Source organism: Streptomyces sp. NPDC057287, assembly GCF_042667905.1.
Classification (GTDB): Bacteria; Actinomycetota; Actinomycetes; order Streptomycetales; family Streptomycetaceae; genus Streptomyces.
In genome coordinates this window covers 651,718-699,038 of the sequence record NZ_JBHUYV010000002.1, presented here as the reverse complement: position 1 = coordinate 699,038, position 47,321 = coordinate 651,718, and the positions used below count along the sequence as shown (strand labels likewise).

Below are 47,321 nucleotides of genomic sequence, written 5' to 3'. Positions count from 1 at the left end.
CTCCAGTCCGAAGACGGGCGCCGACGGCTATCTGGAGGTCGGCTTCACCGGTGGCGCGGGAACCCTCGCCGCCGGCGCGTCGACGGGCGAGCTCCAGCTGCGGCTCAACAAGAGCGACTGGTCCAACTTCAACGAGAGCGACGACTACAGCCGCGCCGATAACACCTCGTACGCGGACTCCTCGAAGGTCGCGGCGTATGTCGCCGGGACCCTCGCCTGGGGGGTCGCGCCATGACCGGCCGGGTGTTCCCGGCACTGGCCGGAGCGGCGGCGGCGCTCGTGCTCGCCGCGGCGTCGATGCTCACCGGTGCCTCGACCGCCTCGGCGGCTCCGGTCACCGACTGCACGCCGTGGGGAACCACGGAATTGCAGGGCGGGGAGTACCTCTACCAGCAGAACGAGTGGAACTCCGCGACCGAGCAGTGCGTCGAGGTGAATCCTGACACGGGAGCCTGGAGCGTCACGAAGTCCTCGTTCTCCCTCCCGACGAACGGCGCCCCGGCCACGTACCCCTCCAGCTACAAGGGCTGTCACTGGGGCCTCTGCACGTCGGACAGCGGGCTGCCGCTGCGGGTGGACGAGCTGGGCAGCGTGCGCACCGACTGGTCGACCACCCAGGTCGGCTCAGGCGCGTACAACGTGTCGATGGACATCTGGTTCAACTCGGCGCCGGTCACCGACGACCAGCCCGACGGCACCGAGCTGATGATCTGGATGAACCATCGCGGCGGCGTCCAGCCGATCGGGTCCCGCACCGCCACGGTGCAGCTCGACGGCCGGACCTGGGACGTCTGGACCGGCCCCGGAGCCTCGGGCTGGAAGGTCGTCTCGTACGTGCTCCAGGGCGGTGCCACCGAGCTCACCGACTTCAGCGTGAAGGGACTGATCGACGACGGCGTCGGCCGCGGATCGATCAGCCCCGCTCACTACCTGATCGACGCGGAGGCCGGCTTCGAGATCTGGCAGGGCGGTCAGGGGCTCGGGATGAAGGAGTTCTCCTTCGAGGCGAGCGCGGAGCCCGACGGCGGCGGGCCCGACACCCGGGCGCCGACAGTACCGGAGGGCGTGGCCGTGACCGGCACGACCGACAGCTCGGTGTCGCTCTCCTGGGCCCCGGCGACGGACGACACAGCCGTCAGCGGGTACGACGTCTACCGAGACGGAGGGAAGGTGGGCACCACTGTGTCCGCCTCGTTCACCGACACCGGGCTCTCCGCCTCCTCCGCGCACAGCTACACGGTGCGGGCCAGGGACGCGGCGGGGAACATCTCCCCGGCATCCGCGGCGGTCACCGCGACCACCTCTTCGGGAGGCGGTGAACCGGCCGGCGTCATCAAGGCGCAGTACAAGAACAACGACTCCTCGCCGGGCGACAACCAGATCAGGCCCGGTCTCCAGCTGGTCAACACCGGCACGGCGAAGGTCGATCTGAGCAAGGTCACGCTGCGCTACTGGTTCAGCGGCGAGTCCGGAGCGGCCTCGTACGGCACGGCGTGCGACTACGCGGTGATCGGCTGCGGAAGCGTCACCCACCGGGTGGTGTCCGCCGGTTCCGGCAAGCCGGGCGCGGACCACTACCTGGAGGTCGGCTTCACCGGCGGCAGCCTGGCCGCCGGCGCCTCCACTGGTGAGATGCAGCTCCGGCTCAACAAGTCCGACTGGTCCGCCTTCAACGAGACCGACGACTACAGCAGGGCCACCGCCACGACCTTCGCCGACACCTCGAAGATCGCCGTGTACGTCAACGGCGCCCGGGTGGCGGGCACCGCACCGTGACCGGGCCCTGACCGCCCAGGCCACCCGTCGCACTCCCGATGGCGGGATACCCATCCGCCCCGCGGTACCCGCCATCGGGCCGACACCACCGTCCTCACCGACACACCGCAGGGCCCCGTCCCAGCCGACGGCGGCCCGACGGGAGCAGCGAGCCCCGACCGGGCAGCGCTCCCGGCAACACCCCCACGAACCCGTCTGCGGGGAGCACCCGCAGGCGTACGAGAGGAGCACGGAGCCGCAATGAGCAGCAGAGGCACCATCATGCACGGGCTACGCCGGAGGCTGGCCGCAGTCTCCGCCCTGGCCATGGGCGCGGCGCTGGCCGTCGCCATCCCCTCCCCCGCCTCGGCGGCGGCACGGGTCGACAACCCTTACGTGGGCGCCACGGCATACGTGAACCCCGACTGGTCCGCCAAGGCGGCGGCCGAACCGGGCGGCGCCGCCATCGCCGACACGCCGGCCTTCGTCTGGATGGACCGCATCGCGGCCATCGAGGGCTCGGCCACCGCCATGAGCCTGCGCGAGCACCTGGACACCGCGCTGGACCAGGGTGCGAATCTGTTCCAGGTCGTCATCTACGACCTGCCGGGTCGCGACTGCGCGGCGCTGGCGTCCAACGGTGAGCTCGGCCCCACCGAGCTCGGCCGCTACAAGAGCGAGTACATCGACCCGATTTCCGACATCCTTGCCGACCCGGCATACGCGAACCTGCGCATCGTCACGATCATCGAGCCCGACTCGCTGCCCAACATCGTCACCAACGCGGGCGGCACCGCGGGTTCGACCGACGCCTGCGCGACGATGAAGGCGAACGGCAACTACGAGAAGGGTGTCGGCTACGCGCTGCACACCCTGGGTGCCATTCCCAACGTCTACAACTACGTCGACGCGGCGCACCACGGCTGGCTGGGCTGGGACAGCAACATGGGCCCGGCCGCCAAGGAGTTCAAGAAGGCCGCCACGTCCGAGGGCGCCACGGTCGCCGACGTCTCGGGCTTCATCGTCAACACGGCCAACTACTCGGCTCTCAAGGAGCCGAACTTCAAGGTCACCGACTCGGTGAACGGCACCACGGTGCGCCAGTCCAAGTGGATCGACTGGAACTACTACGTCGATGAGCTGTCGTTCGCCCAGGCGCTGCGTACCCTGCTGGTGAGCGAGGGCTTCAACTCCAACATCGGCATGCTGATCGACACGGCCCGCAACGGCTGGGGCGGCTCCGCGCGGCCCACCGCCGCCGGTCCCCTGACCAGTGTGGACACCTATGTCAACGGCGGCCGGGTCGACCGGCGCATCCACGCCGGCAACTGGTGCAACCAGACCGGCGCAGGTATCGGTGAGCGGCCCACCACCGCCCCGGAGCCCGGCATCGACGCGTACGTCTGGGCCAAGCCCCCGGGCGAGTCGGACGGCAACAGCGCCCCCGTCGAGAACGACGAGGGCAAGGGCTTCGACCGGATGTGCGACCCCACGTACACCGGTAACGGCCGCAACGGCAACAGCATGTCCGGCGCCCTGCCGAACTCCCCGCTCGCGGGCCACTGGTTCTCCGCGCAGTTCCAGGAGCTCGTGCGCAACGCCTACCCGGCGATCGACGGCAGCGGTGGCGGTGGGGACGACGACACCCAGGCGCCGTCCGCCCCGACGGGCGTGACGGCGACGGCGAAGACCAGCAGCAGCGTCTCGCTGTCCTGGACGGCGTCGACCGACAACACCGGCGTGACCGGCTACGACGTGTTCCGCAACGGGGTGAAGGTGGGGTCCGCCACCACGACCTCGTACACCGACTCCGGTCTGACGGACTCGACCGCCTACAGCTACACGGTCAAGGCCAGGGACGCTGCCGGTAACGTCTCGGCGGCCTCCGGCACCCTCTCGGCCACCACGTCCGCGGGCGGCGGCACCGGGACGGGCGCACTCAAGGTCCAGTACAAGAACACCGATTCCTCCGCCACCGACAACCAGATCCGCATGGCCCTCCAGCTGGTCAACACCGGCAGCACCGCGGTGAACCTGTCCACGGTGAAGCTGCGCTACTGGTTCACCCCCGAGGCCGGGGCCTCCACCTTCGGTACCTCGTGCGACTACGCGGTCATCGGCTGCGGGACCCTGACCCACGGTGTGAAGACGGCCGGTTCGGCAGCCGGTGCCAGCCACTACCTGGAGGTGGGCTTCGGCAGCGGCACCCTGGCCGCCGGCGCCTCCACCGGTGAGATTCAGCTCCGGCTCAACAAGAGTGACTGGTCCAACTTCAACGAGGCGGACGACTACAGCCGTTCGACCAGCACGACCCTCGCCGACTCGGTGAAGATCGGTGCGTACGTGACCGGCGCGCTCTCCTGGGGCACCGCCCCCTGATCCTTCCGCCCTCTCCCCCGCCGCCGCACTGACACGGTGACGGGTCCAGGACCGGGATCTCACGCGACCCGCCCCCTGCCGGACAACCGGCAGGGGGCGGTGTCGTGTTGCCCGGCACGAGGGGCGTATGACACGTGGTGTCCGCAGCGGCCGTGACCTCGCCGTCCGACTCCACGGTGCGTCCGCCGCGCCTCGTTCCGCATCGTGGCCGACACACTCGGGCCCGGACCTGCCGAGCTCGGTTGCCGGGCGGCGCAAGGGGACCGGGCCGGTCGCGATGTGACCGCGGAAGAGTTGCCCGCAGCGACATGTGAGTAACATCGGGGGCCCACCCCCACTCACCTACGGAAAACGAGGGCCTCATGTCAGAAGTCGCTACACCTTCCACCGTCACGGCCGGCTACGCGCAGAAGGTCACGGAGGACCTGGCCGTCACCAAGAGCGAGCAGGAGCGGGTGCGTGCCGAGCTGACTCGTCTGCAGGGCGAGCTCCGCCAGCTCGAGGAGAGCGAGCAGGTCCTGGTGAAGATGCAGGTCGTTCTCGCTGATGCCGGTGAATCGCCGTCAGAGCAGAGCAAGGGCGGGAAGAAGACTTCGGTGCCTGCGGCGCGCCGTGCGAAGAGCGTGTCGGCACAGCAGAAGGTGGCGCGTAAGGCCAAGCCCACGAAGGCGGGCAGTGAGACCCCCGCAGGGAAGAGCGTCCCGGCCAAGGGGACGGGCGAGGAAACCTGGGCCGCGCTGGCCAGCAGCTACCTGGCCGGGCAGAGCGAGCCGAAGTCCGCCGCCGAGGTCTCCGCCGCACTGACCGAGGCCCACCCGCAGCGCAAGGTGCAGGCGACGGTCGTGCGCAACGCCCTGGAACAAGGGGTTGCCCGCGGCCTCCTGGAGCGCTCCAAGCAGGGCCGCTCGGTGTACTACACGCCTGTCGACTCGACTGCCTCCGCCGAGCCCGCTGCTTCCGCTCAGTAGGGTCGTGGAGGAACCGCCGGTTCGGGACGTGGTGGTGCGCTGCAGAGTGACCGGCTGGGGGCCCGACAGGTGGAGCAGCCCTGGTTGATGGTCTCCGTGCGTCGATGCCGACGGCCGGGAGCGTACGTGGTGTGGCGCCGGTCCGGTGCCTCGAACCACGAGATCTGCGGAAGCAGCCGGCCGTCGGCACCGTCGCCGACGCAATCCACCACCGTGTCGCCGATACGGCACTCCTCGAATATGTGACCGGTCAGCCGGTCGAACTCGACGGAGTGGACGCTCCATGGCGGACTCCACCACTTCGGCAGCCCCGCATTCCAGGCGTCACGTCGAACTCGCCCGCCGTCTCCCTGTCCACCCGCGGCCTCCCCGGTCCAGAGTGTCCTCCAGCCAGTCGAAGACGACTTCGCAATGCTGCTGCGGAGCCATCGGCGAGCAGTGCAGTTGAGCACCGGTTGCCGCGTGCATCAGCCGGTACTCCTTGCGGGTGCGCAACAGCTCGAAGAACTCGCGCGGCTGTCCCGGGTAGAACAGCTCGTCCTCGTAGTCGAGGACCAGCGTGGGACAGGCGATTCGGCCCACGACGCGGGTGATGTCGAGCGCTTTGATGCGCTGGGCCGGGGTCCAGAAGTCGGTGAAGAGCCGGCCCTGGCGGGCCGCGAGCATCGCCGGAATCGCCCGGTCAGTGCGATCCGGCGGGCGTCGACATCCTTGCGATGCTCCAGCCAGTCCACGAGCGGCGAGACGACCTGCTCCCAGCGCGGGCTGAAGACCAGCTGGTCGACGTAGAGCAGCTGGCCCTGACCGGGGCCGTCGTAGACGAGTGCGTACCAGCCACGGGCGAGCGCGGCGGAGACTCCGTAGGTCCACATGTCGACGTTCGGGCCGTCGCTGCCGTTCGTGAGGATGGCGGTCGGTCGCGCCCTGCCCGAGTCGTCGGGGCGGAAGAACCGGACGGGAATCGAGGCGCCGCCCTGGTAGGGCACCTTGGCGGTGATGCGGCGGGCGTACACAGACGGGCGGACGTGTCCCACGCCTGGCGCCCCGCCGGATAGAGCTTCTCCTCGTCGCCCGGGGTGTCCGAACCGAGTACGAAGAACAGCGACTGTCCGAAGTACCGAGCGGCGCGCAGCGATGAGGCGCGCCGGGTCTGCCGATGAGGTGAGAGGGTGGCCGTCAGGCGTTCGCCCCAGCGACGGAACTCCGCCGTGCAGGTCTGCTCACTCGCCCCGGCGGTATTGATGGCGTTGACGACGGTCAGCACTTCTCCGACCTCGGACGCACCGAAGCCCGCGCCGCCGAGCGCGAGCAGCGCGTTGAAGTTGAGGCCCGGATCCGTGAACAGCTGCATGGCGCCGGGAGTCGGCGACGCGTCGGGCGCCGGAATCGGGGCGGCCGCGCCGGCAGCACGACCCGTCGCGGACGCCGGTGCCGATCCCGCCGACGCGGCCGGCGCCGCGAACAGCAGGGCCGCGCCCGCCCCGGCGGCGAGCCCTGCGAGCGCGCCCCGTCGAGTGGGCGCCTGCGCACGGTGTGTCGATTCGTTCGTCAGGCGCCCAAACGTAGGAGCAAGCCGCGCCCGGGCACGGTCCGCCACTCCGGCTTTCCCCCGAACGGCCCCTGCCCACGGCAGTGCTGGGCGCGGCACCCGGACGGTACGGGGCGACGCCAAAGGCGTGTGGCTGGATGCTGCCGGTCCGGTTCGATCCGGGCGGGACACCCTGGCAGTGCCTTGTCCGCCGAGTGATCCTTGCCCGACCGGGTCAGCCGCCGTACATCGCCACGCGGTACAGCGCGGCGAGCGCGGCGTCGATGGCATGGGGCTGCGGCGTGCCGGAGGAATCGAGCTTGTTCCACCTCTGCGTGTTCACGGCGACCGACATCTGCCGCTCGCCGTCGGCACGGATCATGGACAGCGCACCGCCGCCCCAGACCGTTCCTCCATGACCCCAGAAGGTGGGCCGGCCGGGGACCTCCATCGGGTGCAGGCCGAGGCCGTACTCGATCACCCGTCCTTCCTGGCTGACGACCGGCACGGTGCGCCGCATCTCCGCCAGCGATGACGGACTGACGATCTCTCCGGCCAGCAGCATGCCGAAGAAACGGTTGAGGTCGTGCACGGTCGATATCAGCGAAGCCGACGGTCCCACCCATGACATGTCGTAGACGCTGTAGTCACGCGGCGGGTCGATCATGCCGAACCACGCCTCGTAGAGTCGTGAGTGCGGCCCGTCGATGTCGGGTCCGGTGGGCAGTTCGGTGTTCCGGAGCCCGGCGCGCTCGATGACGTTCCGGGTGATGTACTGCTCGGCCGTGGTGGAGGTCACCTGTTCCAGCAGTTCGCAGAGGAGCAGGTAGTTGGTGTTGGAGTACACCCCCGGAGTGCCACCCGGGGCCCCGACGGCAGGTGCGCCGACCCCCATCCCGATCAGTTCGGTGGACTGGAACCGCGTGAATCTGTGGTCGTCCAGGCTCTGGGGCCCCGTGTCCGCGAGGACGGGAAACGCTTTGAGGGAGGGATAGGCGTACGGGAGGTACTCGGCGAGGCCGCTGGTGTGGTTGATCAGCATCCGGACCGTGATCGCCTCACCGCGTTCTCCCGGGACCAGGCTCGGAAGGTACCGGCCGATCGGTGTGTCGAGACCGATTCTGCCCTTCTCGACCTGCTGAAGAACCGCCGCTGCGGTGAAGGTCTTGGTGATGCTGCCGACGCGGTGCCGCATGTCGGCGGTCACCGGGCGGCCGGTGGCGACATCGGCGACCCCGGCGGCGGCGCTCCAGACCTGGTCGCCGTCACGCACCTCGGCGAACAGGCCGGGCACCCCGGCGCGGTGGACGTCCTCGAGGGCGGCGGTCAGCACCGCGGGATCCAGGTGGTCACTCATCATGTGCGTCCTCTCGTATTGCCCGGGACGAGCTCCACATCGGTCGCCCGGACCGAGCCAACAGGGCCGTGCAGCAGGGCGACCCGCATGTTGCCGGGTCTCGCGCCACGCTCATGCACTCATTATGCACGCAGTGCGTGCAACAGCAAGTGCATGCGCTAGACTGCGACCCCTCGAGAGGAGTTGGGATGACGGGCAGAAGGCGCTGGTCGACCGAGGAGATCCTGGATGCGGCAGCGGAGCTGCTGCGCACGAGCGATACCGAGTCCTTCAGCGTGCGCAAGCTCGCCGCGACCCTCGGGACCGACTCCTCCAGCTTCTACCGGCACTTCCGCAGCAAGACGGAGCTCCTGCGGGCGGTCGCCGATCGGATCCTCGTGGCCGCCATGGACGACTACCACCCGGAGGGCGACTGGAAGCAGCGCATCACGGGCCTCGCCCTGCGCGTGCGGGAGGCCTTCGGCCGGCAGCCCCAACTCGCCGCGGTCTGGGGACGTTACGCGTCGAGCGGTACCGGATCCCGGCTGGTCATGGAAGAAGTGCTGCAGGCCCTGCGAGCGTCGGGACTCCCCGACGAGGAGATCCCGGCGCGCTACCACCGGATCGCGGTCCTCCTCGCCGCGTTGATCGCATCCGAGGCCGGCGTCGGCACCATGGCCCCCAAGGAGCAGGAACAGGGCATGGAGCTGTTCCGCGTCGCGGTACTGGGCGCCGACCCGGCACGCTTCCCCGCCCTGGCCCACTTCGCACGCGACGTCCGCCCCCTCGGAGTGGACCGCCGCGCCGCGTTCGAAGAGATCCTCGCCGCGCAGCTCGCCCACATCGAGGCCGGGATCAGCTCGAGTTAGCCGGCCCGGCTCGTGAGCCGCGCGAGACGGACGCCGCACAGCGCAACGGCAACTCGGCATCCGTTGCCGCGGTGGGCGGACGGGCCGAATCCCCATCCGGCGACGTGACGCGGGCAGCGGACTCGTGAGCTCAGGTCCGGGTCCGGTCTGCGGTGATGGCGATGGTGGCGTAGTGCATGCTGAAGCTGCCCCCGTGGTCGTCGATGACGCGCCCGAGTCCGTCGAGAAGTTCGGCGAGGCCTCCACCAGGGATGCGGTTGTGGCCGCCCATGGTGGGTACTTGGTCGAGCCACGCCTCTCGCGTGATCGTGGTTCGCCAGTCGAAACGGAGCCGCTCAGGGGCGGTGAACGCCTCTGTGCCACGGATTCCCTCGGTGGCGTTCGCCGTGATGGGGTCGAAGCCGCCGAGTGCCGGCGACGCCCAGGGTGTGAACGGCAGACGTGTGTCCACCGAGCGGTAGACGTCGGCGAACGCCGAGGCGATCCGAGGGTCGGGGTCCCCGACGTTCCAGAACAGAGCGAGCCGTCCGCCGGGCCTCAGCAGGCTCGCGGCCTTCGCCGCTCCTGCTACGGGATCGATCCAATGCCAGGTCTGGCCGGCGGTCACCGCGTCGAAGAGCCTCCCGCCCGACTTCCAGTCCTCGAGGCGGGACACCTCGACCTCGAACCCGCGGGAACGGGCCAGCTCGGCCATACGCGGATCGGCCTCGACCCCGAAGACGTCTGCTCCAGCTTCACGGAAGGGCAGCGCGGAGATACCGGTGCCGATCCCGACATCGAGGACACGACGGCCGGGCAACCCCGCCAGGACGGCATCCGCCAAACGCCGCGGGTAGCGCGGCCGGGCACGGTCGTAGCGGTCCGCGTCGGCGCCGAAGGACTCAGCGATCCGGCGGTGTCGGTGCGGGGTGTCGTCGGGCGGGGGCGACGGTAGAGTGACCATGCGCCCACCCTAAATGGGCAAGCGCCCATTCACCGAGCTTCGGGAGAATCCGTGCCGACGGGAGTCGCACTACGTGATGCGAGAGCACAGCTGTTCGCCGCGGCAGAGCGCGTGCTCATGCTCGACGGTGCGGGCGGGCTGACGAGCCGTGCGGTCACCGACCAGGCCGGCGTCGCCAAGGGCGTACTGCACCGCCACTTCTCCGACTTCGACGGCTTCCTCGCCGAGCTGGTCCGCGACCGAATCGCCCTGCTCGAGCAGGAGGGCTCCCGGCTCGAGGAAAGGGTGGGGGAGGCCGACGTGGTCTCCAACCTGGCCGGTGCGCTCTCGCACATCCTCACCCCGACCGCTCTCGGGCTGATCGCCCTGATCAGCTCCCGTGACGGCCTGCGGATCCGGCTGCGCGAAACCACCCCCCGCGGCGTCCCGATCTTCACGGAAGCCGCCGCGATGCTCTCGTCCTATCTGGCCGCCGAGCGCCGCATCGGTCGGCTGGCGCCGCGGGCCGACACCGACATGCTCGCTTTCACCCTGGTCGGCACCGGGCACCTGCTGTTCGCGGGCGAACTCGGCGCCCTGCCGGATGCCGGCGCAGTCGAGGACGTCGTCGCCTCCATCGTCGTCGGCGCCGAACCTTCACCGCACGGCTGAGCTCGGCGCCCTGCCGGCCCTCTCCCTGATGGTGTCCCGGACTCCAGCGCTTCGCCCGTCCGGACGGAGCTGCCTACTCGTTCGCGCGCTGTCCGGCCCACAGCCGCGGGCCGCACTTGACTTCGAGGGCACTCGAATTCGTAGCGTGCCCTCATGAGCGGAAACACCACACCCCAGCACAGGATCGGTTCGGGCTTCGGTGCCCGGAGCACGGCCGACGACGTCCTCGCGGGCATCGACCTCACCGGTCGGCTCGCCATGGTGACCGGCGGCTACTCAGGCATCGGCGCCGAAACCACACGCGCGCTGACGAAGGCCGGCGCCCGTGTCGTGGTACCGGCCCGCCGGGTTGGCGCGGCGCAGGAGAATCTGGCCGGGCTCGACGGCGTCGAGGTGGACGAACTGGATCTCGGCGACCTCGACAGCGTGCGCGCCTTCGCCGAACGGTTCGTCGCCTCGGGCCGAGCCCTGGACATCCTCATCGACAGCGCGGGGATCATGGCCTGCCCCGAGACCCGGGTCGGGCCGGGCTGGGAGGCCCAGTTCGCCACCAACCACCTCGGTCACTTCGCCCTCGTCAACCACCTCTGGCCGGCGATCGAGCCGGGCGGTGCCCGTGTCGTCTCGGTCTCCTCGACCGGCCACCATGCCGGCCCCATGCGCTGGGACGACGTCCACTGGCGCCACGGCTACGACAAGTGGGAGGCGTACGGTCAGGCCAAGACGGCGAACGCACTGTTCGCGGTGCAACTCGACCGCCTCGGCCGCGAGCGCGGGGTGCGGGCCTTCTCGCTGCACCCCGGCGGCATCCTCACTCCCCTGCAACGGCACCTGCCGAAGCAGGAGATGGTCGACCGGGGCTGGATCGACGGGGACGGCAATCTCCTCCACCCCGAGTGGTTCAAGACACCGCAGCAGGGGGCGGCCACGCAGGTGTGGGCAGCGACCTCCCCCCAGCTGAACGGCCTGGGCGGCGTGTACCTCGAGGACTGCGACATCGCCGAGCCCGCCTCGGAGGACGACTCCCGGTCCGGCGTCAAGGCATGGGCCACGGACCCGGAGCAGGCCGCCCGCCTGTGGACGCTGTCCGCCGAACTGACCGGGGTGGATGCCTTCGCCGCCTGAGAGGCCCCTCGCGGACCCCTGGCCCCGCACCGGCCTCCTCCTGGTCCGGCCGCGCGCCGATGGTGTGGCGCCACCCGATGCGCGCGTCCCCCGTCGGCCGTCCGGCCGCCACGAACGTGTCGGTGGCCGTAGGATCCGTGCGTGTCGGGTACGGGGACCGCGGGCGGTGCGGGCTCGCGGGAGCACGGCAACCGCGTGCGGGATCCAGCCGTTGGACCGGTGGTCCGTACTCCTCGGCGGTCCGGTCGAAGAGGGGATCGTATGGCGTTTCAGGAGCATGTGGAACGGCTTGCCGACGAGACCGTGCGTGGGTTTCCGGCAGGAGGCGGGATATACGCGGTGACGTTCCGGATCGACAGCGTCGATCAGGATGCGCGATATCCGTACGTGGCGATCGGCTACACGACCGAGGCCGACGCTGCGGAGTCGGCGCTGAGGACGTCGGACGCGTGGGAGGGGCGCTGGAGTTACGCGTTCTTCCCGGAGACGGGGCTCGAAGGGGTGCGCACCGTCGGACGTGATCCGGAGGGCGCGGAGTCGCACAGGCTGGAGGCGGAGTCCAGGGGGCTCCGGTACGAGGACGAGGACGACGAGCCGGACGACGACCGTGACGAGCAGTTGGTCGAGTGGTTCTACGAGGTGTGCGTCGGAGCGGCTCGGCATCTCCACGAGAGCGGCCGGATCGTGGAGGTGCTGGGGCGGCCGGTCCCGGTGGTCCTGTACGACATGTTCGAGCCGGACGCGATGTTCGAGCTGACTTCGGCTGCGAACCCGGCGGAGCTGGTCACAGGATTCATGACCGCGTGAGACCGGACGTGTCCGTGCACGCGTGCCTGCGGGGTGCCCGATGCACCGGGCTCACGCTGGGGCGTGGTGGCCGTGAGAGCCCCGCAGCTCCTCCGGTCCACGGTGGCCGGTGATCCTTTGACCGCCTCCAGGGGACTCCTCGGCCGGGCCTCCCGAGGCCCGGAGCAGGTTGCCGATGGGCAGCTGGATCCGCGGCAGCCGTGCCGGACCGCCCTCCGGCGGAAGCCTCGGGGCGGACCGCCGCGGACCTGCGGTCCGTACGGCCTGGGCGATTGGCGGGAACTGGCTGCTGAGCAATCAGCAAGCCGGAGGGCCCTGTTGCGCGCGGACACATTGCCCGTACCCTCCCACCAGCCGCCGGAGTGTGCAGGTCCGTGCCATCGGAGGGAGCTTCCGTTCTCCAGGTGTACGGCGTGGTGTCACGGGCCCACCCCCGGCCGGTACCCCGGGACCGCTGTCCTTGGGGCGCCCCTGACACTCCCCCACCACTCCAGAGGTCGTCACCCATGACAGAGCTCGACCGCCGCAGGTTCCTGCAGATCGCCGGAGGCACAGCGGCCCTCGCGATGCTCAACGAGAGCATCGCGCGGGCCGCCGCCATACCGGCGCAGGGCAGCACCGGAACGATCCAGGACATCGAGCACATCGTCGTCCTGATGCAGGAGAACCGTTCCTTCGATCACTACTTCGGGACGATGAAGGGCGTGCGGGGCTTCGGAGACCCCAGGCCGCTGCTCCAGGACAACGGCACGTCCGTCTTCCACCAGTCGGACGGGACGAAGGACGTCCTCCCCTTCAACCCGAAGGTGGCCGACCTCGGGATGCAGTTCCTGGAGGGGCTGGACCACGACTGGGCCGGCGGCCTTCAGGCCTACAACAGTGGTAAGTACGACAAGTGGGTGCCGGCCAAAACGGCCACGACCATGTCGTACATGACGCGGAACGACATCCCGTTCCACTACGCCCTCGCCGACGCATTCACCGTGTGCGACGCCTACCACTGCTCCTTCATCGGAGCCACCGACCCCAATCGCTACTACCTCTGGTCGGGCCACACCGGCAACGACGGCAAGGGCGGCGGCCCGGTCCTCGGCAACCAGGAGGCCGGCTACAGCTGGAAGACCTACCCCGAGCGGCTGCAGTCGGCCGGGGTCTCGTGGAAGGTCTACCAGGACATCGGCGACGGCCTGAACGCCGCCGGATCCTGGGGCTGGATCAACGACGCCTTCCGCGGCAACTACGGCGACAACTCCCTGCTCTACTTCAACAGCTTCCGGAACGCCCAGCCCGGCAGCGCCCTGTACGAGAGGGCCCGCACCGGTACCGACGTCAAGGCAGGGGGCACGTACTTCGACCGTCTGCGCGCGGACGTGACCGGCGGGACGCTCCCGAAGATCTCCTGGATCGCGGCACCCGAGGCCTTCAGCGAGCACGCGAACTGGCCCACCAACTTCGGCGCCTGGTACCTCTCACAGGTCCTGGACGCGCTGACGGCGAACCCGGCGGTGTGGGCGAAGGCCGCCCTCTTCATCACCTACGACGAGAACGACGGCTTCTTCGACCACGTGATCCCGCCGTACCCCCCGTCCTCCTCCGCCTGGGGCCTGTCCACGGCAGACGTGTCGAAGGACCTGTACGGGGGCGGCGGCGGATACGCGGCGGGACCCTACGGCCTCGGCCCCCGCGTGCCGATGATCGTGGTCTCGCCGTGGAGCAAGGGCGGCTACGTCTGCTCCGAGACCTTCGACCACACCTCGGTGATCCGGTTCATGGAGAAGCGTTTCGGAGTGCAGGAGCCCAACATCTCGCCGTGGCGCCGCGCCGTGTGCGGGGACCTGACCTCGGCCTTCGACTTCGCCCGCGCGGACACGGCACCCGCTGCGCTGCCCTCCACGGCCCGATACGTGCCGCCGGACAAGAACCGCCACCCGTCCTACCACCCCACCCCGCCGGCCACGGGCACGCTCCCGAAGCAGGAGGCGGGTACCAAGCCGACTCGCGCCCTCGGCTACAGCCCGTACGTGGACGGCCGGGCCACCGCCTCCACCGGGCAGTTCACCCTGACCTTCGCCGGCGGTCCCACTCTGGGCGCCCACTTCCACAGCGCCTCGGCCAACCGGACCGACGGCCCGTGGCCCTACACCGTCGAAGCGGGCAAGACCCTTTCGGACACCTGGAGCACCAACAGCTCCACCGGCAACCAGATCAACCTCACGGTCTGGGGCCCGAACGGTCTCCTGCGCACCTGGCGGGGCCCGGCGAAGAAGGCCGGACCCGAGGTCACCGCCCGCCACGTGGCGGCCGGCGGCAACCTGATGCTCAGCATGACCAACGCCGCCCCGGCCGCGGTCAATCTCACGGTGACCAACGCCTACGGTGGCGCGGCTCAGACCTTCAAGGTCAACCCCGGCGCGACGGTCTCCCACACGGTCGATCTGCGCACGACTGCCCGCTGGTACGACGTCAAGGTCGTCTCCGACGCCGATCCCACCTTCCTGCGCCGCTTCGCCGGTCACGTGGAGACCGGCGCCCCGGGCGTCTCGGACCCGGCGATCAGAACCGTCTGACGCGTTTCTCCGGAGGCGCCCCGCAGCCGTCGTTCCATGACCGGCAGGTCCTGGAACGACGGCTGCGGCATGCCCGCGGCCCGCCCGCAGTCGCGCCCGGTGTCCGGGACCCGGCGGTGACGGTCACCGCGGAGGCTCCGGTGCCGCGAACGCTACCCCGGACCTTCCCACTTCACGCATCCGTGCACAGTCGATTGATTGATTTTGTTCGTAACATGGTTCTTTCGAGCATCTATTGACATGTGACTGGCGCCACGGCCAGAGTCGTCCCCGCCAGTGCCGCCGGTCACGCATCGAGGAGTGTCTCGCCATGCCCGAAGTCCCTGCCGTCTCACGCCGCTTGCTACTCGGAGGAACACTGGCCACGGGAGCCGTCGCAGCCGGCCTCGGATCGACCACCGCTGCGACGGCGGCCGCGAGCACGGCTGCGGAGGCGGAGGGGACGGCCGCGCCCCCCGCCCGCCGCTCCGGTCAGAAGTCGATGATCAACGTGCCGTTCGAGCCGTACAGGACCGTTCGCGTCGGAGTGATCGGGCTGGGCAACCGGGGATCCGGCATGACCACGGGCTGGTCCGTCGTCCCCGGCTGCGTCGTCACCGCCGTCTGCGACATCCGCGCCGACCGCGCCAAGCGCACGGCTGACGGCCTGGTGGCCGCCGGCAAGCCCCGCCCCGCGGAGTACGGCGGGTCGGCCGAGGCCTTCGGCAAGATGCTGCGGCGTGACGACATCGACCTCGTCTACATCGCCACCCCGTGGGAATTCCACTACGAGCAGGGCAAGGCCGCTCTCCTCTCCGGGAAGCACGTCGTCGTCGAACTGCCCATCGCGACCGAAGTCCGCGAGCTGTGGGACCTGGTGGACACCTCGGAACGCACGCGCAAGAATCTGATGCTGTCCGAGAACTGCAGTTACGGCCGCAACGAACTGGCCATGCTCAAGATGGCGCACGAGGGCCTGTTCGGCGACGTCACGAACGGGCACGGCGGATATCTGCACGACCTGCGCGAGCTGCTCTTCTCCGACACGTACTACACCGACGCCTGGCGCAGGCTCTGGCACACCCGCAGCACCGCGTCCTTCTACGCCATGCACGGCCTGGCACCGATCGCCGCCGCCATGGACATCAACCGCGGCGACCGCATGACGACGCTGAAGGCCACCGCGACCGCACCGAAGGGACTCGCGGACTACCGGGAGCGCTTCATACCCAAGTCGCATCCCTCATGGCGCGAGACGTACATCAACGGCGACCTGGTGAGCTGTGCGATCGAGACGGCCAAGGGCAGGACCATCAGGGCCGAGCACGACGTGAGTTCGCCCCGCCCGTACAGCCGCATCAACACGCTCGCCGGCAGCCGCGGCATCTTCGAGGACTACGCCGGTACGTCGTCGACAGGCGGACGCATCTACGTCGAGCCGGACCACGGTGGCCACTCCTGGCGGGACTTCGACGCCTACCGCAAGGAGTTCGACCACTGGCTCTGGAAGAAGATCGGCGACGATGCCGCGAACAACGGCGGTCACGGCGGCATGGACTACGTCCTTCAGTGGCGCACGGTGCAGCTGATGCGCGCGGGGCTGGTGCCCGACATCGATGTGTACGACTCGGCCTCCTGGTGCGCACCGGTCCCTCTGAGTGTCATGTCCCTGGAGAACAAGGGGCGTCCGGTTCCTGTTCCGGACTTCACCCGCGGAAGCTGGGTCAACCTTCGCTCCGGCCTCGACTCCCGCAGCACGGACATGCCGCCGGTCTCCTGACCCGGTCGGCCCGCCCCGGCCACTCGGCGCATTCGGCGCTCCCGGCCAATCGGCCATTCAGCCATTCGGAGGAGCAGATGTTGAGATCAGCACAGCGGACCGCACTCAGAAGCCTGGCCGTGGCGGTCGCCACGGCCGGCGCGACCGTCCTCGCCCCCGCCCCGGCGGCGGTGGCCGCCGCCGAGGCCCCGGCGGCGGCCACCGAGGTCAGCATCTCCACCGTGGACCTGGAGGGTCCGGCCATCTCCACGGTGAAGGTCACCGTCAAGAACGCCGGTCCCCAACGGCTCCGTTCACTCAAGATCGCGTTCTCCGGGCCGACGGGCTGGGCCGTTCAGCCGTCCGTGCACAGCGTCGGCGGATCTCTCGCGGCCGGCAGGTCGGCCGATGCGACGTTCCGGATCCAGGTCCCCGAGAAACGCCCCGGCTTCGTCATCAGGACGTTCGGTGCGACCGCGACCTACCAGGGCGGCGACGGCCGGGGCACGGCCACCGGGACCCGCACCGAACGCTCCGGATCCCCGCTGGCGAGCCTGGCCGCGGCGTACAACAACGTCGCCGTCACCGACGAGTCCGCGACCGGTCCGGGAGACTACGACGGCGAGGGCAACAGCTTCTCCGCCCAGAAGCTCGCTGCGGTCGGCCTGACCCGCGGGGCGAAGGTCGAGGCCCTGGGCGCCGAGCTGACCTGGCCCGACGTGGCGGCGGGGACCGAGGACAACGTGGCGAGCGCGGGGCAGGCGGTGAAGCTCTCCGGGAAGGGCAGCAAGCTCGTCCTCCTCGGCTCGGGCGTCACGAGCGGCGCGACGGGGAACGTCACCGCGTACTACACCGACGGCACGGCCGACACCGGCACGTTCGGCTTTCCCAACTGGTCATTCGACCCGGCCGACGCACACGGCGCGACACTGGTGAAGTCGACGGACGGCCGCAACCGCCCTGACGGCTACGGCAACGCCACGGTGCAGTACCGGGTCTTCGCCCACTCGATCGCGCTCGACCCTGCCAAGACGGTCGAGTTCGTGGTCCTGCCCGCGAACGCCAACATCCACATCTTCGACATGGCGACAGCACCGTAGCCGCGTAGCACCCGGTGCGGGCGGCCCCGTCGCCTCCGGTCCAGAGGGCGGGACGGGGCAAGGTGTCGGGGCCGTTGTCGTCGAAGGAGCCTCCGGCCACGTGGACAGGGTCTCCAGCCGCGGATCGTCGGCCACGCCGAAGGGGCCGATCGATCCGCCCGGGATGGCCGCCGAAGGCAACCATCGAAGTGCCGTGGTCCCCGAACGACGCGCGGCGGGACAGCGCACTGGATCCGCCTGTCGCCGGTCGGCCGCCCCTACCGCCGCACCGGCGATGGCGGGTCCGGGTCCGGCCGTCGCGGATCACCGGGGGATGCCGCGCCGCCGCATCGCCCCTGCCGGCCCTCGTGCCCTCGGCCGCAGGCCGATCGAGGCTCTGCGCCCCCTCGGCGCTGAGTAACAGCCTTCCCGCGCCTCATTGACAGCGCTTTCCGGGGTGGGCGAGTATCCCTCCCGAACAGTCTTGACAACGTTGTCCTAGGCGGGAGACTTCATGCAACCGCAGGAGCACCAGGGCGGACTACCGCGACGGAAGCTGCTTCAGGCAGGCGCCGTCCTCGGTCTGGCAGCAGCCGGAATGGCCACCGCATCACCCGGCAACGCGGCTGCGCGTACTGCGGCCGGGCCGCCCGGCATCGAGTTCAGTGGTGCACAGGACGCGCTCCTCGCCGGCGCGTACCGGTCCGCGTGTCACAACCTGCTGGACATCAACACCGTCCCGTACGACGCGGCGGAGTACAACCAGACCGGCCTGATGACTGACGCGCCCGGGACGTTCATCCGGGCGGGCGGCGGATACGAGCAGCCATGGACCCGGGACGCGTCGGTCAACTCCTGGAACGCCGCCAGCCTCCTGACGCCGGACGTGGCACGCAACACCCTGTGGTCGGTGTGCAGACGGCGGGACGACGGCACGCTGATCGTGCAGCAGGACAACCAGTGGTGGGACCAGATCGTGTGGACGGTCGCGGCCCGGCACCACTACCTGGTCACCGGAGACCGCGAGTTCCTCACCGACGCGTACGAAGCCGCCGTCAACACCCTTCGCGCCGACCGGAAGCAGCACTACAACGAGGACTACGGGTTGTTCGAGGGCCCCGCGTTCCTCCAGGACGGCATCGCCGGCTACCCCGCCCCGCCCGCCGATCCGGACAACCCCTCCTCGTTCGTGCTCGACCATCCGGGCACGGACAGAATGATGTGCCTGTCCACCAACTGCCTCTTCCACGCCGGGTATCTGGCGTGTGCCGAGATGGCGGAGGAGACCGGCGACCGGCGCGCCGCAGGGGAGTTCCGGGCCGCTGCCGCCCGGCTGCGCACGGCCATCAACGCCCACCTCTGGCGACCCCGAGCCGGGACCTACGGCTACTTCATCCACGGTGCGGGTGAGCGGGCAGGCAGGCTGGAGACGTACCAGGAGGCCAACGGCCTCGCCTTCTCCGTGCTGTGCGGGGTGGCCTCGCCGAGCCAGGCACGTACGGTCCTGGACCGCACCCACCGGGAACCGCACGGCGTGGTCAACGTCTGGCCGCATTTCGACCGCTTCGACGACGCGCACCCCGGCCGCCACAACGCGATCGTATGGCCGATGACGGTCGGCATGTGGGGACACGCGGCAGCTGTCGGCGGCCGGACGGACCTGTTGGCCCGAGCGGTCACCGACATCGCTTCCCTGGAGCACCGGGACGGCCATTTCTGGGAGATCCACAACGCCCTCACCGGTGCGGTGGACGGTGGCTGGCAGAACGCGCGGCAGTGGGGGTCCGAGCCTGACCAGACCTGGTCGGCAACGGGCTATCTGCGCCTGATCCATCAGGGCGTGTTCGGCATCCGGCACGAGCGGGACGGAATCCGGTTCGCCCCGAACCTGCCGCATGGCTGGGGTCCCGTGACGCTGCACGACCTGTCGTACCGCGACATGACCCTGGACATCACGCTCACCGGCTCGGGCCGCAGGGTAGCCGCGTCCACCATCGACGGGCACCGCGGCACCACGGTCCCCGCCGGCCTCCGTGGGCGGCACCGGGTACGCATCGAACTGCGCTGACCCCTGGGGTGGGCGCCGGCCGTATCGCAGCTCGTCCGCGGCACGACGCGCGATGCGGCGGCGCCCGCCCAGTGGTGCACGACCCGTCCGGTGGAGAGGTCGGTGCCGGACGAACCGTGTGCCTCCTGTGCCCCCTTCGTGTGCACGGACGGAGTGCGGACGGGCCACGACGATCATGGTTGTTAGCCTGCTGCGATGACTGCGACCTTTGACGAAGCCGTCCGTGCCCGGCTGCAAGCCCCCAACATCTGGTACGTCGGCACCGTGTTCGCCGATGGCGCACCACAGGTCAGCCCGATGTGGGTGGATCTGGAAGGAGACGGGGAGCTGACCTTCAACACCTCGGTGGGCCGGGTGAAGGAGGAGAACCTGCGCGGCGACCCCCGCGTCTACCTCTCCCACGCGGACGCCGCCGACCCCTTCGACCGGGTGCAGATCAGTGGGGTGGTGGCGCGCTTCATCGAAGGCGAGGAAGCGCACACCCGAATGGACCGGCTGGCCCGCAAGTACCTGGGCAGCGAACGCTTCGAGTGGACCATGCCGGGTGAGCAACGGGTCGCGGTGGTCGTGCGCCCGGTCAAGGTCAGGCACATCGTCGGGGTGGAGCGGTTCCGGCCGGGCGGGCCCGTCCCCGCCCCCTGAACGGCGGAGCCGGGCGTCATCCTGCTCGGCGAACCGGCCGCCCGGGTGATGACCGGCGGCCTCCCGCGCCCGGTCGGTCAACTGCAGGACCGGGCGCGGCAGGCCGGGATCCTGATCGGTCTCGCACCCTCACCCGCATCGACGTAGGCGTCCGCAGGCGTGTCAGTGCCCTCGCGTACCGTGCGGTGCTAGGGCGTGGGGCCGTGACCCGCGCGGACGCGCGGGGAGAGCGGCATGAACGACCGTATCGAGTGGCCGGCCGAGCATGACATGGACGCCGCGCTGATCATCAGGACCGATTTCCACGATGAACAGGCGTGGTCGGCAGTGAAAGCGTCGCTGATGACGACCTGGGGCGAGGATGACGACGTCGAGCCGTACGTCCACATCGTCGATGACCCGCGCTGGACGGGATTCACACCTGCCCGGGCCCTCTCCGAGGCATCCGCGCACGCGGAAATCCGCGGCGTCGTCTACCTCGCGGACAGCGCTTCGATGCGGGGAACTCCTGTCACGTTGCTGGCGCTGTCTCTTCTGACCAGGAAGCAGTGCGAGGACGACGAGGAGTTCGAGGCCTACGGCGGTGACTTTCGCGTGGTGCCGTGCGGAGTGCACGAGATGAACGCGAATCTGATGATCGCCAACCTGGACTTCGGCGATTTCGCGGAGGCGGCCAGGGCCGATCCCGAAGGCGTCTTCCGAGGATTCACGGGCTGACGAGATCGGCCCCGCGTTCGGCGTCAACCGGCGAAGGACCATAGCTGACGGACCGTCCTCCTGGGACCAGCCACTGGATTGCGCCGTTCGCAGCGCGCTTTCTTCGAGGCGCGATCCCGAGGTCCCATAGAGTCGCCGCATGCGACGAGGGACAGAATTGGCGATGGCCGGGGTTGCGGCCCTGGCCTGGGGCGAATGGTTGAACTGGCGCTGGTCCCGAGCTCTCGTAGGGGAGAGGGAGGGCGTCGTCGAAGCTGTGGTCGTGCTCGGCTACCGCAACCCGCAAGCGTCGGCGAACGTCATCAACCGGTGGCGTGTCCGTGCCGGCATGCGCTCCATCGCTGCTGACGGCGCACACGAGACCCGAGTGATCTTCAGCGGCGGTACGACCAGTGAGAGCGCCTCGGAGGCCCGGATCATGGCTGACTACGCGTCGTCCGTACTGGGCTTCGACGGCACGATGATCCTCGAGGACCGAAGCACGACCACATGGGAGAACATCACGAACGTGATTCCGCTGCTGGAGGACGTCAGCCGGATCAAGATCGTCTCGCAGCCGGCTCACGCGCTCAAGGCGCGCGCCTACGTGCAGCGGCAGCGCCCTGACCTCGCCGAGAGGCTGGTGCGCGCCGATGACTACCGTCCTGGCGAGTGGTTGTTCGTCAAACCGGTGCTCGCTCTGTACGGGCTCTGGAAACTCCGAGGCCTCAGGGCGGGCGAACGGTAGGTCCCGCCGTGGACAGCCGCTGCTGCCTCGGCGGCGAGCACCGTGGATGACGAGGCGGGGCGGCCCCGGCCGGCCGTGGCCGCCCCGAAAGCCTCGTAGCCGAGGCAGGTCGGTCATCCCCTCATCTGCCAGGCGGCGACCTTCCCGGCAGGGGCTCATACCGGATTCGGCAGGTCGATCAGCGCGAGCTTGGCCGGATCGATCACGACCCTGATCCCGGTGATCCGGCCGTCGACGACGGTGAACGCGAGCACGGAGAGCGGGGTGCCGTCCTCGCGCCAGGAGATGATCCCCGGCAGGCCGTTGACGAGCACCGCCCGCCCCTGTGCGGCCGCACCGGCGGAGAGGTGCGCACCGGCTGCGACCTTGGTGGCGCCCAGGGTGACGACCACACCGGACGGGGTGTCGACGGTCAGTTTCACCTCGGGATCCAGGACCCGCAGCAACTCCTCGAAGTCGCCGTGGCGAGCCGCGGCCGTGAAGGCCTGGACCACCTCTCGCTGTTCTCGTCCGGCACCGGTCGGCCGCTCCGTCGTCTGCACCTTCCTGCGGGCGCGGCTGGCGAGCATCTTGGTGGCGGCCGTGGACTTTCCGAGGATCTGGCCGATCTCGGCGAACGGCACCGCGAACAGGTCGTGAAGCACGAACGCCAGTCGCTCGCTCGGTCCGAGCGACTCCAGGACCACGAGGAGCGCGAGCCCGACCGAGTCCGCGAGCACCGCGTCGTCCTCGGGAGCGGGGAGCTCGTCGAGCGTCACCTCGAGGCCGGACAGACCGTCGTCGTAGGGCGCCTCCGGGCGGGCCTGGCGTGAGCGCAGGACATCGAGGCTGATCCGGCCGACCACCGTGGTCAGCCATCCGGCGAGGTTGTGGATGGCCGCCGCGTCCTGGCGGGAGAGGCGCAGCCAAGCCTCCTGGACCACGTCCTCGGCGTCGGCGTGCGATCCGAGCATCCGGTGGGCGACTGCGCGCAGCCGGTCGCGCTGGGCCTCGAACGCCTGGGCTGTCGGGTCCGTCGGGCTGGTGTGTGACATCGTTGTTACCTTCCTCGGCTCTGCTCCGTCATGGGTGATGACGGGCCCGGAGGGGCGCAGGTAACCGATGAGGGAGCAAGACCGATGGAAGCACGTGTGAAGAGCCCGGCCCATCCCGACGTGACCACAGCGATCCAGCATCTCTACAAGGCGATTCACTCCGGGGGCGTGGACAGCCGCCTGCTGTCCCTGATCCACCTGCGCGCCAGCCAGATCAACGGTTGCAGCCCCTGCATCTTCGCCTCGGTGGAGGCGGCGAGGAAGGCCGGCGAGACGGAGGAGCGGCTGCACAACGTGGTCGCGTGGCGCGAGACCCCCTTCTACACCGATGAGGAGCGGGCTGCGCTCGCGCTGGCCGAGGCGGCCACCCGGCTCCAGGACGGCGCGCCTGGCGTGACCGACGAGATCTGGGACGCCGCCGCCGACCACTTCACCGAAGAGCAACTGGGCACGATCATCCTGGAGGTCGCGACGACCAACTTCTTCAACCGGATCAACCGTGCGGTCCGGGAGCAGGCCGGCAAGGCCTGGTGAGTGGACGGGCGCCATCCCCGGGAGACCGCGCCTCCCGTCCTGCAGGGGATGACGCCCACGCCGACCGGGCGCCAGGCATGGCACCGGGAGCCCGTGACGAAGACTCCCCCGTTGCTCGTCGGAGCCCTGTTCGCCCTTCCGGCCCCGGGCGGGCCCACCTCGGCGCTACCGTGGTGGACAACGCCAGATGACAGCCAGGAGCCCCGGATGAGCCACGAGCCGGCCACCTCGCCCGACCGCCAGCCGCTCGACGAGCACGCCGCCGAATCGGTGCGCGCGTACGCGGCCTCCGAGCGGGCCAAGGCAGACCTTCTTGCCTCGGTGCTGGAGGACATCGCCGCGAACGGCTACCCGGCTCCGGAGACAGGGGTGCCGTGGGAGACGGCCCGGGACGCGCACCTCGCCCGCCTGGCGGACGAGCAGCCCCGTGTCGCCTGAGCGCGGGGCGCGCCGCTCACGCGTCGTCACGGTGGAGCCCGCGCTCACGCAGCTGTCCAAGCTCACCGCCTCCGAGACGCACCGGCTGGACCGTGCGATCGTCGCGATCAGCGTCAATCCCCAGCTGGGCGCGACGGTGCCCGGCACTCTGCTGCGCGACTACACCGACGAGATCGACGGCGTCCGGATCATCTACTACGTGACCGCCCTGCAGACGATCACGATCGTCGCCTACGTGGAGGCGTAGCTCCCGTGGCTCCGTGCTCCCCGCCCACCGTGGGCAGGCGGGGAGCAGTGTCGCGGGTGGACGGGCGCCCCGGTCCCGTCCCCGGCGAAAGCGGGTGGGGGCAACCGTTCCGTACCCTGGGGGCATGCGTATGCGCCCCACTCTGAGCTGGACCCCTGCCGAGGACCTGCCGCCGGGCACCACGGATCTGGAGCCCCTCGCCGACGTACTGGGCACCGGCGGGGTGCTGGTGCTCAGCGGTGCGGGCATGTCCACGGAGTCGGGTATCCCCGACTATCGGGGCGAGGGCGGGAGCCTGAGCCGGCACACCCCGATGACCTACCAGGACTTCACCGCGGACGTTCAGGCCAGGCGACGGTACTGGGCGCGCAGCCACCTGGGCTGGCGTACCTTCGGCCGGGCCCGTCCGAACGCCGGGCACCGGGCCGTCGCCGCTTTCGAGCGGCACGGCCTGCTCTCGGGTGTGATCACCCAGAACGTGGACGGCCTGCACCAGGCCGCCGGCAGCACGGGCGCCGTGGAGCTCCACGGAAGCCTGGCCCGGGTCGTCTGCCTCTCCTGCGGCGCCTTCAGTCCCCGCCACGAACTCGCTCGGCGGCTGGAGGAGGCCAATGCGGGTTTCGCACCGGTGGCCGCCGCGATGAACCCTGACGGGGACGCCGATCTCACCGACGATCAGATCGGGGACTTCCACGTGGTGCCCTGCACGGTCTGTGGCGGCGTCCTCAAGCCGGACGTGGTGTTCTTCGGCGAGGCCGTGCCCCCGTCGCGGGTCGAGCTCTGCCGGCGCCTGGTCCGTGAGGCGGCCTCGCTGCTGGTCCTGGGATCCTCTCTGACGGTGATGTCCGGACTCAGGTTCGTGCGCCAGGCGGATGAGGCGGGAACCCCGGTGCTGATCGTCAACCGGGACCCCACCCGTGGTGACCGGCACGCCCTCACCCGGATCGCGCTCCCGCTGGGAACGGCACTCACCACGGTGGCCGGCCGGCTGGGTGTCCCCGTCGACGACGAGACGGCACGGGACGTTACCGGAGACCACCGATGACACGGTGGACACCATCGCGCCGGCCACCGGCACGGGCACCGCGACGACACCGCTCCGTGACTCCCGCCGGACCGTCGGCGTACCGTCCGACGCCTCCCGTCGCGCCTTCCGCCCGCTGACCCGCTCCGTGCGTTTCCTCGGCGCGGCTGTCGGCATGCCCGCTGCCGGTCAGGGGGCAAGGGTGCGGCGGAGTGCCGCGAGTCCGTCGCTGTAGATGGTGTGGAACAGCGCGATCGCCTCGTCGTCCGTGATCCCGTCAGGTGTGAAGGTTCCGCTCCACTCGACGCGGGACCAGGCCGTGTCCGGGTCCTGGTGCACGGCGATGGTGGAGAGGTAGCCGGTGACCGGGAACGGTGCCTGGAGTATGGAGTAGCTGTAGGTGCGGGCCCTGTTGTCGAAGGCCTCGAGGCGCTCGATGATCTGACCGCCTTCGTCGTTGACGAGGCTCCGGACACGGCCGCCCTCGCCGAGCTCGCTCGTGGGGATGTACGGCAGCCAGTCGGGCAGGGTGTCGAACCCCCCGATGAGCTGCCAGACACGGTCGGGCGGTACGGGGAGGCGGACGGATGCGGTGGTCGTGGCCATGGTGGGTCTCCTTGCGGGTCGGGGCGTGGTCAGTGCGTGCTCGGTACGGGTGCGTCGGGGGCGATCAGCTGCTCGTCGCGCAGCGCCGTCCAGAAGCCGTCCGGGATCCGTTCGCCGAGCGCGGCGACGTCCTCCGCGATACGGCTGGGCCTCGTGGCGCCGGGTATGACGGCTGCGGTGGCGCGGTGGGCCAGGGAGAACTGCAGTGCGGCGGCCTTGATGCCGACCCCGTGCCGTTCGGCGAGGGCCATGATGCGCTCCACCCTGTCGATGATCTCGGCGGGTGCGTCCTGGTACTCGAAGTGGCGTCCGCCGGCCAGGATCCCGGAGCTGTAGGGCCCGCCGACCACGATGTCGACGTTCTGCTCGGCGGCGGCGGGCAGCAGGCGCTGCAGGGCGCGGGTGTGGTCCAGGAGGGTGTAGCGGCCGGCGAGGAGGAAGGCGTCGGGCGTGGGCTCGTCGAGGCCGAGGGTGAGCTCGAGCGGTTCCACCCGGTTCACGCCCAGACCCCATGCCTTGATCACACCTTCGTCCCGCAGCTTCTCCAAGGTGCGGAAGGCACCGGTACGGGCCGTCTCGTACTGGGCGAGCCACTCGTCGCCGTAGAAGTCCTGCGCGACGTCGTGGACCCAGACGATGTCGAGGCGGTCGGTCTTCAACCGTACGAGGCTGTCCTCGATGGAGCGCATCGTCGCGTCGGCCGTGTAGTCGTTGACCATCTTGTTGGGGCGGCCGTGTTCGAAGAGGCCGCCCTTCTCACCGAGGTCACGGGTGGCGGGGTCTTCTGCCTCGTCCTGGATGACACGGCCGACCTTGGTGCTGAGGACGTAGGTGTCACGAGGGTGAGCGGCGAGGACCTCCCCCAGGCGGATCTCCGCGAGGCCGGCGCCGTAGAACGGCGCGGTGTCGAAGTAGCGGATGCCGTGGTCCCAGGCGGCCTCGACGGTGGCTGTCGCCTCCTCGTCGGGAATGTCGCGGAACATGTTGCCCAGGGGTGCGGTGCCGAAGCCGAGCGGTCCGGGCAGGAAGGGGGCGATGGCCATGAGGTTTCTCCTTGGCGAAGGCAGGGGGAAGGTGTCGGACGTCGCTTTCACGAGGATTGCGAAGTCTGTCGGGTGGACGTCTTCGAGGTTAGGATCAACACTTGAGACTGTCCAAGACTCGCTTGGACTGAGTTGAGTCCCCCGAGGTCTTACATGCTTGACCTGCGACAACTGCGCTACTTCATCGCCGTGGCAGAGACGGAACACGTCGGCCGGGCCGCGGAGGAGCTGCACATCTCCCAGTCGCCCCTCAGCCGTCAGATCGCCCAGCTGGAGAAGAACCTGGGCCTCACCCTTTTCGAGCGCACCCAGCAGCGCATCCGCCTGACCGCCGACGGGCGGATCTTCCTCACCGAGGCACGGGCACTGCTGCGGCACGCGGACCGGCTGGAGAACCTGGGCCGCCGCCTGGGGCGCGGAGAGGAAGGAGGGCTGTGCATCGGGTACGTCACCGACGCCATGCACACCGGTGTACTTCCGGCGGCGCTGCGCACGCTGCAGGAGGAGCGGCCGGGCATTCATGTGGCGCTCTACAGCCTGGCCCCGGAGGAACAGTTCGTGGGCCTGCGGCAGCGAAGCCTCGACATCGCCCTGGTTCAGCAGCCTCCCGCGGAGGACGATCCGGACCTGCTGGCGGCCCCGCTGCTGGAGGACCCACTGCTCCTCGCCCTGCCGGCCGGCCACGACCTCGCCGCCCGGGAAAGCATCACGGCACAGGATCTGGACGGGCTGCCATGGATCGCCGTCGACAGCTCACACGAGCCGGCCACCCGGGACGCGTTCGTCGCAGCCTGCGTGGCCTCGGGCTTCACGCCGGACATCCGCCTCGACGCGCCGGAACCCCTGACGGCCCTGGGACTGGTCGCATCGGGCCTGGGACTCGCACTCGTCCAGAAGAGCATGGTCCGCGGAACCACCGAAGGCGTCGAAATCCGTGAACTGCCCTGGCACCAGGCGTCGGTACACCTGTGGGCAGCCTGGCACCGCACCGACCTGCGGCCGGTGGTCGCATCATTCCGTGAAACGGTCCTGAGCCACCGCACGGAGTGACCCATGGCTGGTGGCAGCCGGGGTGGGGGCGTGCCCTCAACCGCATACGGCGCAGCCGCGCGGTCGGCGCCCGGCGCGGCGACCGTGCGGCCGTTGTCGGATTCAGCAGGCTCGCGACCTGTGCGGGACGTACGCGGTGACGGTCCATCGCCCGCCGTCCCCGCGCTCCAGTGTCGCTGTGGCCGCGTGGCGCAGCGGCTGATCTCCGGGGAGCGGTAGGGGCCAGCCCGTCGTGATGTCCAAGGGCTGCCACTTCGACAGGTCCACACAGTCCTCCACCGTGGCCCGCGGCGGCCCCGCCCCGGCATCGGCGAGGGACACCTCCGGCTCGTGGCCGAGATCGCCGCGGATCACCATGCCGTCCTTCTTCAGACGGGCCAGCTCTTCCTCGAACACGCTCAGGACCACGGGCGCCACATACCGCTCCAGATCGGTCCCGTCCGCCGACGCCACCCGGAACGCCTTCACCCGCTCCGACCACATCGCCCCGTACGCCTCCCGCACCGCCCCGGCCGCATCCGGGGAAGGACCCGACACTGACGGCGGCGGCGAGGGTACCGCCGCAGCACCCGCAGGTGCCTTCGCGTCCTCCGTGCCCCGGCCGCAGCCGGTGGTGACGGCACAACAGAGGAGAACCGCCCCGCACAGCGCCACCACGTCCGCTCCTGGCCACACCTGTCGATCCGACACTCTCAGGCTCCCCGTCACTCACAGTCCGACACCGGTCAACAAGCCAACGACCCTCGGACCACGACGTCACCGTGCCTCACCCGTCTCCCCCCGCATCCGTTGCACGGCGCGTGTCTCCGGCCTCCGCGTCTCAGGTGCGACGTGCGGGAACGCCGCTCCACGAGGATCGGTAAGGTCGCTGCCATGCATGGTGCGCGGGTGGTGCTGATCGGGGGAACGTCGAACGTCGGGAAGTCGACGGTGGCCCAGGGGGTGGCGGACAGGCTCGGATTCGAATGCCTGTCGACGGACGGCCTGGCCCGGCATCCGGGACGGCCCTGGAGAACGCCGGATCGGGAAGTGCCGGCGCATGTCGCCGAACACTACGCGTCGCTCACGGTCGACAAGCTGGTGACGTCCGTCCTCGACCACTACCAGCGGCTGTGGCCCCGCGTGGAACAACTGATCGCCGCACACGCGGAAGGCGGCGTCGGCAGGTCCGGGCTGGTCCTGGAGGGGTCTGCGCTCTGGCCCGTCAGCGTGGCGGAACTGACGGTCCCGCACACAGCCGCCGTCTGGCTGGTCGCGAACGATGATCTCCTGCGGGCCCGGATCCACACGGCCGGCCTGTACGAAGCATCGACGGACCAGGAGCGTCACCTGACGGACAAGTTCCTGGCCCGGTCCGAGCGGTACCAGGCATTGATGCTGGATGCCCTCGCCGGTCTGGACCTGGACCGCGTCGACGTGGGCGCCGGGCTGCCCGTCGCGGAGTTGGTCGACACGGTGCTCGCGACCGTGGAAGCGCAGGTCAAGGTGGGACGGTCGCCCGCCGGTTCGCCGAAGGACCGGTGAAGACTGTCCCACGAGGACGGGGCGGCCATGGGACGAGCCGTCGATCGAGGCGGGCGAACGGTGGTGGAACGGAACCGGGATCTGGAGCGGGACCTGGAGCGGGATCTGGACCGGCGGCCTCGTGCGCGGCACACAGCGACGGGTGACACCCCAGTGTGCACGGTGTTCCACGTCGGCCCGAGGCCAGGGGTTCCGGGGCCCGTCCAAGTTGAGAAGCGTGCAGAACACGCTCACCCACGAAGTCGGCATTCTCATCAACTCCCGGAGCTACACCTTCCGGGAACCGAGGTCACCCGCCTACAGATGGGTCGACCTCAAGCGCCTGCGGCTCCCCCCGGAGCCTGTCGGCGACGAGGATCTGCTCGCCGCGCTCATCGGGCATGAACAGTTCCGGGACGACTATGCCGGTGGCGGAGTGCTGCCGGAGGGCATCCGGCACGGCCCGTACTGGCTGCGGGCGGTCACCCCCGACGCGTACGAGGCCGTCGGCCGGGAGGAGAGCGGCAACTGAGCCCCGGCCCTATCGGGCCTCTCACCGGGTTGGCCCGAAAGGCAGATCGACGTGGCCGAACGGACGCTCGAGGCTCTGGTCCGTACCGGCACGAATTCCGTCACTCGAGAGGGTCAAATTCTGGACTCGCAGTAGCTGAGCCACATGTTCCTTCTGCGCTGTCGACGACGGTGGTGAGACCCTCCGGGCCGGTCATACTCATCGCCGCGCTCAAGACCGGCCGGAACCGGTCCCCCTGGCACTCCTCTCCGAGGTTCGAAGACGTGGGCCGGCGGCTCCACGGACGCCGGACACGGCCATCCCGCGACTCCACCCTCGTTCCTCGCCGGAGCGGCGGCCGACGTCACCGGCGTGGTCACGACTCCACCGGGATGGCCCATCCCTGCGCGAAGCGGTGCCGGGTCCGGTCGTCGGCCGGCAGGAACGTCTCCAGGTGCAGCCCTTCGAGTGCTGCGTCCGTGGCCGTACTGAGAGTGGCCGACGTGCTGAAGAATCGCAGCGGGTGGCCGTCGACGTCGATTTCGAGGGTGACCACCGGCCCCAGGAGGGGGCTGGCGGCGCCGGGGCTGCCGAGGTACCCGGCGATCTCCGCGGCGAGCTCGCGGTGGCGCCCGTCATGGCTCCGCTCGGCGCGGTGGCTCACCTGCCGCAGCAGATGGGTGCCCCACTCCTGGCGATTGCGGATCCGGCCTGCCAGCCCGTCCGGATGCAGACATACCCGGACCACGTTGACCGGCGGTTGCAGCAACTCCGGCGCACAGCCGGTCAGCAGTCGGTCGACGGCGGCATTGGCGTCGACGATGTCCCAGTGGTCGTCCAACAGCAGTGCGGGGTACGGCAGGTGGGCGTCGAGAAGAAGCCGCAGACCGTCCATCACCACGGAGATGGAAGCGTCGTCCAATGGACGATCCCGGTAGCGCGGTGCGTAACCCGCGGCCAGCAGCAGTCGGTTGCGCTCCCGCAGCGGCACATCCAGGCTGTCGGAGAGGTGCATGATCATCTCTGGGGTGGGGTGCGCCCTGCCGGTCTCGACCCGGCTGAGGTGCCGGGTGGACACCTGCGACCGGTTGGACAGCTCCTGCTGGCTGAACCGGCGCCGTTCGCGCCAGGTACGCAACAGCTGTCCGACCGGCGGGACTTCGAGTGCAACGCTCATGATCACGAGGGTATGGGCATCGTGACCGGACGACCATGACCTGTGAGGTCATGGATCGGCGGCCGGCCCCGGGCCAGGATTCTCGGCACCAACCGGTCGATCCGAGCGAAAGAAGCAGATGATCATGAAGCGCATCGTTCAGCAGTACCTGGCCACCTGGAACGCGACCGACGGCGAGCGGGCGGCGCTGATCTCCGAACACTGGTCGCCCGAGGTGACCTATACCGATCCGATGGCCGAGGTCTCCGGCCACGACGGGGTCTCCGCAGTCATCGACGGAGTCCACGCACAGTTTCCGGGGTTCGTGTTCACCCAGGTCGGTGAAGTGGACGCCCACCACAACCAGGTGCGCTTCCGCTGGGGGCTGGGCGCGGCGGGGGCCGAGCCGCTGGTGATCGGATTCGACGTGCTGGTGATGGACGAGTCGGGCCGGATCCTGGACGTGCGCGGCTTTCTGGACAGACTGCCTGCATGACGGAGCCGTAGCACCGTCCACCTCCATGGGGGAGAGCCGGACTGCCCGCCCGCCCGGGAGCCGGCCACCTCGGCTGCATCCGATGCAGGCGAGGGAGGCCGGCCGGACCACGGACGGGGAGGTCGCAGCCACCCGCTGAGACCTCCCCTCCGTCGCCAGGGCGGGTTCAGGAAGGCGCTCCGAGCGCGCTGGCGAGGAAGTGCGCCTCGTTACGCCCGAGGCGGGTCGCGATCACCGCTTCACCGCCGGTGATCGACTCGGCGACGCCGACCGAGACCAGCAGCCGGTCGTCACCCTGGACGAGCGCACCGGGCGGGGGCCCCGCACGCGGTTGGCCGAGCCGGGACGGCGTATGACCGGAGGGTGGTGGCACGCGCCGGCAAGCGGACCGTGTGCGTCCGGCATCGGTGGAAGGCATTCGTCGCAGGACGCGTCCGACGGTAGCGGGCACATCGGTGAGCGCGACCGCCGACCGCGCCGCGGGACCAGGGCTTAAACTCGGCTCGGCACGGATGGGGGCGGAAGAGATGACGGCCGAGGCAGTGCAGAGGTGGGGGTCCACCCTCGATTCTGTGGTGGTGTACGAGCAGGGGGCGCTCTGCCGCCGGCTGGCCCGGGGCTGCGCGCCGCCGGACGGCAGGGTGCGGGTGACGGGACTGCCCCGCTCCCTGGACCCGGGCTCGCTGAGGGCCCGGATCCTCGGCACCCCCGGAGTGCACGTCAGCGAGGCCCGGATGGAGATGGAGGCCGAGCCGACCGGCACTTCCGCGCCCGGCGGGTTGCGGGACGAGGTCGAGCGGCTGACAGACGAGCTCATGGCGGCGCGGTGCCGTCGGGACCACCTGGTCCACCTGATCGGTGAGGTCGGCGCTCTGCGTCCGGTACCGCCGGCACGCAGGCGCGACGATCCTCACCGTCGCACACCGGTCGACGCGTGGCTGGAGCTCGCCGGCTTCGTGGACGAGCGGATGGCAGGGCTGCACTCCCGTCTCGCCGAGGTGGAGGAGGTGCTGAGCCGGACGGAGCACGAGCTCGGTATCGCCGCGGACGAGCTCGCCCGCGCCTCCACCGACGCGCCCTCGGGGTACGTGGCGACCACGGTCTCGGCTCTTCTGACCATCGACACCTCCGGTGCCGGCACGGTGGAAGCGGAGTTGGAGCTCGAGCTGGAGTACGGGGTTCCGGGAGCCGTCTGGGCGCCGGCCTACCGCCTGACCTGCCGTCAAGGAGACAGCAGCGGGCGCCTGGAGCTGCGTGCCTCGGTCGCCCAGCGCACCGGTGAGGACTGGACCGGCGTGTCCGTCGGTCTGGCCACGGCCGACCTGCGGCGGGGAACCGAACTGCCGAAGCTCCGCTCGGTCCGCATCGGGCGCCGTCAGCCTGCCCCCGCCCCCTCAGGCTGGCGCGAGCCTCCGGCGGGTCTCGCCGGCCTCTTCACCGGATACGACACGGCCGGCGCCCGTCCCGCCTCGGGCGCGGCGGCCGCGGGGGCCACAGCCGCGGCGCCCGGAGGGTTCTCGCCACCGCCGCCCGCGCCGCAGGCCTACGGCGGGCCTCCCGTCCCTCCCCCGGCGCCGGGCGGAGCCTTCCCCGAGCCCTCCGCCGGTGCGCCGATGCCCGCGTCGCAGGTCCGTGCCCGTACGGGTGGGCGACGATCCGCCGAGAGCTCGTTCGCCGCGGCCCCTGCCCCGATGGCACCCGCAGCCCCCGGCGGAGCGGCACCGGCCCCATCGGCACCGGCAGCGCCGCCCGGTCCGCCGCGGCCGAGCGGCGCCGAGCTCGACTACACGGACCTCGTCCTGTGCGGCCCCGACGACCAGGGCGATCGCCGGGGAAGGCTGTTCCCCGGCTCCCCGTTCGACCCGGTCGCGGCCGAGTACCGCCGGCGGGCGGAGTCGGTGGCCGCGCTGCCGCTGCCCGGGCACGCCGTGCGGCCCCGCGAGTCGGCGGGATCCTTCGACCACCGCTTCGACACCGCCACCCGCGTGGACATACCGTCGGACGGCACCTGGCACACCGTCACCGTCGGTGAAACAGCCGTCGGCACGCACACCGAGTACGTCTGCGCACCGTCGGTGGAGCAGACCGTCTACGCGACGTCCGTGCTCTCCAACACCTCCGATCAGGCTCTGCTCGCGGGCCCGGTGGAAGTCACCGTCGACGACGACTTCCTGCTGACCGCGGCACTGCCCACGCTCGCCCCCGGCAGCGTCCGGCGGGTCGGGCTGGGACCTGCCGAGGGTGTCCAGGTCACCCGCCGGACGGACCTGCGCGAGTCCACGGCAGGTCTGCGCAACAACATCACCGTCCTGGAGCACCACGTACACATCGAGCTGGCCAACCGCCTCACCGGGCCCGTCACGGTAGAGGTCCGCGAGCGGGTGCCCGTCAGCTCCGAAACGGATGTCCGGATCGAGGAACGGGCCGGCTGGACCCCACCCGAGGACGGCACGGGGCCCGATCACCATGCCCCCGGCACCCGAGTCAAGCGGGTGGATCTGCCCGCCGGAGGCACCGTCGTGCTCGACGGCGGCTACGAGATCCGAATGCCGGCCGGCAAGGCCCTCGTCGGCGGCAACCGCAGGAGCTGAAAGACACCATGACCACAGCCTCGGAGCCGATCGCCCTACCCGTCACCGCCGTGACCTGCCTGGAGGATCGCGCGCACGTCGAGCGTGCCGTCGTACTCGACCTGGAGGCAGGGGTGCGGCGGCTGCGTCTCGGGCCGGTCAGCGCGCTCGCCGTCGACCGGACCCTCCATGCGGAGCTGACCGCTGATCACCCGGCAACGGTCCTCGATGTGCGCATCGTCCGCAGCTGGACCCCGCGAGGCCCGTCGTCGCAGGCCGATGACGGCTCGGCCCTGCGTCGGCGGACCCACACCCTCACGCGGGAGCAACTCGCCCTGGAGCGAAGGCGCGACCGGCTGCACGCCCGCCGTGACCTGCTCGGCGGCCTGGCAGCCGATCTGCTGCGGGAAGTGGCCGAGGGCGCCGGTTCGGGGGAGACCGACCGCTCGCGCTGGGCCGACGAGCTGGACCGGGTCGACGACGAGCGCGCGGAATGCGGCGAGCAACTGCGCTCCGTGGAGGCCCGGCTGTCCGCCCTCCACGACGAACTCGGGCAGCTCGAGCGCGCCCTTCACGACTGTGAGGAGGAGCCCGCCGAACTCGTCGGGCATGTCGAACTGACCGTGGAAGCCGCCGTCGCCGGACCGGCCGGCCTTCGCCTGAGCCACCTCGTCCCGTGTGCGCTGTGGCGGCCGGCCTACCGGGCCGTGCTCGACGGGGAATCCTTGTCGCTGGAGACCGACGCGATGGTCTGGCAGCGCACCGGCGAGGACTGGCGGGACGTGCAGCTGACGATGTCGACGGCACGGTCGGCGCTCGCCACCGATCCACCGCGCCTGGAGGAGGACAGGCTGACGCTCACGGACCGCACCCCGGCGGAGCGCCGCGCCGTCGACGTCGAGCTGCGCGAGGAGGAGATCCGGACTCTCGGCCCGGCTCCGGTCCTCGGTCTGCCGGGGGTGGACGACGGCGGCGAGGCAAGGGTCCTGCGGGCCCCGGCACGGGTGTCCGTATCGAGTGACGGCCGCGCCCACCGGGTCCCGCTCTCCGCGTTCACCACGACCGCGCACACCGAGTACGCCTGCTCGCCCGAGCTCTCCCCTCTGGTCACCCGGCTCGTCCGGTTCGACAACCTGGCCGGCCACGCGTTGCTCGCCGGGCCCGTGGACCTGGTCCGTTCCAGCGGTTTCGGCGGCCGCGGCACGCTGGAGTTCAGCGCTCCCGGCGCTCTTGTGGAGCTCGCCTTCGGCAGCTGCGACGACCACCGGGTGCTGCGGAACACCGAGGAGACGCGGGACACCGCCGGGATCACCCAGCGGACCGTCATCAACCGGACGGTCACCTTGCACCTGTCCCGGTTCTCCGCCCCCGGAGAGCAGGGCGACAGGGTCGTCACCGTCCGGGAGCGGCTCCCGGTCTCCGAAGTCGCGGCGGTGGAGATACGCCTGCGGAGGGAAGCCTGTTCACCGCCCCCCGACTCGGTCGACGCCGAAGGCATCGTCCGCTGGGACGTCGCTCTCGGGCCCGACGGCCACCGGACGCTCACCCTCGCCTACGAGCTCTCCGCGACCGCCAAGGTCACCGGGCTCTGAGATTCGCCGTCCCTGCCGGGCACCACCTGCCGCCGCCGTGACGGTGGGCGCCCCGGCGGGGTCGGACCGGCTCGCGGTCCAACAGCCCTGCCGGGGAGGGCGTAACTCCGGGAACGCTCCGTCTGCCCCGGTGAGGCAGACGGCACCGACGCCGGCGACGGGCACACCCGGCTACTTGCTCATGGGCGCCGGCCTGGGCAGCAGTTCCCCGTCGACGTACAGATCGACGCGCTCGTTGTAGAAAGCGACCATGCCGGCGATGCGGTCGACGTGGATCGTCGGGAAGTCGTACACCCAGGCGATGTCCTCGTGGGTGGCGGCCTCGCTGTCGAAGGACCAGTAGCCGCTTGTCGTGCCCTTGTACGGGCACCGGGTCACCGTGTCGGAGTGACGCAGCCCGGCCTCGTCCACATGCACACGGTCGAGGTAGTAGCGGGTCGGCAGTCCGGTCTCGAACAGCTTGACGCAGGTGGGCGCCTCCGCCAGCACGACTCCGTCGAGCTCCACGCGGACACTGCTGGAGGAACGCAGCGCGTCCACGCGGGCGTATGGGCTCCGGGGGTGGACGAAGACCGGCTCGTCCTCCTCGAACCAGGCGTCCAGCGCCTCCCACTCGAAGCGGACGGTGCCGTGCAGAGCCGCGGGAGCACCCTCGTCCCACACCCATGCCGCACCCTCGCGGACCTCCGGGCCGACCCTCAGCGTGTGGCGCCGCGCGGGTCCGGCCCCCCGCGGCTCCACGTGGCCGTCGTCGGTCAGCACGCCGTCGGCCAAGTCCTCGATCGGGATGCTGAACTGGGGGTAGGGGGGCCATTCCCACACGTACAGCGCACGCCGGGTGTCGAAGGCCACGCGACCTCCGATCGTCGCCCGGACGCGGCGCGGCACGGGCTCGACGTGCCCCACCGGGACGAGAAGGCTCGGGTACTGAACGCTTTCGTCCGCCATCGGTGGCCACCTCTGTTCGCTCGCACTCCGCGCGCCCGGTGCCTCCGGGACGCTTCGGGCACCATGCTCCCACCCCGAGGACGCGCCTTTTCTACCGGAATGCTACCTAATGCGCGATGGATCTCCATCGGTGCAACATGCGGCGTCCTGAACCGGGGTGACAGGCACTCAGGACTTTTCGGCCCCGGACGCCGTCCGGTGAGGCCGCTTGCGGGGCGACTGCCGTGACACCGAAGCCTCGATCCGGGCGAACTGATGCCGGAGGCTCGCCATCCACACCTCGAGGTCGACGGATACGTCCGCCGAGGAGCAGGTGTCCGGCACGGGCGCGAGGGACGGGGCGAAGGACGACGCGGAGGACGGGACGGAGGACGACTCAGCGCCTCGTCGGCCGCTGCCCACGAGCAGGGAGGCGATCCGGTCGGCTTCCGCCTCCAGACCTGTTGCGGCAGTCCGGACCCAGGTCGCGGCCGGGCCGGGAGGGCCGGTGCTCGGGCGGAGACCGAAGAGGGGCAGCCGGTGCGCGCCCTGGAGCACGTGGTTGGCGACGATGAGCACCGCATGCCAGTCGGGGTCGGCGCCCTGGGAGGTGGCCCCGGCCTCACTGCGGTACTGGGCGTACGCCGCCTCGGCAAGTCGCAACCGGTGCAGGCTCGGCAGTGTCTGCGGCAGGGCGGCCCGCGATCCGGGCCAAGGGGTCAGCAGCGCTTCCGCGGTCGGCGGTACCAGCGCACCGCAGGCGCGCAGCAGCGCGCCCATGGCGCGGCGGACCTCCCGCTCCGCCCCGGCCGGCCAGGCCAGGAGCCCGCACAACAGCCCGATGACGCTGCCGGTGGCGACATCGATCATCCGCGCCTCGGACAACCGCCAGGTGACCGGGGCCATCTGGGCGAACGCGGTGGCGACGACCAGGGTGAACAGCCCTTGGGTGTAGGCGATCCCCAACATCGGTCCCACGGAGAAGCCCACCAGCATCGCGGGAGCGAGGAGCGCGGCGTACGCGTCGGTGTGCGACCCGATCCCGGTCAGGAGCGCTCCCGCCACGAGGGCCCCGACCGCGTTGCCGGCCACCGCCCGGCGTACCGCCTGCCAGGTCGCGCCTACGGTCGTGCGCCCGAGGGTCAGGACGGCCAGCAGCACCCAGAAGCCGTGGTCGAGGTCGAGCGAACCGGCCACCAGCCGGGCGGCCGCCAGGCCGAGCGCGGTCCGCACGGCGTTCTGGAAGAGGACCGATCTGAAGGTCACGTTCCCGAGGGCGCGTCGTGCCCACAGCCTCGGTGTGGAGAGCTCCGCGTACCAGAACTGGTCGGCCGGGGCGGGCGGTTCCGCGGGCCTTCCGTTCGCGGCGACGTCGACGGCGACTTCCACGATCCGGGCCGATCCGGCCAGCGCCAGCACCCGTGACTGCCGTCGGAGCACGGCTGCCCGGAGAGTGGGACCGGCCGCCGCGGAGGCGGGATGCCCGGAGGCCGTACTCTCGCGTCGTCCCGTCTGGAAGTCCCGCATCGCCCGCTCCAGCTCTCCGGGCAGCGACGGCCGGCGGCCCGTACGCAGGGAACGCGCGCAGGAGTCGCACGTCTTCGCGACCCGGCGGAGGAGGGCGGCGGACGCGGGATCGGCGGACACCGGTGACGTCCCGGAAAGGCTCGCCAACTGCTCCAAGAGGTGCCTCGCGGCACGGCCGGCCTGTTCCAGCGCTCGATCCGTCCTGCCCGCACCGGCAGGACGTTCGGACGGCGGTACGCAGGAGAGACGCATGCTCGAACCCGCCTCGCGCAGGCGTTCCGTCGGCACCTCGTCGGTGGCGGCTGCGCGCGCTGCCGTGCCGAGCTCGGTGGCGAGCCGTTCCCGGTAGGAGGCGACGGACGGGTCGGGCAGCAGGACCTCGGCCGCAGCGAGGAGCAGCATCCCGGCGGCGAGTCCCCCGAGGCGCTCCCCCAGGGTCTCCGGTGCGTACGGCGGGAAGCAGGCGAGGATGTAGAAGAGCTGGAGGCCGGGAGCGACGGCGGCGGGTCGCGGGCCGGCCACGGCCGCGAAGGCGAGCAGGAACCCGATGACGAGCATGCCGCCGGTCGCCGCCCAGGTGTCCACCGCGACCAGTGTTCCCACGGCTGCGAGGGCCAGGGCCGGGGGCAGCGCGCGGAGGGTCACGGAGGCCTGCTGGCGACCCGATCCGGGGATGGCGGAGAGCAGGCCTACGGCGATGGGCGCGAAGAGCGCGTACAGAGCGGCGACCGGGAGATCGGCGGCGTACCTCAGCGTGTAGAAGCCTACGCTCGCCGCGACCGTCACCCGCAGGCTCCTGCGCAGGATCGCCGCCCGGCCGGTCCTTGTGCTCACCTCCGCGCACCCTGCGCAGGACGCTCCTCGGGCCGGGTCGCGGACGCCCGGGCACGGGCGCGCCGCGATTCCTCGTCGGCCGGTGGCGGCTGCGCGCCCATCTGCCGCTCACCTCTCGCTCGGCGAAGGCCCCGGGTCTGGTCCCGTTGCCTGCCGCCATTGTCGATCGATGCCGCCCCGCCCGCTCGCGGGGCTGGTCCCGTGGACGGCCGGCAGCCCGGCTCAGGAGGCGGCGCCCCGCTGCGCACGGCCCCGGCTCCCGGTCGACGAGGGGTCCTGGGCTCCCCCGCTGCCGGACTCCTTGTCAATATCCAGAATCCTGTTTACTGTTTGATTCGTGAACGACCTGGATGACCGCTTCCTCACCCGTAACGGCCTCGCCGCACGGCAGCTCGCCGCTCTGCTCCTGCACCACGAGCCGGAGACGCGCCTGCCCCGCGTGCGGGACTTCGCGGAACAGCTGGGCTGCGGCAACGGCACCGTCCAGGCAGCCCTTCAGCTGCTGGAGCAGTCCGGAGCGATCTCCACGACCGCGCGCGGCCACCTCGGCACGTTCCTCGTCCGTTCCGACCGCACCGTCCTGTGGCGGCTGTCCGGGCTGGGCACCCTGCTCGCGGCCATGCCGCTCCCATACTCCCGGCGTTACGAGGGCCTGGCGACGGGCTTGCGCGGCGCCTTCGAGGAGGCGGGCGCACCGTTCGCCGTCACGTTCATGCGCGGCGCGGGGGCCCGGACGGCGGCACTGCTGGAGGGCAAGGTCGATCTGGTCGTACTGTCGCGGTTCGCCGCCGACCAGCTGATCGCGGAGCATCCGGTGGAGCTGGTGGCGGACCTCGGCCCGGCCACCTACGTCGGCGCGCACGGCATGCTCGTGCGGCGCGGGACCGACCTGGACACACCCGGACTGCGGGTGGCCGTCGACCACACCTCCGAGGATCTGCGGATGCTCGTGGAACGGGTCTTCGCCGGCAGGCAGGACATCCGGTGGCGGGAGGCCTCTTACATGCAGTTGCGCGACCTGTTCGCCCGGGACGAGGTGGACGCGACCGTCTGGAACCTCGACGAGGCCCAGGACCGGATCGGGCTCGGTGTCGAGGTGCTTCCGCTCGGCGACGAGGTCACCCGGGAGCTGGCTCTGCGCAACTCCAGCGCCGCGGTGATCTGCCGGACCGAGGGGGCGAAGGCCCTGGCCGCGGTCCGCGCCTCGCTCGACCTGTCCCTGGTGACGCGGCTTCAGGGCGAGGTCCTGAGGGGAGAGCGCATCCCCTCGTACTGACCGGCGGGCGCGGTGACCGGAATCTCATATTTCCGGAGCGTCACCTGCCCTCAAAATACAGAATCCTGGTTACTGTTGTTTTCTGGAGGATCACCATGGACGACCAGCTCGCACTGCGGCTCCAGCTCTTCCGCGAAGGCGGTCAGGTCCGGCCGGAGGTGGCCGATTTCGTCACCTCCGAACTCGCCTTCCTGGAGGCCGAGGGGCTCACCGTCACCGAGGCGACGGCCGGGATGCTCACCAGCCATCTGATGATGGCGCTCGGCCGGCTGGTGGACGGAGAGCCGATCGACCAGTTCCTCACCGACGACCAGATCGCCGCGGAGCTGGCCGGGCATCCCGGTGCTGTCGCCCGCGCCCGCGCCGTCTCGGCCCGCGCCGAGAAGGAGCTGGGGTCCGCGCTCCCCGAGTCCGAGGTCAACTTCCTCGGCATGCACCTGGCCGTACTGGCCCAGCAGCCCGCTCCCCCACCCGCGTCCTGACCGGCCACAGCCGAAGGCACGGAGCCACCTCCGCGGGGACGACCCGTCGCGTGGACGAACCGACACAAGGAGAAGAACAGTCATGACGAAGATCCTCACGGGCGGAGTCGGCAAGGTCGAGGTCACCCGGGCCATCGGCGCGCTCGGCATCGACGCCCTCGACATCGTCCCGTCCAGCGACATGGACGCCGCGATGAAACTCCGGGTGGGCCAGGCCGACTACTACCTGGGCACCTGCCACACAGGCGCCGGCGCCTCCCTGGGTGTGCTCGTCGGCCTCATGGGCAGTGCCGCCTGCCACACCTTCGGGCGCGGTGTGCCCACGGAGGATGAGGTCACCACCCTGCTCGCCGACGGCAAGAAGGTCTTCGGGTTCTCGATGGACCAGATCGACACCATCGCCCCGCTCATGGCACGCGCCATCGCCGCCCGCGGCTGATCTCAGCCTCTTCGCATCATCCCGGGCACGAAGGAGTGACTCGTGAGCACCACACTCGCCGCCGGTACCAGCCTTGACTTCACGCTGGCCCAGCAGCTGACCGTGATAGCCCTCTGCGCGCTGACGGCCTACATCTCGCACATGGCCCTGGCCGTCTTCAACGACGGAGTACGCCCCTTCCTGCTGGACTTCATCCAGGGACGCACCACCCGCAGCGCGACGACAGCCGTCTCCTTCGGCCTCTCCGCGGGCTTCATCTTCGGGCTCGGTGCCCCGATGGCCCTGTCCACCGGTGTGCTGAACCCCTGGCTGGTCTTCCTGCCCACGGACATCCTCGGGATGCTGGCGCCCAAGAAGTGGCTCGCCCCGATCCTCGGCGCCGCCTGGGGCGCCGTGGTCGTCTTCGGTCTGAACGGCGCGAACAACGTCGCCCACGACCTCCCGGTCGACTTCCTGACCGCGATGCAGCAGATGTCGACGCCGATCCTCTTCCTCTTCACCCTGTTTCCGGTGCTCGCCATCACGAAGCAGTTCGGCCGCAAATGGGGCGGCATCGCGGGTGTCCTCGAACTGGCCCTCGTCGTCATGACGATGAAGCTGTGGCCCAACATGTTCGCGGGAGCACTGGCCATGGCGGTCGGTGTGCTGATGCTCATCGGACTGGCCGTCACCAAGGACGTCAGGCAGCGCCGGGCCGACCGTGCGGCGGGGATCACCGACGACGTCCTGCCGGACGACGACCCGATGGCGTCCCTCTTCAGCGCCAGCGCCGCCCGCCTGCGCACGTACCTCCCCCTGTTCATGGTGCTCGGCGCCGGAGTCTGTGTGCTCGCCCAGATGCACATATTCGGCGGTGGCGAGGCGACGAGCTTCCTGATCGCCAAGGGGCAGTACTCCGAGGCCGCCCAGGTCGACTTCTACCGGGTGTTCGGCTTCATCCCGCTGATCGCGACGACCGCGCTGGCTTCCGGCGCCTACGGAATCGCCGGGTTCACGCTGGTGTACCCCATCGGCTACCTGATGCCTAACCCCTTCGTGGCGGCGGTGGTCGGCGCCCTCGTGTTCGCCGCGGAGGTGCTGGCCCTCTCCTGGATCGGCAAGCTGCTCGGCAAGCTGCCCAGCGTCCGGGACTCCTCCGAGCATCTGCGCAGCGCCATCGGGGACACCCTCCAGCTGGCGATCCTCTTCGGGTCGCTGATGGCCGCCAACGCCATGGGCGGCGGGCTCGGGATCCTCGTCGTCGGCGGTCTCTACCTGCTGAACGAGGCGATGGGCCGGCCGGTCGTGAGGATGGCCGCCGCCCCGGCGGCCGTGATCGTCGGCGGAATCCTGCTGAACGTCCTGTACTGGCTCGACCTGTTCACCCCGGTCAAGGGCTGACCCCCACCGATCGGACCGGGCCGTACGCGAAAGAAGGACCCCCCACATGAACCGCCCCGCACCACACACCCTGCGCACCGTCACGGGAGATCTGCCCGTCGGTTCCGTAGGCGGCCCGGTCCTCGCCCACGAGCACCTCGTCCTCGACCTGGACCGCCGGGGCGACGGCGCGGCCGTCCTCCACCCGGAACTCCACGCGGCAGCCGTGACCGCCGAGCTGGCCACGCTGCGGGTGGAGTCCGGGCTCGCCCTGGTCGTAGAACTGACCTGCCGGGGCATGGGGCGCGACATCGGTGCCCTGGCGAGGATCTCCCGTGACGCCCGGGTCGCCGTCGTCGCCGCGACCGGCTGGTACTACGAGCCGTTCCACACACCCGAGATCGACGCGGGGGATGTGGAACAGCTGACCGGCGTGCTCGTCCGCGAGATCGAGGGCGGCATCGACGGGACCGGCATCCGGCCGGGCGTCCTCGGCGAGATCGGCAGCCACGGCGACGTACCGACCCCATCCGAGGCGAAGGTGCTCCGGGCCGGTGCGCGGGCCGCGGTGCGCACGGGCCTCTCCGTCGCCACCCATGCGCAGCTCGGCCGTGGCGGCCTCGCCCAGCTGGAACTGCTCACCGGTGAAGGACTGCCCGCCCACCGGATCGGCATCGGCCACCAGGACCTCCTCGACGATCCGGGCGTCCACCGGGAACTCGCGGCCGAAGGGGCGTACGTCGCCTTCGACACCGTGGGCAAGACGTCCTACCAGGACGACCGCACCCGGCTCAGGCTGCTGCTCGCCCTCGTGGAAGCCGGACACGCGGACCGCGCCCTGCTCAGCTGCGACATCTCCCGCCACGGCTACCTCCTGGACGAGGGAGGCCAGGGCTACGGGCACCTCTTCCGGAGCTTCCTGCCCCGCCTCCGGGCGGCGGGCGCCGATGACGATCTGGTCGACCTGCTGACCCGCCGCAATCCACTGCGCTTCCTGACCGGCGCGAGCGAGGAGGACAACTGATATGAACCCCGTGCTTCCCCCCACCTTCCCGCTGGCAACCGTCGGCCTGGACGACGCCGTCGCGAAGCAGTTCCGGCTCCTGGAGGCCACCGCCGCCCACTTCGAGGGAGACCAGCTCTTCTCGGCCGACGCCGGAGTCGTCCCCGGTCTCGGCCGTCCGCGCACCACCGCGCGCGTCGAGGCCGTGCTCGCCGACTACTTCGGAGCCGAGGACGCCGCCTTCGTGCAGGGCGCGGGAACCGGCGCGATCCGGGCTGCCCTGAACGCCGCCGTGCGGGCGGGCGACCCTCTGCTGATCCACCGGGCCCCGGTCTACCGCAGCACCGAAGTCACCCTGCGCGGCATCGGGGTACGGACCGTCGAGGCCGACTTCAACGACCCCGCGGAGCTGCACGAGGCACTGGCTTCCGGGCAGTTCAGGTGGGCGTACGTCCAGCACACCAGACAGCGGCTCGCCGACTCCTACGATCCGGCCGAGGTCCTCGCGGCCTGCCGCGCCGCCAGGGTCCGCACCATCGTCGACGACAACTACGCGGTCATGCGCACCCCGTCCGCCGGGGTGGAGCTGGGAGCCGACGCCTCCTGCTTCTCGCTCTTCAAGCTGCACGGACCCGAGGGTGTCGGGCTGGTCGTCGGTGCCCGCGACCTCGTGACGCACATCCGCCGCGACAACTACTCCGGTGGCGGGCAGGTGCAGGGCCATCAGGCGCTCGACGCCCTGCGCGCGCTCACCCACGTCCCCGTCATGTGGTCCGTGCAGTCCCGCGTGGGCGCCGAGGTCGCGGAGCGTCTGGCGGCCGGGGAGGTGGACGGCGTGGCCGAGGTGCGCATCGCCAACGCCCAGGACCGCTGCCTGCTCGTCCGCCTGGACCGGCCGGTCGCCCGGGAACTGCCCGCGGTCGCCGCACGCTTCGGTGCCGCCCCCTACCCCGTCGGTTCGAACTCCCGCTACGAGATCGCCCCGCTCTTCTACCGCATGTCCAGCTCGGCGCTGGACGACTCCCCCGAGCTGGCCGACTGGACCGTCCGCATCAATCCGATGCGGGCCGGCGCCGACCTCGTCGTCGACATCCTGCGCGGGTCGCTCGCCGCCCTGGACGACCCTAAGGACGACTGACCGTGTTTCTCGACACCCTGCTCACCCGCAATCCCGGGCTCGTCGACGCCGCGGCCGCCCTGCACCGGAACGGCAGGATCCCGCCCGACACCTATGTGATGGACCTGGACGCCGTCGAAGCCAACGCCGCGCTGCTGGCGGCCGAGGCCGGACGCCTCGGCCTCGGCCTCTGGTTCGTCGTCAAGCAGCTGGGCCGCAACCCCGAGCTGATCCGGGCCATCGCCCGCCACATCCCCCGTTCCGCCGCCATCGACCCGGCCGAGGCCCGCACCCTGCACGCCGCCGGAGCACTGCCCGGCAACGTCGGCCACCTCGTCCAGATCCCCCGGCGCACCCTGCCCGAGGTCCTGGCGTGGCGCCCGGAGACCGTTACCGTCTTCGACCTGGCCAACGCCCGCGCCGTCTCCGACGCCGCGCGTGAACAGGGCTTCGTCCAGGACGTCCTGATCCGGATCGAAGGCGCCGACGGCTCCGTCTACCCGGGCCAGGAGGGCGGCGTTCCGCTCACCCGGCTGGACGGCTTCGCCGAGGCCGCCGAGTCCCTGGACGGTATCCGGATCGGAGGCGTCACCGCCTTCCCCTGCGTCCTGTGCGACCCGGAGACGGGTACACCGGCCGCCACCCCCAACTTCGGTCTGGCCCTCAAGGCCCGCGAGCTCCTCGTCTCGCGCGGGCACCACGGGCTCCGGCTCAGTGCGCCGAGCGCCACCTCGATGGCCTCCCTCCCCCTGCTCGCCGAACTCGGCGCCACCCACGGCGAACCGGGCCACGCCCTCACCGGCACCACCCCTCTGCACGCCGTCGATCCGACGCAGCCCGAGAAGCCCGCCTACGTGTATGTCAGCGAGGTCGCCCACACCCTCGACGACGGCCGCCCGGCGGTGTACGGCGGTGGGTTCTACGCCCGGTCCCGCATCCGCAGCGCTCTCCTGCCGCGCACGGGCACACGTCTGGGCGTGCGCGACGCTCCCGCCGAGAACATCGACTACTACAGGCTGCTCGACGCACCCGCCCGGGGTGCGGACGTGGTGATCGGCGACACCGCGCTGTTCGCCTTCCGTACCCAGATCTTCGTCACCCGTTCGAGCGTCGCCGTCGTCTCCGGACTCGCCTCCGGCTCCCCCCGGCTGAACGGCCTGTACGACGCCCAGGGCCGAGCCCTGTAAGGAGCACCTCATGGCCAAGACCGTCATCGTCGTCATCGACGGGTTCGGAGTCGGCGCCATGCCCGACGCGGGCACCCTGCGTCCCGGCGACCTCTCCGCCGACACCTGCGGGCATGTCCTCGACCACGCGCGCACAGCGTTCGGCCGGCCGCTTCGGCTGCCGGTGCTCGGGGCGCTGGGACTCGGGCTGGTCCATCCGCATCCGGACCTGGCACGCCGCACACATCTGCCCGTGGCCGCCGGCAGAGCTGCCCTCGGATATCCGGGCGCGGACACCTTCGCGGGCCATCAGACCATGATGGGCGCGGACTTCAGCCGGGTGACGGTGGCCCGGCTCGGCGATCACCTCGACGAGGTGACCGAGGCGCTGGAGGCCGCCGGACACCGGGTCGAAGCGGTCGACGGGAAGCCACCGCTCCTCGTCGACGGCGTGGTCCTGGTCCATGACAACCTGGAGGCAGACCCCGGGATCAACTGGAACGCGTCCGGCCGCCTCGACGACGTCCCCTTCGACGGGCCCGGCGGGATCGTCTCCATCGCCCGGACCGTACGAGCGGTCGCTCCGGTCGCCCGGGTCATCGCCGTCGGCGGCCACTCGGACGGCCCTCTCACCGGGTTCGTCCGCGCGGGGGACGGGGGAACCACGGGGCTCGACACCCCCGCCACCGGTTTCTACCGGAACGGCGGGCTCCAGGTGCAGCACCTGGGCGCCCCGCTCGATCACACCCGGCAGCTCCCCGGCCTGGCGGCCCGTGCCGGCATCCCGGTCACCCTGGTGGGCAAGGCCGCGGACATCCTGGCGTGCGAGACCGCGGAGCGTCACCCTGCCGTGGCAACCGCCGACGTCCTGGCCCACACCCTGGAAGCCGTGCGCACCGGAGGTGACGCACTCGTGGTCGCGAACGTGCAGGAGACGGATCTGGCGGGCCATCAACAGGACCCCGAACGGTACGGGCGCCTGCTGGAGCAGGCCGACGCCGGACTCGCCGGACTCGTCGCTTTGCTCACGGAACCCGGGGACCGGCTGATCGTCACCGGCGACCACGGCAACGACCCCACGATCGGCCACGCGAACCACACCCGGGAGTACGTGCCGGTCCTGATCCACCGGCCCGGCGCGGACGGCGTGGAACTGCTGCCGGACGCGCACAGCCTGGCCGACATCGGCGCGACGGCCGCGGCGGCACTGGCACTGGATCCTGAGGAGCTGGCCGGCGGCGCGCCTCTGCACGCGGGTCGCCGAGCGGCCTGATGTGGGCCGGCAGCCGTCCGGCCGACCGTTCCGGCCGGGCGGAACGTATACGGCGGGGGGGCGGGGCGGGGCTCCAGACCCGCCCCCCCCCCGCGCGACACCCCCGCCGGGCCGCCGCCCCGCGCCGTCTCGTTCCGCTCGCCGGCGCCCTACGTTTTCTTCCCTTCGGTTGTCGTCGGCAGCGACGCGGTGACGGACTTCCCGCAGGTCTACGC

At 70.7% G+C, this 47,321-nt stretch carries 43 protein-coding genes and 2 pseudogenes; 33 read left to right on the top strand and 12 right to left on the bottom strand.

All coding sequences use genetic code 11. The features are described from left to right. The 4 genes and pseudogenes from ACFUNE_RS06525 to ACFUNE_RS06510 all read left to right on the top strand — a co-directional run. Positions 1-235, top strand: a pseudogene (locus ACFUNE_RS06525) (glycosyl hydrolase family 5); the annotation flags it as partial. Continuing rightward, a complete protein-coding gene (locus tag ACFUNE_RS06520; RefSeq protein ID WP_383562992.1) occupies positions 232-1,776 on the top strand; it encodes a cellulose binding domain-containing protein in 1,545 nt (514 codons plus the stop codon). The pseudogene ACFUNE_RS06525 and the gene ACFUNE_RS06520, both read left to right, overlap by 4 nt. 240 nt (positions 1,777-2,016) lie before the next feature. Continuing rightward, the gene (locus tag ACFUNE_RS06515; protein ID WP_383562989.1) at positions 2,017-4,134 is read left to right on the top strand and encodes a glycoside hydrolase family 6 protein; all 2,118 of its coding nucleotides are present in this window, start codon (positions 2,017-2,019) and stop codon (positions 4,132-4,134) included. A 362-nt stretch (positions 4,135-4,496) separates the two neighbouring features. Continuing rightward, positions 4,497-5,102 carry a hypothetical protein gene (locus tag ACFUNE_RS06510; RefSeq protein WP_383562986.1) on the top strand — a complete coding sequence of 202 codons (606 nt, stop codon included), beginning with the start codon at positions 4,497-4,499 and terminating at the stop codon, positions 5,100-5,102. A gap of 324 nt (positions 5,103-5,426) precedes the next feature. On the opposite strand, the gene ACFUNE_RS06505 is transcribed toward ACFUNE_RS06510, so the two are convergent. Then, a complete protein-coding gene (locus tag ACFUNE_RS06505) occupies positions 5,427-5,768 on the bottom strand; it encodes a hypothetical protein (RefSeq protein ID WP_383562983.1) in 342 nt (113 codons plus the stop codon). Positions 5,769-6,865: 1,097 nt separating this feature from the next. Next, on the bottom strand, positions 6,866-7,987 hold the full coding sequence (locus ACFUNE_RS06500; RefSeq protein WP_383562980.1) for a serine hydrolase domain-containing protein: 1,122 nt from the start codon (positions 7,985-7,987) through the stop codon (positions 6,866-6,868). Positions 7,988-8,175: 188 nt separating this feature from the next. Here ACFUNE_RS06500 and ACFUNE_RS06495 point away from each other — a divergent pair, with 188 nt between their 5' ends. Then, positions 8,176-8,835, top strand: a complete 660-nt coding sequence (locus tag ACFUNE_RS06495; RefSeq protein WP_383562977.1) for a TetR/AcrR family transcriptional regulator — start codon at positions 8,176-8,178, stop codon at positions 8,833-8,835. A 130-nt stretch (positions 8,836-8,965) separates the two neighbouring features. Here the strand turns inward: ACFUNE_RS06495 and ACFUNE_RS06490 are convergent, their stop codons facing one another. Next, positions 8,966-9,778: a class I SAM-dependent methyltransferase gene (locus ACFUNE_RS06490; RefSeq protein WP_383562974.1), complete on the bottom strand. Its 813-nt coding sequence runs from the start codon at positions 9,776-9,778 to the stop codon at positions 8,966-8,968. Positions 9,779-9,829: 51 nt separating this feature from the next. On the opposite strand from ACFUNE_RS06490, the gene ACFUNE_RS06485 reads away from it, so the two are divergent. The 10 genes from ACFUNE_RS06485 (at position 9,830) to ACFUNE_RS06440 (ending at position 21,899) form a co-directional block, all read left to right on the top strand. After that, positions 9,830-10,429 carry a TetR/AcrR family transcriptional regulator gene (locus tag ACFUNE_RS06485; RefSeq protein ID WP_383562971.1) on the top strand — a complete coding sequence of 200 codons (600 nt, stop codon included), beginning with the start codon at positions 9,830-9,832 and terminating at the stop codon, positions 10,427-10,429. 153 nt (positions 10,430-10,582) lie between these two features. Further along, positions 10,583-11,554 carry an SDR family NAD(P)-dependent oxidoreductase gene (locus ACFUNE_RS06480; protein WP_383562968.1) on the top strand — a complete coding sequence of 324 codons (972 nt, stop codon included), beginning with the start codon at positions 10,583-10,585 and terminating at the stop codon, positions 11,552-11,554. Positions 11,555-11,815: 261 nt separating this feature from the next. After that, on the top strand, positions 11,816-12,361 hold the full coding sequence (locus ACFUNE_RS06475; protein ID WP_383562965.1) for a hypothetical protein: 546 nt from the start codon (positions 11,816-11,818) through the stop codon (positions 12,359-12,361). A 506-nt stretch (positions 12,362-12,867) separates the two neighbouring features. Beyond that, positions 12,868-14,928, top strand: a complete 2,061-nt coding sequence (locus ACFUNE_RS06470; RefSeq protein ID WP_383562962.1) for a phosphocholine-specific phospholipase C — start codon at positions 12,868-12,870, stop codon at positions 14,926-14,928. A gap of 310 nt (positions 14,929-15,238) precedes the next feature. Continuing rightward, positions 15,239-16,687, top strand: coding sequence for a Gfo/Idh/MocA family protein (locus tag ACFUNE_RS06465; protein ID WP_383562959.1), 1,449 nt, complete (start codon positions 15,239-15,241; stop codon positions 16,685-16,687). 77 nt (positions 16,688-16,764) lie between these two features. Then, entirely contained in the window at positions 16,765-17,766 is a 1,002-nt protein-coding gene (locus ACFUNE_RS06460; protein ID WP_383562956.1) for an NEW3 domain-containing protein, read from the top strand. A 493-nt stretch (positions 17,767-18,259) separates the two neighbouring features. Beyond that, on the top strand, positions 18,260-19,813 hold the full coding sequence (locus tag ACFUNE_RS06455; protein WP_383562953.1) for a glycosyl hydrolase family 65 protein: 1,554 nt from the start codon (positions 18,260-18,262) through the stop codon (positions 19,811-19,813). 195 nt (positions 19,814-20,008) lie between these two features. Next, positions 20,009-20,455 (top strand): TIGR03618 family F420-dependent PPOX class oxidoreductase, encoded by a 447-nt coding sequence (locus tag ACFUNE_RS06450; RefSeq protein ID WP_383562950.1) that lies wholly within the window; start codon positions 20,009-20,011, stop codon positions 20,453-20,455. Between the two features lie 234 nt (positions 20,456-20,689). Further along, positions 20,690-21,172 (top strand): DUF6924 domain-containing protein, encoded by a 483-nt coding sequence (locus ACFUNE_RS06445; protein ID WP_383562947.1) that lies wholly within the window; start codon positions 20,690-20,692, stop codon positions 21,170-21,172. 139 nt (positions 21,173-21,311) lie between these two features. Further along, entirely contained in the window at positions 21,312-21,899 is a 588-nt protein-coding gene (locus tag ACFUNE_RS06440) for a YdcF family protein (protein ID WP_383562944.1), read from the top strand. Between the two features lie 155 nt (positions 21,900-22,054). On the opposite strand, the gene ACFUNE_RS06435 is transcribed toward ACFUNE_RS06440, so the two are convergent. Further along, complete coding sequence (locus ACFUNE_RS06435; protein WP_383562941.1) at positions 22,055-22,933, bottom strand: sigma-70 family RNA polymerase sigma factor; 879 nt, start codon at positions 22,931-22,933, stop codon at positions 22,055-22,057. Between the two features lie 84 nt (positions 22,934-23,017). Between ACFUNE_RS06435 and ACFUNE_RS06430 the strand changes: the two genes are divergently transcribed. The 4 genes from ACFUNE_RS06430 to ACFUNE_RS06415 all read left to right on the top strand — a co-directional run bounded on the left by ACFUNE_RS06430 (position 23,018) and on the right by ACFUNE_RS06415 (position 25,197). Further along, the gene (locus tag ACFUNE_RS06430; RefSeq protein WP_383562938.1) at positions 23,018-23,467 is read left to right on the top strand and encodes a carboxymuconolactone decarboxylase family protein; all 450 of its coding nucleotides are present in this window, start codon (positions 23,018-23,020) and stop codon (positions 23,465-23,467) included. Positions 23,468-23,674: 207 nt separating this feature from the next. Continuing rightward, a complete protein-coding gene (locus tag ACFUNE_RS06425) occupies positions 23,675-23,905 on the top strand; it encodes a hypothetical protein (RefSeq protein WP_383562935.1) in 231 nt (76 codons plus the stop codon). Then, positions 23,895-24,152, top strand: coding sequence for a hypothetical protein (locus ACFUNE_RS06420; protein ID WP_383562932.1), 258 nt, complete (start codon positions 23,895-23,897; stop codon positions 24,150-24,152). The genes ACFUNE_RS06425 and ACFUNE_RS06420 overlap by 11 nt, the downstream gene beginning before the upstream one ends. 124 nt (positions 24,153-24,276) lie before the next feature. Further along, a complete protein-coding gene (locus ACFUNE_RS06415) occupies positions 24,277-25,197 on the top strand; it encodes an NAD-dependent protein deacetylase (protein ID WP_383562929.1) in 921 nt (306 codons plus the stop codon). Positions 25,198-25,365: 168 nt separating this feature from the next. Here the strand turns inward: ACFUNE_RS06415 and ACFUNE_RS06410 are convergent, their stop codons facing one another. Both ACFUNE_RS06410 and ACFUNE_RS06405 read right to left on the bottom strand, forming a co-directional pair. Continuing rightward, positions 25,366-25,782 carry an SRPBCC family protein gene (locus tag ACFUNE_RS06410; protein WP_383562926.1) on the bottom strand — a complete coding sequence of 139 codons (417 nt, stop codon included), beginning with the start codon at positions 25,780-25,782 and terminating at the stop codon, positions 25,366-25,368. A gap of 29 nt (positions 25,783-25,811) precedes the next feature. Next, positions 25,812-26,825 carry an aldo/keto reductase gene (locus tag ACFUNE_RS06405; RefSeq protein ID WP_383562923.1) on the bottom strand — a complete coding sequence of 338 codons (1,014 nt, stop codon included), beginning with the start codon at positions 26,823-26,825 and terminating at the stop codon, positions 25,812-25,814. Positions 26,826-26,978: 153 nt separating this feature from the next. On the opposite strand from ACFUNE_RS06405, the gene ACFUNE_RS06400 reads away from it, so the two are divergent. After that, complete coding sequence (locus ACFUNE_RS06400; protein ID WP_383562920.1) at positions 26,979-27,875, top strand: LysR substrate-binding domain-containing protein; 897 nt, start codon at positions 26,979-26,981, stop codon at positions 27,873-27,875. 102 nt (positions 27,876-27,977) lie between these two features. Here ACFUNE_RS06400 and ACFUNE_RS06395 read toward each other — a convergent pair whose 3' ends face one another. Continuing rightward, complete coding sequence (locus tag ACFUNE_RS06395) at positions 27,978-28,412, bottom strand: hypothetical protein (protein ID WP_383562917.1); 435 nt, start codon at positions 28,410-28,412, stop codon at positions 27,978-27,980. A 336-nt stretch (positions 28,413-28,748) separates the two neighbouring features. Here ACFUNE_RS06395 and ACFUNE_RS06390 point away from each other — a divergent pair, with 336 nt between their 5' ends. Continuing rightward, complete coding sequence (locus ACFUNE_RS06390; protein WP_383562914.1) at positions 28,749-29,399, top strand: hypothetical protein; 651 nt, start codon at positions 28,749-28,751, stop codon at positions 29,397-29,399. A 217-nt stretch (positions 29,400-29,616) separates the two neighbouring features. Then, on the top strand, positions 29,617-29,910 hold the full coding sequence (locus tag ACFUNE_RS06385) for a hypothetical protein (RefSeq protein ID WP_383562911.1): 294 nt from the start codon (positions 29,617-29,619) through the stop codon (positions 29,908-29,910). 45 nt (positions 29,911-29,955) lie between these two features. Here ACFUNE_RS06385 and ACFUNE_RS06380 read toward each other — a convergent pair. Both ACFUNE_RS06380 and ACFUNE_RS06375 read right to left on the bottom strand, forming a co-directional pair. Beyond that, positions 29,956-30,054 (bottom strand): annotated as a pseudogene (locus ACFUNE_RS06380) (deaminase); the annotation flags it as partial. Between the two features lie 211 nt (positions 30,055-30,265). Continuing rightward, positions 30,266-31,066 carry a helix-turn-helix domain-containing protein gene (locus ACFUNE_RS06375; protein WP_383562908.1) on the bottom strand — a complete coding sequence of 267 codons (801 nt, stop codon included), beginning with the start codon at positions 31,064-31,066 and terminating at the stop codon, positions 30,266-30,268. 124 nt (positions 31,067-31,190) lie between these two features. Between ACFUNE_RS06375 and ACFUNE_RS06370 the strand changes: the two genes are divergently transcribed. Then, a complete protein-coding gene (locus tag ACFUNE_RS06370; RefSeq protein WP_383562905.1) occupies positions 31,191-31,541 on the top strand; it encodes a nuclear transport factor 2 family protein in 351 nt (116 codons plus the stop codon). A 166-nt stretch (positions 31,542-31,707) separates the two neighbouring features. Here ACFUNE_RS06370 and ACFUNE_RS06365 read toward each other — a convergent pair whose 3' ends face one another. Beyond that, entirely contained in the window at positions 31,708-31,914 is a 207-nt protein-coding gene (locus tag ACFUNE_RS06365) for a hypothetical protein (protein ID WP_383562902.1), read from the bottom strand. A gap of 154 nt (positions 31,915-32,068) precedes the next feature. On the opposite strand from ACFUNE_RS06365, the gene ACFUNE_RS06360 reads away from it, so the two are divergent. Together ACFUNE_RS06360 and ACFUNE_RS06355 are read left to right on the top strand one after the other, a co-directional pair. Beyond that, positions 32,069-34,132 (top strand): DUF4139 domain-containing protein, encoded by a 2,064-nt coding sequence (locus ACFUNE_RS06360; RefSeq protein WP_383563076.1) that lies wholly within the window; start codon positions 32,069-32,071, stop codon positions 34,130-34,132. Positions 34,133-34,140: 8 nt separating this feature from the next. Continuing rightward, positions 34,141-35,703 (top strand): mucoidy inhibitor MuiA family protein, encoded by a 1,563-nt coding sequence (locus ACFUNE_RS06355; protein ID WP_383562899.1) that lies wholly within the window; start codon positions 34,141-34,143, stop codon positions 35,701-35,703. A 171-nt stretch (positions 35,704-35,874) separates the two neighbouring features. On the opposite strand, the gene ACFUNE_RS06350 is transcribed toward ACFUNE_RS06355, so the two are convergent. After that, positions 35,875-36,651, bottom strand: a complete 777-nt coding sequence (locus ACFUNE_RS06350; RefSeq protein WP_383562896.1) for a DUF427 domain-containing protein — start codon at positions 36,649-36,651, stop codon at positions 35,875-35,877. 168 nt (positions 36,652-36,819) lie between these two features. Further along, positions 36,820-38,991 (bottom strand): FUSC family protein, encoded by a 2,172-nt coding sequence (locus ACFUNE_RS06345; protein ID WP_383562893.1) that lies wholly within the window; start codon positions 38,989-38,991, stop codon positions 36,820-36,822. A 337-nt stretch (positions 38,992-39,328) separates the two neighbouring features. Here ACFUNE_RS06345 and yhfZ point away from each other — a divergent pair, with 337 nt between their 5' ends. The 8 genes from yhfZ to ACFUNE_RS06305 all read left to right on the top strand — a co-directional run bounded on the left by yhfZ (position 39,329) and on the right by ACFUNE_RS06305 (position 47,106). Further along, positions 39,329-40,267, top strand: coding sequence for a GntR family transcriptional regulator YhfZ (yhfZ, locus tag ACFUNE_RS06340; protein ID WP_383562890.1), 939 nt, complete (start codon positions 39,329-39,331; stop codon positions 40,265-40,267). A 95-nt stretch (positions 40,268-40,362) separates the two neighbouring features. Beyond that, positions 40,363-40,749 (top strand): transcriptional antiterminator, encoded by a 387-nt coding sequence (locus tag ACFUNE_RS06335; protein WP_383562887.1) that lies wholly within the window; start codon positions 40,363-40,365, stop codon positions 40,747-40,749. A gap of 82 nt (positions 40,750-40,831) precedes the next feature. Next, positions 40,832-41,188, top strand: a complete 357-nt coding sequence (locus ACFUNE_RS06330; RefSeq protein ID WP_383562884.1) for a DUF2620 domain-containing protein — start codon at positions 40,832-40,834, stop codon at positions 41,186-41,188. Between the two features lie 42 nt (positions 41,189-41,230). Further along, complete coding sequence (locus tag ACFUNE_RS06325) at positions 41,231-42,568, top strand: YhfT family protein (protein WP_383562881.1); 1,338 nt, start codon at positions 41,231-41,233, stop codon at positions 42,566-42,568. 46 nt (positions 42,569-42,614) lie between these two features. Continuing rightward, on the top strand, positions 42,615-43,571 hold the full coding sequence (locus tag ACFUNE_RS06320) for a phosphotriesterase (protein WP_383562878.1): 957 nt from the start codon (positions 42,615-42,617) through the stop codon (positions 43,569-43,571). Between the two features lies 1 nt (position 43,572). Next, a complete protein-coding gene (locus tag ACFUNE_RS06315; protein WP_383562875.1) occupies positions 43,573-44,688 on the top strand; it encodes an aminotransferase class V-fold PLP-dependent enzyme in 1,116 nt (371 codons plus the stop codon). A 2-nt stretch (positions 44,689-44,690) separates the two neighbouring features. Next, positions 44,691-45,854 carry an alanine racemase gene (locus ACFUNE_RS06310; protein WP_383562872.1) on the top strand — a complete coding sequence of 388 codons (1,164 nt, stop codon included), beginning with the start codon at positions 44,691-44,693 and terminating at the stop codon, positions 45,852-45,854. A 10-nt stretch (positions 45,855-45,864) separates the two neighbouring features. After that, positions 45,865-47,106, top strand: a complete 1,242-nt coding sequence (locus ACFUNE_RS06305) for a phosphopentomutase (RefSeq protein WP_383562869.1) — start codon at positions 45,865-45,867, stop codon at positions 47,104-47,106. The last annotated feature ends 215 nt before the right edge of the window (positions 47,107-47,321 follow it).

What these genes read in the sequence shown, in the direction of transcription:
- ACFUNE_RS06355 (WP_383562899.1), top strand. Translation starts at nt 34,141, where the DNA reads ATGACCACAGCCTCGGAGCCGATCGCCCTACCCGTCACCGCCGTGACC.
- ACFUNE_RS06440 (WP_383562944.1), top strand. Translation starts at nt 21,312, where the DNA reads ATGCGACGAGGGACAGAATTGGCGATGGCCGGGGTTGCGGCCCTGGCC.
- ACFUNE_RS06435 (WP_383562941.1), bottom strand. Translation starts at nt 22,933, where the DNA reads ATGTCACACACCAGCCCGACGGACCCGACAGCCCAGGCGTTCGAGGCC.
- ACFUNE_RS06480 (WP_383562968.1), top strand. Translation starts at nt 10,583, where the DNA reads ATGAGCGGAAACACCACACCCCAGCACAGGATCGGTTCGGGCTTCGGT.
- ACFUNE_RS06320 (WP_383562878.1), top strand. Translation starts at nt 42,615, where the DNA reads ATGAACCGCCCCGCACCACACACCCTGCGCACCGTCACGGGAGATCTG.
- ACFUNE_RS06495 (WP_383562977.1), top strand. Translation starts at nt 8,176, where the DNA reads ATGACGGGCAGAAGGCGCTGGTCGACCGAGGAGATCCTGGATGCGGCA.
- ACFUNE_RS06450 (WP_383562950.1), top strand. Translation starts at nt 20,009, where the DNA reads ATGACTGCGACCTTTGACGAAGCCGTCCGTGCCCGGCTGCAAGCCCCC.
- ACFUNE_RS06335 (WP_383562887.1), top strand. Translation starts at nt 40,363, where the DNA reads ATGGACGACCAGCTCGCACTGCGGCTCCAGCTCTTCCGCGAAGGCGGT.
- ACFUNE_RS06350 (WP_383562896.1), bottom strand. Translation starts at nt 36,651, where the DNA reads ATGGCGGACGAAAGCGTTCAGTACCCGAGCCTTCTCGTCCCGGTGGGG.
- ACFUNE_RS06390 (WP_383562914.1), top strand. Translation starts at nt 28,749, where the DNA reads ATGCATGGTGCGCGGGTGGTGCTGATCGGGGGAACGTCGAACGTCGGG.
- ACFUNE_RS06470 (WP_383562962.1), top strand. Translation starts at nt 12,868, where the DNA reads ATGACAGAGCTCGACCGCCGCAGGTTCCTGCAGATCGCCGGAGGCACA.
- ACFUNE_RS06505 (WP_383562983.1), bottom strand. Translation starts at nt 5,768, where the DNA reads ATGCTCGCGGCCCGCCAGGGCCGGCTCTTCACCGACTTCTGGACCCCG.
- ACFUNE_RS06500 (WP_383562980.1), bottom strand. Translation starts at nt 7,987, where the DNA reads ATGAGTGACCACCTGGATCCCGCGGTGCTGACCGCCGCCCTCGAGGAC.
- ACFUNE_RS06445 (WP_383562947.1), top strand. Translation starts at nt 20,690, where the DNA reads ATGAACGACCGTATCGAGTGGCCGGCCGAGCATGACATGGACGCCGCG.
- ACFUNE_RS06465 (WP_383562959.1), top strand. Translation starts at nt 15,239, where the DNA reads ATGCCCGAAGTCCCTGCCGTCTCACGCCGCTTGCTACTCGGAGGAACA.
- ACFUNE_RS06475 (WP_383562965.1), top strand. Translation starts at nt 11,816, where the DNA reads ATGGCGTTTCAGGAGCATGTGGAACGGCTTGCCGACGAGACCGTGCGT.
- ACFUNE_RS06400 (WP_383562920.1), top strand. Translation starts at nt 26,979, where the DNA reads ATGCTTGACCTGCGACAACTGCGCTACTTCATCGCCGTGGCAGAGACG.
- ACFUNE_RS06490 (WP_383562974.1), bottom strand. Translation starts at nt 9,778, where the DNA reads ATGGTCACTCTACCGTCGCCCCCGCCCGACGACACCCCGCACCGACAC.
- ACFUNE_RS06405 (WP_383562923.1), bottom strand. Translation starts at nt 26,825, where the DNA reads ATGGCCATCGCCCCCTTCCTGCCCGGACCGCTCGGCTTCGGCACCGCA.
- ACFUNE_RS06305 (WP_383562869.1), top strand. Translation starts at nt 45,865, where the DNA reads ATGGCCAAGACCGTCATCGTCGTCATCGACGGGTTCGGAGTCGGCGCC.
- ACFUNE_RS06330 (WP_383562884.1), top strand. Translation starts at nt 40,832, where the DNA reads ATGACGAAGATCCTCACGGGCGGAGTCGGCAAGGTCGAGGTCACCCGG.
- ACFUNE_RS06455 (WP_383562953.1), top strand. Translation starts at nt 18,260, where the DNA reads ATGCAACCGCAGGAGCACCAGGGCGGACTACCGCGACGGAAGCTGCTT.
- ACFUNE_RS06360 (WP_383563076.1), top strand. Translation starts at nt 32,069, where the DNA reads ATGACGGCCGAGGCAGTGCAGAGGTGGGGGTCCACCCTCGATTCTGTG.
- ACFUNE_RS06460 (WP_383562956.1), top strand. Translation starts at nt 16,765, where the DNA reads ATGTTGAGATCAGCACAGCGGACCGCACTCAGAAGCCTGGCCGTGGCG.
- ACFUNE_RS06375 (WP_383562908.1), bottom strand. Translation starts at nt 31,066, where the DNA reads ATGAGCGTTGCACTCGAAGTCCCGCCGGTCGGACAGCTGTTGCGTACC.
- ACFUNE_RS06315 (WP_383562875.1), top strand. Translation starts at nt 43,573, where the DNA reads ATGAACCCCGTGCTTCCCCCCACCTTCCCGCTGGCAACCGTCGGCCTG.
- ACFUNE_RS06520 (WP_383562992.1), top strand. Translation starts at nt 232, where the DNA reads ATGACCGGCCGGGTGTTCCCGGCACTGGCCGGAGCGGCGGCGGCGCTC.
- ACFUNE_RS06415 (WP_383562929.1), top strand. Translation starts at nt 24,277, where the DNA reads ATGCGTATGCGCCCCACTCTGAGCTGGACCCCTGCCGAGGACCTGCCG.
- ACFUNE_RS06515 (WP_383562989.1), top strand. Translation starts at nt 2,017, where the DNA reads ATGAGCAGCAGAGGCACCATCATGCACGGGCTACGCCGGAGGCTGGCC.
- ACFUNE_RS06410 (WP_383562926.1), bottom strand. Translation starts at nt 25,782, where the DNA reads ATGGCCACGACCACCGCATCCGTCCGCCTCCCCGTACCGCCCGACCGT.
- ACFUNE_RS06510 (WP_383562986.1), top strand. Translation starts at nt 4,497, where the DNA reads ATGTCAGAAGTCGCTACACCTTCCACCGTCACGGCCGGCTACGCGCAG.
- ACFUNE_RS06430 (WP_383562938.1), top strand. Translation starts at nt 23,018, where the DNA reads ATGGAAGCACGTGTGAAGAGCCCGGCCCATCCCGACGTGACCACAGCG.
- ACFUNE_RS06370 (WP_383562905.1), top strand. Translation starts at nt 31,191, where the DNA reads ATGAAGCGCATCGTTCAGCAGTACCTGGCCACCTGGAACGCGACCGAC.
- ACFUNE_RS06425 (WP_383562935.1), top strand. Translation starts at nt 23,675, where the DNA reads ATGAGCCACGAGCCGGCCACCTCGCCCGACCGCCAGCCGCTCGACGAG.